This is a genomic window from Streptomyces sp. NPDC002403 (assembly GCF_053593015.1).
On the sequence record NZ_JBSFBQ010000021.1, the window covers coordinates 57,392 to 115,062 of the forward strand.

Annotated in this window: 47 protein-coding genes and 1 riboswitch (2 of these 48 running past the window's edge); of the genes, 27 read left to right on the forward strand and 20 right to left on the reverse strand. The window is 70.8% G+C overall.

All coding sequences use genetic code 11. The annotated features are described in order from the left end of the window. A protein-coding gene (locus ACWCPY_RS22935; RefSeq protein WP_451267719.1) for an Lrp/AsnC family transcriptional regulator crosses the window boundary here: on the reverse strand, positions 1-303 show its 5' portion. 183 nt of this gene lie to the left of the window's left edge; 303 of the gene's 486 nt are visible here — the first part of the coding sequence; it begins with the start codon at positions 301-303; its stop codon lies off the left edge, out of view. Between the two features lie 230 nt (positions 304-533). Here ACWCPY_RS22935 and ACWCPY_RS22940 point away from each other — a divergent pair, with 230 nt between their 5' ends. From ACWCPY_RS22940 to ACWCPY_RS22960, 5 genes are all read left to right on the forward strand, one after another. Further along, complete coding sequence (locus tag ACWCPY_RS22940) at positions 534-1,511, forward strand: alpha/beta hydrolase (RefSeq protein WP_451267721.1); 978 nt, start codon at positions 534-536, stop codon at positions 1,509-1,511. Next, positions 1,504-2,670, forward strand: coding sequence for an acyltransferase family protein (locus tag ACWCPY_RS22945; protein WP_451267723.1), 1,167 nt, complete (start codon positions 1,504-1,506; stop codon positions 2,668-2,670). The genes ACWCPY_RS22940 and ACWCPY_RS22945 overlap by 8 nt, the downstream gene beginning before the upstream one ends. A gap of 54 nt (positions 2,671-2,724) precedes the next feature. Beyond that, entirely contained in the window at positions 2,725-4,050 is a 1,326-nt protein-coding gene (locus ACWCPY_RS22950; RefSeq protein WP_451267845.1) for a histidine kinase, read from the forward strand. After that, positions 4,047-4,718, forward strand: a complete 672-nt coding sequence (locus ACWCPY_RS22955; protein WP_451086574.1) for a response regulator — start codon at positions 4,047-4,049, stop codon at positions 4,716-4,718. The genes ACWCPY_RS22950 and ACWCPY_RS22955 overlap by 4 nt, the downstream gene beginning before the upstream one ends. Positions 4,719-4,960: 242 nt before the next feature. After that, positions 4,961-6,115, forward strand: coding sequence for a glycosyltransferase family 4 protein (locus ACWCPY_RS22960; RefSeq protein WP_451267725.1), 1,155 nt, complete (start codon positions 4,961-4,963; stop codon positions 6,113-6,115). Between the two features lie 245 nt (positions 6,116-6,360). Here ACWCPY_RS22960 and ACWCPY_RS22965 read toward each other — a convergent pair whose 3' ends face one another. The 4 genes from ACWCPY_RS22965 to ACWCPY_RS22980 all read right to left on the reverse strand — a co-directional run bounded on the left by ACWCPY_RS22965 (position 6,361) and on the right by ACWCPY_RS22980 (position 8,477). After that, the gene (locus ACWCPY_RS22965; RefSeq protein WP_451267727.1) at positions 6,361-6,933 is read right to left on the reverse strand and encodes a GNAT family N-acetyltransferase; all 573 of its coding nucleotides are present in this window, start codon (positions 6,931-6,933) and stop codon (positions 6,361-6,363) included. Between the two features lie 35 nt (positions 6,934-6,968). Continuing rightward, entirely contained in the window at positions 6,969-7,115 is a 147-nt protein-coding gene (locus ACWCPY_RS22970; protein ID WP_451267729.1) for a hypothetical protein, read from the reverse strand. A gap of 80 nt (positions 7,116-7,195) precedes the next feature. Continuing rightward, positions 7,196-7,735: a hypothetical protein gene (locus tag ACWCPY_RS22975; protein ID WP_451267731.1), complete on the reverse strand. Its 540-nt coding sequence runs from the start codon at positions 7,733-7,735 to the stop codon at positions 7,196-7,198. 28 nt (positions 7,736-7,763) lie between these two features. Continuing rightward, positions 7,764-8,477, reverse strand: coding sequence for an SDR family NAD(P)-dependent oxidoreductase (locus tag ACWCPY_RS22980; RefSeq protein WP_451267733.1), 714 nt, complete (start codon positions 8,475-8,477; stop codon positions 7,764-7,766). A 195-nt stretch (positions 8,478-8,672) separates the two neighbouring features. Between ACWCPY_RS22980 and ACWCPY_RS22985 the strand changes: the two genes are divergently transcribed. Further along, complete coding sequence (locus ACWCPY_RS22985; RefSeq protein WP_451267735.1) at positions 8,673-10,442, forward strand: MOSC domain-containing protein; 1,770 nt, start codon at positions 8,673-8,675, stop codon at positions 10,440-10,442. Between the two features lie 206 nt (positions 10,443-10,648). Then, entirely contained in the window at positions 10,649-11,344 is a 696-nt protein-coding gene (locus ACWCPY_RS22990) for a type 1 glutamine amidotransferase domain-containing protein (protein ID WP_451267736.1), read from the forward strand. A 326-nt stretch (positions 11,345-11,670) separates the two neighbouring features. Here the strand turns inward: ACWCPY_RS22990 and ACWCPY_RS22995 are convergent, their stop codons facing one another. Then, on the reverse strand, positions 11,671-12,087 hold the full coding sequence (locus ACWCPY_RS22995) for a hypothetical protein (RefSeq protein ID WP_451267738.1): 417 nt from the start codon (positions 12,085-12,087) through the stop codon (positions 11,671-11,673). Positions 12,088-12,262: 175 nt separating this feature from the next. Here ACWCPY_RS22995 and ACWCPY_RS23000 point away from each other — a divergent pair, with 175 nt between their 5' ends. The 6 genes from ACWCPY_RS23000 (at position 12,263) to ACWCPY_RS23025 (ending at position 21,591) form a co-directional block, all read left to right on the forward strand. Next, on the forward strand, positions 12,263-13,225 hold the full coding sequence (locus ACWCPY_RS23000; RefSeq protein ID WP_451267740.1) for an AraC-like ligand-binding domain-containing protein: 963 nt from the start codon (positions 12,263-12,265) through the stop codon (positions 13,223-13,225). A 61-nt stretch (positions 13,226-13,286) separates the two neighbouring features. After that, positions 13,287-13,823 carry an RICIN domain-containing protein gene (locus ACWCPY_RS23005; protein ID WP_451267742.1) on the forward strand — a complete coding sequence of 179 codons (537 nt, stop codon included), beginning with the start codon at positions 13,287-13,289 and terminating at the stop codon, positions 13,821-13,823. Positions 13,824-14,010: 187 nt separating this feature from the next. Continuing rightward, a complete protein-coding gene (locus ACWCPY_RS23010) occupies positions 14,011-14,472 on the forward strand; it encodes a hypothetical protein (protein ID WP_451267744.1) in 462 nt (153 codons plus the stop codon). 465 nt (positions 14,473-14,937) lie between these two features. Next, on the forward strand, positions 14,938-15,459 hold the full coding sequence (locus ACWCPY_RS23015; RefSeq protein ID WP_451267746.1) for a hypothetical protein: 522 nt from the start codon (positions 14,938-14,940) through the stop codon (positions 15,457-15,459). Positions 15,460-15,573: 114 nt separating this feature from the next. Continuing rightward, complete coding sequence (locus ACWCPY_RS23020) at positions 15,574-19,617, forward strand: SGNH/GDSL hydrolase family protein (protein WP_451267748.1); 4,044 nt, start codon at positions 15,574-15,576, stop codon at positions 19,615-19,617. A 1,011-nt stretch (positions 19,618-20,628) separates the two neighbouring features. Continuing rightward, positions 20,629-21,591: an alpha/beta fold hydrolase gene (locus ACWCPY_RS23025; RefSeq protein WP_451267750.1), complete on the forward strand. Its 963-nt coding sequence runs from the start codon at positions 20,629-20,631 to the stop codon at positions 21,589-21,591. A 190-nt stretch (positions 21,592-21,781) separates the two neighbouring features. On the opposite strand, the gene ACWCPY_RS23030 is transcribed toward ACWCPY_RS23025, so the two are convergent. From ACWCPY_RS23030 to ACWCPY_RS23050, 5 genes are read right to left on the reverse strand one after another with little or no spacing between them, the layout of a single operon-like run. Then, positions 21,782-22,606: an ECF transporter S component gene (locus tag ACWCPY_RS23030; RefSeq protein ID WP_451267752.1), complete on the reverse strand. Its 825-nt coding sequence runs from the start codon at positions 22,604-22,606 to the stop codon at positions 21,782-21,784. Next, positions 22,603-24,258, reverse strand: coding sequence for an ABC transporter ATP-binding protein (locus ACWCPY_RS23035; RefSeq protein WP_451267754.1), 1,656 nt, complete (start codon positions 24,256-24,258; stop codon positions 22,603-22,605). The genes ACWCPY_RS23030 and ACWCPY_RS23035 overlap by 4 nt, the downstream gene beginning before the upstream one ends. Then, positions 24,255-25,439, reverse strand: coding sequence for an energy-coupling factor transporter transmembrane component T (locus ACWCPY_RS23040; RefSeq protein WP_451267756.1), 1,185 nt, complete (start codon positions 25,437-25,439; stop codon positions 24,255-24,257). The genes ACWCPY_RS23035 and ACWCPY_RS23040 overlap by 4 nt, the downstream gene beginning before the upstream one ends. A gap of 4 nt (positions 25,440-25,443) precedes the next feature. Next, on the reverse strand, positions 25,444-26,373 hold the full coding sequence (locus tag ACWCPY_RS23045; protein ID WP_451267758.1) for a hypothetical protein: 930 nt from the start codon (positions 26,371-26,373) through the stop codon (positions 25,444-25,446). Continuing rightward, the gene (locus ACWCPY_RS23050; RefSeq protein WP_451267760.1) at positions 26,370-29,126 is read right to left on the reverse strand and encodes a prenyltransferase/squalene oxidase repeat-containing protein; all 2,757 of its coding nucleotides are present in this window, start codon (positions 29,124-29,126) and stop codon (positions 26,370-26,372) included. The genes ACWCPY_RS23045 and ACWCPY_RS23050 overlap by 4 nt, the downstream gene beginning before the upstream one ends. 326 nt (positions 29,127-29,452) lie before the next feature. Continuing rightward, positions 29,453-29,582, forward strand: a riboswitch (cobalamin riboswitch). Positions 29,583-29,700: 118 nt separating this feature from the next. On the opposite strand from ACWCPY_RS23050, the gene ACWCPY_RS23055 reads away from it, so the two are divergent. Beyond that, positions 29,701-31,113 carry a hypothetical protein gene (locus ACWCPY_RS23055; RefSeq protein ID WP_451267762.1) on the forward strand — a complete coding sequence of 471 codons (1,413 nt, stop codon included), beginning with the start codon at positions 29,701-29,703 and terminating at the stop codon, positions 31,111-31,113. Positions 31,114-31,310: 197 nt separating this feature from the next. Here the strand turns inward: ACWCPY_RS23055 and cobF are convergent, their stop codons facing one another. Further along, positions 31,311-32,102 carry a precorrin-6A synthase (deacetylating) gene (gene cobF, locus ACWCPY_RS23060; protein ID WP_451267764.1) on the reverse strand — a complete coding sequence of 264 codons (792 nt, stop codon included), beginning with the start codon at positions 32,100-32,102 and terminating at the stop codon, positions 31,311-31,313. A gap of 416 nt (positions 32,103-32,518) precedes the next feature. Here cobF and ACWCPY_RS23065 point away from each other — a divergent pair, with 416 nt between their 5' ends. Then, a complete protein-coding gene (locus ACWCPY_RS23065; protein ID WP_451267766.1) occupies positions 32,519-34,030 on the forward strand; it encodes an FUSC family protein in 1,512 nt (503 codons plus the stop codon). 448 nt (positions 34,031-34,478) lie between these two features. Further along, on the forward strand, positions 34,479-35,546 hold the full coding sequence (locus ACWCPY_RS23070; protein WP_451267847.1) for a lactonase family protein: 1,068 nt from the start codon (positions 34,479-34,481) through the stop codon (positions 35,544-35,546). Positions 35,547-35,645: 99 nt separating this feature from the next. On the opposite strand, the gene ACWCPY_RS23075 is transcribed toward ACWCPY_RS23070, so the two are convergent. Together ACWCPY_RS23075 and ACWCPY_RS23080 are read right to left on the reverse strand one after the other, a co-directional pair. Further along, on the reverse strand, positions 35,646-36,569 hold the full coding sequence (locus ACWCPY_RS23075) for a sirohydrochlorin chelatase (protein ID WP_451267768.1): 924 nt from the start codon (positions 36,567-36,569) through the stop codon (positions 35,646-35,648). A 119-nt stretch (positions 36,570-36,688) separates the two neighbouring features. After that, entirely contained in the window at positions 36,689-37,762 is a 1,074-nt protein-coding gene (locus ACWCPY_RS23080) for an N-acetylglucosamine kinase (protein ID WP_451267770.1), read from the reverse strand. Positions 37,763-37,886: 124 nt separating this feature from the next. On the opposite strand from ACWCPY_RS23080, the gene ACWCPY_RS23085 reads away from it, so the two are divergent. Then, positions 37,887-38,564 (forward strand): uracil-DNA glycosylase, encoded by a 678-nt coding sequence (locus ACWCPY_RS23085; protein WP_451086562.1) that lies wholly within the window; start codon positions 37,887-37,889, stop codon positions 38,562-38,564. Between the two features lie 103 nt (positions 38,565-38,667). Here the strand turns inward: ACWCPY_RS23085 and ACWCPY_RS23090 are convergent, their stop codons facing one another. Together ACWCPY_RS23090 and ACWCPY_RS23095 are read right to left on the reverse strand one after the other, a co-directional pair. Then, positions 38,668-41,505 (reverse strand): hypothetical protein, encoded by a 2,838-nt coding sequence (locus ACWCPY_RS23090; protein WP_451267772.1) that lies wholly within the window; start codon positions 41,503-41,505, stop codon positions 38,668-38,670. 176 nt (positions 41,506-41,681) lie between these two features. After that, positions 41,682-42,770 carry a WD40/YVTN/BNR-like repeat-containing protein gene (locus ACWCPY_RS23095; protein WP_451267774.1) on the reverse strand — a complete coding sequence of 363 codons (1,089 nt, stop codon included), beginning with the start codon at positions 42,768-42,770 and terminating at the stop codon, positions 41,682-41,684. 215 nt (positions 42,771-42,985) lie between these two features. Here ACWCPY_RS23095 and ACWCPY_RS23100 point away from each other — a divergent pair, with 215 nt between their 5' ends. Beyond that, a complete protein-coding gene (locus tag ACWCPY_RS23100) occupies positions 42,986-43,702 on the forward strand; it encodes a cupin domain-containing protein (RefSeq protein ID WP_451267776.1) in 717 nt (238 codons plus the stop codon). Here ACWCPY_RS23100 and ACWCPY_RS23105 read toward each other — a convergent pair. Next, positions 43,690-44,226, reverse strand: a complete 537-nt coding sequence (locus ACWCPY_RS23105; protein WP_451267778.1) for a GNAT family N-acetyltransferase — start codon at positions 44,224-44,226, stop codon at positions 43,690-43,692. The two genes, ACWCPY_RS23100 and ACWCPY_RS23105, sit on opposite strands and share 13 nt — an antisense overlap. A 230-nt stretch (positions 44,227-44,456) precedes the next feature. On the opposite strand from ACWCPY_RS23105, the gene ACWCPY_RS23110 reads away from it, so the two are divergent. Both ACWCPY_RS23110 and ACWCPY_RS23115 read left to right on the forward strand, forming a co-directional pair. After that, positions 44,457-44,846, forward strand: a complete 390-nt coding sequence (locus ACWCPY_RS23110; RefSeq protein WP_451267780.1) for a hypothetical protein — start codon at positions 44,457-44,459, stop codon at positions 44,844-44,846. 133 nt (positions 44,847-44,979) lie between these two features. Next, positions 44,980-46,077 (forward strand): NADH:flavin oxidoreductase/NADH oxidase, encoded by a 1,098-nt coding sequence (locus ACWCPY_RS23115; RefSeq protein WP_451267782.1) that lies wholly within the window; start codon positions 44,980-44,982, stop codon positions 46,075-46,077. A 99-nt stretch (positions 46,078-46,176) separates the two neighbouring features. Here the strand turns inward: ACWCPY_RS23115 and ACWCPY_RS23120 are convergent, their stop codons facing one another. Next, positions 46,177-46,587, reverse strand: a complete 411-nt coding sequence (locus tag ACWCPY_RS23120; protein ID WP_451267784.1) for a hypothetical protein — start codon at positions 46,585-46,587, stop codon at positions 46,177-46,179. A 246-nt stretch (positions 46,588-46,833) separates the two neighbouring features. Between ACWCPY_RS23120 and ACWCPY_RS23125 the strand changes: the two genes are divergently transcribed. From ACWCPY_RS23125 to ACWCPY_RS23145, 5 genes are read left to right on the forward strand one after another with little or no spacing between them, the layout of a single operon-like run. Next, entirely contained in the window at positions 46,834-47,919 is a 1,086-nt protein-coding gene (locus ACWCPY_RS23125; RefSeq protein ID WP_451267786.1) for an ABC transporter substrate-binding protein, read from the forward strand. 1 nt (position 47,920) lies between these two features. Continuing rightward, on the forward strand, positions 47,921-49,537 hold the full coding sequence (locus tag ACWCPY_RS23130; RefSeq protein WP_451267788.1) for a sugar ABC transporter ATP-binding protein: 1,617 nt from the start codon (positions 47,921-47,923) through the stop codon (positions 49,535-49,537). Beyond that, on the forward strand, positions 49,534-50,508 hold the full coding sequence (locus tag ACWCPY_RS23135; protein ID WP_451267790.1) for an ABC transporter permease: 975 nt from the start codon (positions 49,534-49,536) through the stop codon (positions 50,506-50,508). Before ACWCPY_RS23130 ends, ACWCPY_RS23135 begins: the two co-directional genes overlap by 4 nt. Next, positions 50,505-51,563, forward strand: coding sequence for an ABC transporter permease (locus tag ACWCPY_RS23140; RefSeq protein ID WP_451267792.1), 1,059 nt, complete (start codon positions 50,505-50,507; stop codon positions 51,561-51,563). The genes ACWCPY_RS23135 and ACWCPY_RS23140 overlap by 4 nt, the downstream gene beginning before the upstream one ends. Before the next feature lie 53 nt (positions 51,564-51,616). Further along, positions 51,617-52,627: a LacI family DNA-binding transcriptional regulator gene (locus ACWCPY_RS23145; protein ID WP_451267794.1), complete on the forward strand. Its 1,011-nt coding sequence runs from the start codon at positions 51,617-51,619 to the stop codon at positions 52,625-52,627. Here the strand turns inward: ACWCPY_RS23145 and ACWCPY_RS23150 are convergent. Further along, the gene (locus ACWCPY_RS23150) at positions 52,620-55,637 is read right to left on the reverse strand and encodes a carbohydrate binding domain-containing protein (RefSeq protein WP_451267796.1); all 3,018 of its coding nucleotides are present in this window, start codon (positions 55,635-55,637) and stop codon (positions 52,620-52,622) included. The two genes, ACWCPY_RS23145 and ACWCPY_RS23150, sit on opposite strands and share 8 nt — an antisense overlap. Positions 55,638-55,864: 227 nt before the next feature. Between ACWCPY_RS23150 and ACWCPY_RS23155 the strand changes: the two genes are divergently transcribed. After that, positions 55,865-56,281, forward strand: coding sequence for an acyl-CoA thioesterase (locus ACWCPY_RS23155; protein ID WP_451267798.1), 417 nt, complete (start codon positions 55,865-55,867; stop codon positions 56,279-56,281). Between the two features lie 222 nt (positions 56,282-56,503). Then, positions 56,504-56,884 carry an ArsR/SmtB family transcription factor gene (locus tag ACWCPY_RS23160; RefSeq protein WP_451267800.1) on the forward strand — a complete coding sequence of 127 codons (381 nt, stop codon included), beginning with the start codon at positions 56,504-56,506 and terminating at the stop codon, positions 56,882-56,884. 2 nt (positions 56,885-56,886) lie between these two features. Here the strand turns inward: ACWCPY_RS23160 and ACWCPY_RS23165 are convergent, their stop codons facing one another. Further along, a protein-coding gene (locus ACWCPY_RS23165; protein WP_451267802.1) for an FAD-dependent oxidoreductase crosses the window boundary here: on the reverse strand, positions 56,887-57,671 show its 3' portion. The gene runs 631 nt beyond the window's last position; the window shows 785 of its 1,416 coding nt (coding positions 632-1,416); the start codon falls outside the window, past its right edge; it ends in the stop codon at positions 56,887-56,889.

Sequence of the window (57,671 nt, forward strand, 5' to 3'; positions counted from 1 at the left end):
CCCGCCGCCCGTGGTCGAGAAGGCCTCGACGATCTCCGGCACCTCGGCGAGCGCCTCGCCGACCTCGTCGAGATGCCCCTGGGTGACCTCCAGATGGACGAAGGCCAGCACCGGGTGGCCCAGTGCCGCGGGGGACAGTACCGGCCCGGTCCCGGTGATCACACCGTCCCGCTCCAGCCGGTCGAGCCGGGCCTGGAGGGTGCCCCGGGCGACGGAGAGGATGCGCGCGTACTCACGGACGCTGGTACGCGGCTGCTCGATGAGCAGCTGGAGAATGCGGGTGTCGAGGGCGTCCACCGCCATGGTCCGCTGGCCTCTTCCTGGTACGACGATCCGGGCTGCGACTGTACCAACGGCACACCCGGCGACCGGTGGGAGCGAGGTGGCCAGGCACCTGTCGCGTGTCATACCCGTAGTCCTTGAGAGCTACGAAAAAGGTTCGCACCCCGGTGGGACGCCGACTACGGGACCTCGTCCCTACCTTCTGTACCCGGAGCACCGAAGCCATCAGGTACGGAAGGAACAACCCCGCCATGCCGTCCCATCCGCGCAGATCCCGCCTGCGCCGCGGCCTGCTCGCCGCCCTGGTGGCCGCCTCGGTGGCCGTGCCGCTCTCGGGCGCGGCGGGTCCCGAGGCCGTACCCGCGCCGGCTCCGGCCGTCCGGGGACCGCTGCGTACCGCCGCACCCGGGGCACTTGCCGAGCGGTACGCAGCGACGCGTGCCGACATCGGTGCGGCCGAGCGGGCGGCCGCCCGTCACGGCGACCACAAGCGGGCTGCCGCGCTGCACACGATGGCCGGCCCGGCCCGCAGTTTCCTCTCCTTCGACGGCCGGGACGGCGGCCGTGGCGTCGAGGTCGTCGGCGACCTGTCCCGCGCGGAACGGATCGCCGTACTCGTCCCCGGCGCGGGCATCGGCATCGACCACTACTGGCGCCTGCGCAACGGTGCTCTCGCCCTGCGCAAGGAGCTGGGGGAGCGGTCGGCGGTGATCGCCTGGCTCGGGTACCGGACGCCGACGACGATCAGCCCGGCCTCCCTCACCTCGGGGCGCGCCACCGAGGCCGCCCCCGAACTGGTGCGATTCATGACGGAGTTGAGGCAGATCAAACCTGCGGCCCGCACCACCGTCCTCTGCCACTCCTACGGGTCCGTCGTCTGCGCACACGCCGCGCACGGATTACGGGTCGCCGACATCGTGCTGTACGGCAGCCCGGGCACCGGCTACCGCAACGCCGCCGCCCTGCACACCCCGGCCACCGTCTGGGCCGGCCGGGGCGGCGACGACTGGATCGCGGACGTACCCCACGTCGAGCTCCGACTGCCCTTCGTGGACATCGGGTTCGGAACGGACCCGGTCTCGCCCGGCTTCGGAGCCGCGATCTTCGCGGCGGGCTCCGGCGGCCACAGCGACTACCTGAGGACCGGCTCCGAACCGCTGAGGAACATCGCCCGGATCGTGGCCGGCACGGCCGGATCCGCCAAGACCCCGGGAGGGCACCATGCGTGACTTCGCCCGGCGGATCGAATCCGCCACCCCCGCCGACCGCGACCGTGCCGTCGACGCACTGCGCGCCCTCGCCATCCTCGGCGTCGTCCTCGGCCACTGGCTGGTGACCGCGCTCGTCGTCGACAGCGGCACCGTGCACGGTGCGAGCCCGCTCCGGTACCTGCCCGCACTCACCCCAGTCTCCTGGCTGTTCCAGACCCTCGCGGTCTTCTTCCTGGTCGGCGGAATGGTCGGCGCGAGAAGCCATGCCGCCGCCCGCGCCCGGGGCGAGAGCTACGGCCGGTGGCTCCGGGCACGGATGGGCCGGCTGCTGCGCCCGATGGCCGTGGTGCCGGTCGTATGGTCCGTGGCGGCGTGCGCGATGCTCTTCGCCGGGGTGGACCAGGACACCGTGCGCGCACTGTGCAAACTGGTGTGGTCCCCGCTCTGGTTCATCGTGGTCTTCGCGGCGCTGACGGCGGCGACCCCGCTGGTGGCGAGGCTCCATCCACTCTGGCCGTTCGCGGTCGTACTGGTCGTCGACCTCTACCGCTTCGGTCTGGACGCGCCCGGCGGATTCGCCTCGGTCAACGTGGCGGCAGGCTGGCTCGTCCCGTACTGCCTGGGCGCGGCCTGGGCCCGGGGCGAGCTGCTCGGCCGCCGCGCCGGCTGGACGCTGCTGCTCGGCGGAGCCGCGGCCACCGCCGCACTGGTCCGGTGGGGCGGCTACCCCGCGAGCATGGTCGGAGTGCCCGGTGTGGAGATCTCCAACCTCGACCCGCCGACCCTCGCCGTGGTCACCTTCGGCCTCGCGCAGTGCGGGGCGGCGCTGCTGCTGCTCGGCCCGTTGCGCCGGGTGCTGCGTCGCCCCGTCCTGTGGGCGGTGGTGGCGACGGTGAACCTCTCGGCGATGACGGTGTTCCTGTGGCACCAGACCGCGATGATCGCGGTCACCGCCACCGGCCTGTCGGCGGGCGGGACGCTGCCGGGCCTGCACACCCTGCCCGACGGGCCCGGCTGGGTACTCGCCCGGCTGGCCTGGCTGCCGGTGTTCGCCGTGGCGCTGCTCATCTGCTGGCTGGCGTTCCGGGGTTACGAACGGCAGCGGCCGAGGCGGACGAGGAGCCGGGTCGTCCGCGAGGGGCGCCCCGCCGGATCGATGGCGGCACGACGTGTCTGAGGTGCGAGCGGTGAACCGGGGGGACGTAGGGTGCGAGCTGTGAACCAGGGGGACATGGTGAAGCGAGCGGCGCGGGTACTGCGGGCACTGCCCCGTACCCTGCGCGAGGACCTCGCGACCACGGCGGTCGACCCGAACGGGCAGTCGGGGAAACCGCGTTGGCTGGAGTGGCGTCCGGTGATCATGGTGCCGCTGGTGATGTTCGCGGTCGGGGTGCTCATCGCGGGCAGCAACCAGTACGCCTTCGGCTTCGGGATGGGCATTCAGCTCGGCGTCCTGCTCGCCGGGGTCCAGTCGGCGGCGATCGTCGTCGCCCTGTACCGCCCGCTCCAGGCCTGGTGGGCGTCGATGCTCGCCATGGTGCTGGTCACCCCGTTCGCCGCGAACATCGGCTTCGGGACGCGGTTCCCGTGGGGCGGCGCGTTCCCCTGGAGCGGGGCCGGGATCGCGATGCAGGCCGGGGTGCTGTTCCTGCTCGCGCTGCGGCTGCGCCCCCGGATCACCGCCGAGGCCCTGACGATCACCGTGCTGGCGGGGCTCCTCTGCGGAGCGAGCACCCCCTGGCGCAACGCCGACGACATCGGCCTCGCCCTCGGCGTCCTCGCCATCACGGCGGTGATGGGCATCGCACTGCGCGGCCTCGCGGTGGCCCGTACCCGGCTGGTCGAGCAGGAGGAGCTCACCGCCGAGGAGCGTGCCAGACGCACCCTGCTGGAGGAGCGCAACCGCATCGCACGCGAGCTGCACGATGTGGTCGCCCACCACATGTCGGTCATCTCCATCCAGGCGCAGGTCGTCCCGCACCTGGTCGAGAACCCGTCCGACGCGCTGAGGGAGAACGTCGAGGGCATCCGCAGCAACGCGGTCGACGCGCTCACCGAACTGCGCCGGGTGCTCGGCGTACTGCGCTCCGAGTCCCCCCTGCCGCAGGCCGCCCGGCACGCCCCTCAGCCCACCCTCGAACGGCTGGACGAGCTGATCGGCAACGCGCGCGGCGCCGGGCTCACGGTCACCACCGAGACGACCGGGGAGCCGCGTCCGCTGTCGCCGGGCGTCGAGCTGTCGGCGTTCCGCATCGTGCAGGAGGCGCTCAGCAACGCGATGCGGCACGCCCCCGGGGCGCGGGTACGGGTGGAGATCCGTCACCAGGAGTCCGGGGTCACCGTCAGGATCACCAACACCGCGCCGGACCGGGCCGCGCCGCCCACCCCGGGCGAGGGCCACGGCCTGCTCGGCATGCGCGAGCGCACCACGATGCTGGGAGGCGAACTGGCCACCGGAGCGACTCCCGACGGCGGGTACGAGGTCACTGCCATACTGCCCGCACTGCCCCCCGCGGAACCGACCGGTCCCGCCGACCCTGCCGAGGACATCCGATGACGGCCATCCGCGTTCTGATCGCCGACGACCAGATGATGGTCCGGCAGGGCCTCACGGTGCTGCTGAACGCCGAAGCGGGCATCGAGGTCGTCGGCCAGGCGGTGGACGGCGCCGACGCCGTGGAGAAGGTGGCCGAACTCGACCCCGACGTCGTCCTGATGGACATCCGCATGCCCCGGCTCGGCGGCATCGAGGCGACCCGCACCGTCACCGAGGCCGAGGGCGCCACCGTCAGGGTGCTCGTCCTGACCACCTTCGATCTCGACGAGTACGTCTACGAGGCGCTGCGCGCGGGCGCGTCCGGGTTCCTCCTGAAGGACGCCTCGGCCGAGGAACTCGCCCATGCGGTACGGGTGGTGGCGGAGGGCGAGGCCCTGCTCGCCCCGAACATCACCAAGCGGCTGATCGCCGAGTTCGCCCGGGTGAGTGCCGCTCCGCGCGCACAGCTGAAGGCCCGCACCGGAGAACTGACGGAACGCGAGACCGAGGTGCTGGCCCTGATCGCGCAGGGCCTGTCCAACACCGAGATCGCCGAGCGTCTCGTGGTCGCCGAACAGACCGTGAAGTCCCACGTGGGCCGGATCCTGTCCAAGCTGGGACTGCGCGACCGCACCCAGGCCGCGGTCCACGCCTACGAGACGGGCCTGGTGCGCCCGACCGGCTACTGATCCGGCCGCGTCACCCGGGCGACACCGGGTCCCCACCCGCGTAACACCCCCGTCCGCACCCGCCATTGGCTCCGCACGAGCGGAAACGGCGGGAGCGGCGCGGCTGCGACACGTACAGAACCGGCACACCGACCGGACGGCACGGGCCCGCTCGGCGAGCCGCCATGCCCGCGACCGGGCATCCGGCTGCCTTCTTCCGGCGGTCCGGCCCATTCCGACCAACCGAAGGAACCGAGGACTCCATGGGCTCCACCCTTGTCATCACCAATGACTTCCCGCCCCGTCAGGGCGGCATCGAGACCTTCGTGCACGCGATGGCCACCCGGGTACCGGACGACGACGTGGTCGTCTACACCTCGCACGAACCCGGTGACACCGCCTACGACGCGCGCCTGCCGTTCCCCGTCGTACGGGATCCGAGCCGCATGCTGCTGCCGACCGGCCGGGTGACCCGCCGGGCCGTCGAGATCGCCCGGGCCCATGGCTGCGACCGGGTCTGGTTCGGCGCCGCCGCACCACTGGCCCTGATGGCGCCGGCCCTGCGGCGCGGCGGTGTACGGCGCATCGTGGCGACCACCCACGGGCACGAGATCTGGTGGGCGAGGACGCCCGGCGCGCGCGGGCTCATGCGCCGGATAGGCAGCGGTGTCGACGTGGTCACCTATCTGGGCCAGTACACCCGCGCCCGGATCGAGCCCGCGCTCGGCCCGCGGGCGCGCATGAGCCGACTCGTTCCCGGGGTCGACCCGGAGGTGTACCGGCCGCGCACCGACGCCGGACCCGACCCGCGCACCGAACTCGGGCTGCTCGGCAAGCGCGTCATCCTCTGCGTGGCCAGGCTCGTCCCCCGCAAGGGCCAGGACACCCTCATCCGGGCCCTGCCGCTGATCCGGGACGAGGTGCCCGACGCCGTGCTGGTGGTGGTCGGCCAGGGACCCGACGAGGCCCGGCTGCGCAAGCTGGCGGCGCGGCACGGAGAGGGGGCGGTCCGCTTCGCGGGCGGCGTCTCGCACGCCGACACACCGCCCTACTACGCCGCGGCGGACGTCTTCGCGATGCCGTGCCGCACCCGGCGGGCGGGGCTGGAGGCGGAGGGGCTCGGGATCGTGTTCCTGGAGGCGGCGGCGAGCGGTCTGCCGGTGGTCGTCGGCGACTCGGGCGGCGCTCCGGACACCGTCCTGGACGGCCGGACCGGCCGGGTCGTGGACGGCACCGACCCCGTCGCCGTCGCCGGGGCGCTGACCGGGATCCTCCTCGACCCCGACCGGGCCGCGATGGGCGCCGCCGGTCGTGAGTGGGTCCGGGAGTCCTGGTCCTGGGACGCCTCGGCCCGTCATCTGACGCGGCTTCTGACCCCCGCCGAGCAGCAGGCGGTGCCCCTGCCGGGAGAGGAGTAGGCAGCCGCCGCGGGGTGGAGCGGCCACCGGCCACGGGCCGGTGCGCGGAGGCGGGAGCAAGTCGGTGCTGAAGTGGATGTCCGTCGCCCCGGGCCCGGGCCGGACGAGGCTTTGCAGCAGCGTCCGGGCCGTCCTCGGCATCGCAGTGGCGGTCGCGGTGTGCGGTCCGGCCGGACACTCCCTCGTCGCGGCCGTGCCTTGCACGGTTCGGGGCGTGACCGATACCGGGTGCCGGGCGACGGTACTCAGTGGGCGGGAACCGGCTCGGACGACGGCTGCCACTCCCGCCTGATCAGCCCGTAGACCCACGAGTCGGAGACCTCGCCGTCGACGACGCAGTCCTCCCGCAACGTCCCTTCACGCATGAAGCCGAGCTTCTCCAGCACGCGGGCAGAAGCCACGTTGCGCGTATCGGCCTCAGCCTGGACGCGATTCAGGTCCAGCGTGTCGAATGCCCACCGCAGCAGAGCGCGCGCGGCCTCGGTCGCGTAGCCGTGGCCCCACGCCGCATCGTCGAAGCAGTAGCCGAGCGACGCGCTGCGGTAGTCCGGATTCCAGCTGGTCAGGCTGCACCAGCCGATGAACGCCCCGTCGGAGACACGATCCACGGCCAGCCGCGCCCCGGTGCCCTCCCGTGCCATCTGCCGGCAAGCCGTGATGAACTTCTCGGCGCGCACGCGTTCGCTCCACGGTGGCGCGTCCCAGTAGCGCAGCACGTAGGCGCTGCTGTGCAGTGCGAAGAGGTCGTTCGCATCCGCGTCCCCGAAGGCACGCAGTCGAAGGCGAGCGGTGTGCAACGAGTCGATGGGCAGCGACATGCTCATGTTCCGTCCCCTGATCGGTGGCCGATCGATCAGACATCCGATGCGGGGCACTCGCAATGGGTTTTCTCGGCGGGCCGGCAGAACGACGTGACCGCCGCGATCGGCACACCGTCACCGTCGTCCAGCACCCCCACGGCCCAGGCCGCCGTCCGCCCCAAGACGCGCTCCTTCGTCATGCCTCGTCATGATCGCGACAGCCGTCATCATCTCCGGACCCGGCCCCCACCTCGCCGACCAGCGCCACCCGGATCACGGACTACAGCTGCCGTGAGAACACGGAAAGCCTGCTCAGCAACCAGAAAGCGCTGCTCGTGCCGACGCCGTAGGCGAGGTGGGCGGTCAGATCATCACCCAGCGTCCTGGCGTCGTATGCCCAGATGGGTTTGTAGAGTCCCGCGATCGGAAGCACCACGTATCCGCTGAGCCACACGAGCGCACCGTACGGGAGCCCGTAGAGGACGTGGGGCTTGCGCAGCGAGGCGCTGGCGACGCCGTAGAAGGCCGCGTTGCCCACTCCATAGGCCCAGTGCATGAACGTGCTGACGGGGAACGCCGCGCTGTCCGGCAGTTCGCGCAGGGTGAGGGCCTCGGCCAGGCGCTTTCCGACCTGCCCGGGATCCGGCGCCTCCTGCCAGGTGCGAACCGGGGCGAACTCCCAGCGCAGGGCGTTGCGTTCGCCGCCGGCCCGGCGCTGGCACAGGAACCGCACGGTGTCCATGCAGACGGTGCCGATCACTCCCGCCGTCAGACCCGCACCGACTGCGCCGAGTGGAGTCAGCTGCTTGCGAGTGCGCATAGGTCGATCACTCCCGATCCCGGTACTTTCAGAAGCCGGCGCTCTGGCCGCCGTCGACGTGCAGGATCTCGCCGGTGACGAACGAGGCCTGTTCGAGGTACATGATCGCCTCGACGACGTCGTCGATCTCGCCCATCCGCCCGAGCGGGTGCAGCGCGGCGAGCGTGCCGCCCGGGTCGTCCGGGTGCATCGGAGTGCGGATGACGCCGAGTGAGACGGCGTTGGCGCGGATGTGGCGCGCCGCGTATTCGATGGCCAGCTCCCTCGTCGCCGCGACCAGGCCGCCCTTGGTCAGCGAGGCGAGCGCCGCGGGTATGCGCGCGTTGGCGCGGTCGACCAGCGACGTCGACACGCACAGGACGTGCCCGCCGTCGCCGCCCGCGAGCATCGCGGGGATGGCGCCGCGCGTGATGTCGAAGAAGCCGCGCAGATTGACGCCGGCCACCAGGTCGTAGTCGGCGTCGGTGCAGTCGGTGAATGGTTTCTCCAGGTAGACGCCGGCGTTGTTCACCAGCGTGTCGATCCGGCCGAAGCGGTCCAGCGCCTGCTCGACGATCTGCGCACCGGTACCGGGCCGGCTCAGGTCGCCGGGCACGGCGAGTACGTCCGGATCGCGCGACGAGGGGATGGACCGGGCGGTCACGACGACGGAGTACCCGCGCCTGCGGAACGCGTCGGCGACGGCCGCGCCGATGCCTTGTGAAGCACCGGTGACGATTGCCACCTTCTTCTCCGAGCTCATGGGTATGTCCAAGCCGAGGTTCTCGCGCTGGAAATCTCCTGCTCACGGCGGGCCACAAGCGGCGACGGCGCCCACCGACTCCCACTCTACGTGCCGCCGAGCTCCGGCGCCGCGCAGCGCTCTTCGGGTGCGGTCGGCGGCCGACCGTACGACGCTGGAGACACCGGCCTGTCGAGCGCGGGAGGAGCACAGGTCATGGCCGCTCTGATCGCCGTGAACGTCGGCATGCCCAAGGACGTCCCCTGGCACGGCAGGACCACCCGCACCGGCATCTGGAAGCACCCCGTCACCGGGCCCGTGATGGCGCGCCGCCTCAACCTGGACGGCGACGGGCAGGGTGACCTCGCCGGGCACGGCGGCGAGCAGCGTGCCGTGCTGGTCTACCAGTTGAGCGCCTATCGCCACTGGCAGGAGTATCTGAAGCGGGACGACTTCACGTACGGCCAGTTCGGCGAGAACCTCACTGTGGACGGACTCGCCGACGACGAGGTGTGCATCGGTGACCGCTACGGGATCGGCGGTGCGGTCTTCGAGGTCACCCAACCCCGTGTGACGTGCTACCGCGTGGGGTTGCGGCTCGGCGAGCCGCAGATGGCCGCCCTGCTGGTGTCCCATCGCCGCCCGGGCTTCTACATGCGGGTGCTGACCGAGGGGCGGGTGCGGGCCGGGGACGAGATCGTGAAGATCGCCTCGGGCCCCGAGGAGATGACCGTCGCGGAGATCGACGCGCTGCTCTACCTGCCCGGCCACGCCCGGCCGCAGCTCGAACGGGCCCTGCGCATCCCCGCGTTGAGCCCCGGTTGGAAGACGTCGCTGCGATCCCTGCTCGACGACGCGGATCGCGGCTCCGGCGCCGTGGGTGGAAACCGCGGGCTGACCACCAGCAGCCCGCCGCCGGCCTGGCCCGGGTTCCGCCGGCTCGAAGTCGCCCGCATCGAGCCGGAGAGTGCCAGCATCTTCTCGCTCACTCTGGCGGCAGTCGACGGTGAGCCGCTCCCAGCCGCTCTGCCGGGGCAGTTCCTCACGGTCCGCCTGCGGCCGGACCCACAGGCATCCCCGGTCATCCGCAACTACTCGCTCTCCGGCCGACCGGGCGCCGAGACGTACCGCATCAGTGTCAAGCAGGAGCCGCACGGCGTCGCCAGCACCTATCTGCGTCAGCACGTGAAGGCGGGTGACGTTCTCGATGTCGCCGCTCCGCGCGGCACGTTCCTGCTCGCGGACGCGGACACCCCGGTCCTGCTGCTGTCCGCCGGTGTCGGTGCCACCCCGGTCCTGGCCATGCTGCACGCACTGGCCGCGGAGCGCTCGCAGCGCGTGGTGTGGTGGCTGCACGCGGCCCGGGACGGCGAGAACCACCCGTTCGCCGGCGAAGTGCGCGCACTGCTCTCCCAGCTGCCCGCAGGCCGTTCGTTCGTCTCCTACAGCCGCCCGTCGGGCGTCGACCGCCCAGGTGTCGACTACACGGTCGGTGGGCGGTTCACTCCCGAGCGGATCCGTGGCCTGGAGCCGCCTTTGGACGCCGGCGCCTACATCTGTGGGCCGAGCGCGTTCATGCGGGACATGACCGGAGCCCTGGAGGCCTGCGGCCTGCCGTCCTTCCGGATCCACACCGAGGTCTTCGGGGCCGTGTCCGCCGTCACCCCCGGTGTGGTGACCGGATCCGCCCGGGCACCGCACCAGCCGGCCGCTCCTCCCGGCGGCCGCCCGGGGCCGTCCGTAGCCTTCGCGCGCAGCGGGCTGATCGTCCCCTGGCACCCGGACTACGGGACGCTGCTCGGACTCGCCGAGGCGTGCGACGTGCCCGTGCGCTGGTCCTGCCGCACCGGAATCTGTCACACCTGCGAGACCGCGCTTCTCTCCGGCCGCGTCGAGTACGCCCCGCAGCCCCTGGAGCCCCCCGCCGGAGGAAGCGCGCTCATCTGCTGTTCGACGCCCCCGGCCGACGTGGTCCTGGACATGTGACCGGATGCGTCCGTGGCCGGGGGAGCCACCGCCGACGGCGCGATATGCGTCCAAGGCCGCCGACGGACCACCGGGTTGCGCGCGGTCGGCGCAGCTGCCTAGCGTGGTTGCGTGGGCAGGGGCAGAAAACCGGCGGGATGGGTCGGTTTCGCGGGGCGTCCCGCCGAACCCGCCTCCTGGCATGCGTCCGAGAGGGGATTTCTCCCATGGCCAAGGTGCTTTTCATCGTCAGCGGAGCGGCCTACTGGGTGCTGAAGGACGGCACGCGGCACGCGACCGGCTACTGGGCCGAGGAGTTCGCGAACCCGTACAGGATCCTCACGGACGCCGGTCACGAGGTCGTCGTCGCGACGCCGAACGGTGTGACGCCGACCGTCGACATGATGAGCCTGCGCCCCGAGATGGTCGGTGGTAACGACAGCGCCCTTGAGCTGGAGGCCATCATCCGTTCCGCGGAGGTGGTGCGTAGACCGCTGCAGCTGTCGGACGTGCGCCTGGAGGACTACGACGCGGTCTACCTGCCGGGCGGTCACGGTCCGATGGCGGACCTGGCGTGGGACGCCGACGTGGGGCGGCTGCTGACCCAGCAGTTGGCCTCGGGCAATCCGCTGTTCATCGTCTGTCACGGTCCCGCCGCGATGCTGGCCACCAGGATCCACGGTGAGTCGCCGTTCAAGGGCTACCGCATCACCTGCTTCACCGACGAGGAGGAGGACGGCGTCGGACTGGCCTCCAGGGCGCCGTGGCTGCTGGAGACCGACGTGAAGGCGAAGGTCGGGGTCGACTTCAGCCGTGGTCCGATCTGGGAGCCCTACATGGTCGAGGACCGCAACCTGGTGACCGGACAGAACCCGGCCTCGGCCGCGGTCCTCGGGAACCGGATGCTGGAGATCCTCGGGTGACCTGTCCTGGAGCGATCCGGCCCAGGCACGCGCCCGCGTCGCAGGACGTCGGGCGCGTGGTGTTCCGGGCGAAAGGGCCATAACGATGGAAGCGACGGTTGCCCGGGCTCTGCCGGATCGGCCCATGGCTGCTGCTGTGGCTACTCGTCCCGCCACCGCCCCGGGCGCGACGCAGAGCACGTACTGCACTGGTCCAGCCGGCGCCGACACCACCAGTACCGATCCCGAACCTGCCACCTCGCCCGGCACGCCTGCGCCGACACAGCGCCCTGGCCGGCGACAACACCACCCAGATCACGAACTACAGCTGTCGTGCGTCCGTCGCCTCACACATCGCCCGTGCCCACAGCGAGGCATCGGTCGCGGCGTGTACCGCCATGATCCGCTGGTAGGCCGGATGGTCCGGTAGCTTCGCGACTTGGCGGCACGGGTGGTGGCGGATCGGGCAGCTCCGGCAGTGTCTTGCGAGTGATCCGGATCTCCTCGGCGACGGTGTCGAACCCGTCCGGCGTGCGCCGCGCCAGGCGGGGGACGGAGGTGCCGGTCAGCATCCTCGACATCCGGTCGCTCATGGCCCAGTACACCCGTGACTCGGCCGAGGCGGTCCGGTGCTCGTAGTCGCGCACCAGCCTGCGGTGCAGCATCAGGATCCCGTTCGTCCGCTCCACGATCCACCGCTTGGGCTGGGGGACGAATCCGGCGTCGGCCGGGTCGCGCTCGACGACTTCGGCCTCGATGCCCACCTGCCACGGAGAACGTAGTGGGGCCTCGCACCGTTGACCCCGCCGGGTACGGGCGATCACCTTCCCGTACGTGTCCAAAAAGAGTGTGCGTCCACGGGATCCGCCGTCGCATTCTGTCCCTGAAGAAGATCGAAAATAGGGGGAGCACGTGTGGACGGTGGTGTCGTCGAGCGGGGTGCCCGCAACCGAACGCTTCGACTGGTTCTCGGACATGGTCTCGCGTGAGGTGGTGCCCACGGCGATCAGCAGCGAATGCCCGGCCCGCTTCCGGGCCGAGGCCGCCGTACTGGACCTGGGCGGCCTTTTTATGTCGAGGCTCGCCTACCTACCTCTGCACTCCAGGCGCACCCCCGCGCTGATCAGACGCAGTGACCCGGAACAGTACCAGTTGGCCCTGGTCACCAAGAGCTCCATGGCGCTGTCCCAGCAGGGCAACGACTGTGGCGCCACCATCGGGGACCTCGTGATGTGGGACACCTCCCGGCCTTGGGTGGCCCAGTCACCTGCCCAGGGCGGCATGGGCGAACTGGTCATCCTCCAACTGCCCCGGTCGGCTGTGCCCTTGCATATCCGTCAGATCGAGCCCCTGCTTGCTCGCCGCCTACCAGGCGGCCACGGTATGGCGGCGATGCTGGCCTCCTTCATGAAGTCCCTGGTGGACAATGGAGGCCGGTGCACACCGGAGGAACTGGGCCGCCTGGGTACCATCACGGCCCAGCTCGCGGCGGCCTGTCTGGCCCAGCACCTCGACGTCGAGGAAGACCTGCCCGCCGAAATCCGCGCACAGGCGCTGTTGCGGCAGATCCACACCTTCATCGACCACCGCCTCGGCGACCCGGAGCTGACTCCCTCCGTCATCGCGGCCCACCACAACATGTCCCACCGCGCACTCCACCAGCTCTTCCACGGGACGAGTGAGAGTGTCCAGGCCAGGATCCGCCGGCGCCGCCTGGAGCAGTGCCGCGCTGATCTGGCCCGCCCCGAACTGCGCGCACCGATACAGGCCATCGCGGCGCGCTGGGGCTTCAGCGGACCGGCGGTTTTCAGCCGTACCTTCCGCGAGGCGTACGGACTCAGCCCATCCGAGTTCCGTGCGCTGAGGATCAAGGATCTCTGCGCTGAGCGCAAACTGCAGTGACGATCTTCTTTCCTAAGCTCGGTGGTGACTGATCAACCACCAGCGCAGGGGGAGAGCAACCATGGTGCGGAAGACAAGCGTCCGGGTGGCTGTGGCAACGGCCGCCGTAGCCGTCTGCGGCTTGGTCACGGCAACTCCGGCGAGCGCCGGCGGCGGTCCCAACGCCCACCGGATCGTCAACGTCATGAGCAACAAGTGCCTTGAGATCCCGCTGCACCACGACTACGACGGCGCCCCGGCCCAGCAGTGGGACTGCAACGGCGGTGCCAACCAGACTTGGATCGTGGACGGGGTGCAGACGGCCGACGGTCGGCTGGCGTGGACGTTCCGCAACGCCGAGAGCGGCAAGTGCCTCGAAGTCGCCGACTGGCGCAAGGACGCGGGGGCTCCGGTGCGTGTGTGGCAGTGCACCGGTGGGGCCAACCAGCAGTGGGTCGAGGAAGCCGGCCAGATCAGCGTGTCCCTCCGCAACGTCAACAGCGGCATGGCCCTGGACATGCCGGGGTTCAGCACGGCCAACGACACCGACGCCATTCAGTGGTGGCCCAAGGGCTACGACGAGGTGGCCGCGAACCAGGAGTGGTACACGGCCGGCTGACGCCGCACCAGTCCCGCCGCCCACCCGGCGCCACCCGGCCCGATACCCCCTCGGTCGCCGGGGCGGTGTCCACTCCCGCCGCCTGCCGACCTGCGGCATTCCACCTTCGGCCCCAAGGCCGCAATCGAAGGGAACACACATGCGTTTCACACCGAAAACAAACAGCCTCCTGTCTCGCACAGGAATCGTGTTCGCGTCCGCTCTCACCGCCTTCAGCACACTGATGATCGCGCCCGGCTCCGCTTCGGCCACTGTCACCTCCTGCTCCGGTTTCGGCTGTGACGGACACGACCCCGACATCCAGAGCTGGCAGCGCGGCCCCACCCACCGCGACGGCCGGGACCACGGCAGTGGGTTCGGCGTCGAGCTGTGGACCGGCACCACCGATGGGGACTTCTACGCCTGGGGCAAGGCGACGTATCCCACGGGCAGCAACCCTTATGACTACACCGTCTTCGTCCAGCGCTGCTATTTGGACCACAGTATGTGCGAGAGCCTCGGCGAGTCCCGCGTGGACCAGCTCACGTACGAGGGCATGGACGGCAACACGGTGATCCGGCACACCGGGATCTTCTACGACCCGGCGGCCCGCACGGCCCGCGTGTGCATGCGCGGCGCGGGCCGGGAGGTGTGCACGGGCTGGGCCTAGACCAAGCGCCGTGGGGGGCCGAGGCCTTCGGCCCCGGCGCTGCTCGATGCCCTGGAGGCGACACGCGAAGGGTGCGGCAGGGTGCTGTCGCGTCCTTCGCCGTGTTGCTTTCCCCTCGGCTGCCCCAAGCCGTCACCGCACGCTCGTCATGCCCCACCCTCACGCGTCGCCGAGACGCATGAACCCGCGACCTATGAGACGGAGGACCTGCCTTGAGACCTCGCAGAACCTCCCGCAGGGCACGGGCGCCCGTGCTCGCGTCGGCAGGCCCGGCCATGGTGGCCGGGCTGTTGCCGGGCAGCACGGCCTGGGCCGGGCAGTCGGATGACGCCGGGGCCCAGCCCCCGGTGCCCACTGCGCCCCTGCCCAGCACGATGGCGCCCGAGCAGCGCGCCGACGCCCTCGGCAAGGACTGGAAGAAGAGGCCGCGCTCGGACGACGGCCGGGGACGCCAACGGTTTCCACGTGCTGGTCGCCGACGCCGACGCGGGCCACACCTGGCGCACTTTGGCGACGCTGCCGGAGCCGGGCCTGGAGACCCATCAAGGGATCGGCAACGCCTCTGTGACCGGCTCGGGAAAGCGGGCTGTGGTGTCCTGCACACCGCGGGCCTTCACCAACCGCAGCGACCTCTTCGACCGAGGTGGCTTCATCGCGGTCGTGGACCTGCTGTCGGGCAATGTGACCAGACTGACGGTCACCGTCGGCCTGGCCTACGTCGATCCCGGCTGCGGCGCAAGCCGGACCGCCATCGTCACCGAGGCGAGCGCCGACGGCCGTAGTGAGAAGACCCAGTTCCAGGCCGTCGACGCCACCACCGCGAAGATCGTCCGAACGGGGGCCGTCGACAGCCGGGCGACCTCGGCGGTCCCGGTCGGCAAGGACGTCATAGCCGCGGCCGGGCGGGTGTCTCGCGTGCGAGACACAGCCGGGGGAGCAGACGGATCCATGGAGATTTCAAGCCTGCCCCCGGGCCCGAGGGGCTGACCGTTGTCTGCCCCTCGCAAGTTCTCATCGGCCGCGCGGTCTTGTGCCCGGCGCGATGAGTCCGCCGTGCCCCGCCGGGGCACGGGAGACCATCTCACAGTCCAGGAACAACTCTTGAGAAGACGAATACCCGTGCCGCTGGTGGCTGCTGTGGCCTGTGCCGCGCTCACCGGCGGACTGCTGACGGCCGCACCTGCCGTTGCCACGCCGAGAACCGGCACGTCCACGGATCCCGCCTCTTCACCGGCGCCTCCCGGACAGGTGCGAGATCCTGGCAGCAAGCTCGGCACGGACTGGCACTCCAGCCCCGACCGTGCGGTTACTGCCGCCGCCGATACAGACGGCCTGCGCATCCTGGTCGCCGACAGCAGCCAGGCGTACGTGTGGAAGACCGCCGCCACGCTGTCGGAACCCGGCATGCCGGCAGACTCGTGGATCGGCAACCAGTGCCAGATGGACCGGGAGCACGTGGCTGTGGTGTACGCGCCGCGCGCCTTCACCAACAAACCGGACCTGATGCAGGGAGGCGCGTTCACCGCCATCGTCGACCTCGCCTCGGGCAAGGTGACCAAGCTGCCGTTCACAGCGTCACTGGCCTACTTCGACCCGGCCTGCAACACCACCGTCCACACCGCTGCGTTCACCGCCTTCCGCGACATGAACGACCCTCGCACCACCAAGACGCGCGTGGTCACTGTGGACACCACAGGCAAGTCCACGACTACGGTGGCCGCCGAGGGCGAGGTCACCAGCGCGGTTCCGGTTACAGACGGCGTGGTTGCCACGCACGGCCGGCACCTGATCCACCTGGATCGTGCCGGAAGAGCCAAGGACCTCGCCCAGGCGGACAGCGTGCCCTTCGATATCCGCCCCACTGCCGACGGCAAGGTGGCCTTCGTCGACCGCAAGGACAACTCCACTGCCACCGCCAAGCTGTTCTCCGGAGCGGGCAAGCCCACCACCCTTGCCGCGGGCAAGCTCGGCGACCTCGATCTGACGCAGGGCGATGCGGGCAAGGTCTTCCTCACCGGGCACCCCATCAGCACTCCGGCTACTGCGGGGACCGGTGTCATACGCGTCAACGCCCCGGCAGCCACCGACGTGTCCTCGCACGGCCGCCTCGCCGTCGATCCCGTCCTCACCCCCGGCGTCCGCGCCGGACTGGCCCGCATCAAGAACGCGGGCAAGGGGTTCACCAAGACCGAGGAACCCGCCCCTCAGACTGCCGCGACCGGAGCTGACGCCGAGCCGGTGACGGTTACCAGCACCGCCACCACCACCGGGACAAAGCTCACGCAGAGCGTGCAGCCACAAGCCCCCAGTGGCACAGGGAACAAACCCTCCCCTGCCCTGGGCACGCCGAAAGCGGCGACCGGCTCCCCCAAGCGCAGCGCCGCAGCTTCCGCCGGAGTGTCCAACGATCCGACCGACCCCGACCGCTATTGCGCCGTCTCCCGCAATGACATCAACGTCCAGGCTCTGCAGCCGACACCCAATCAGGTGGAATGGGCCGTCGACATGGCCGTGCGCGGACAGTTGCGCTCCAACTGGATCCGGCAAGGCGGCTACCGCAGCCAGGCCGGCCTGGGAACCATCGATCCCCAGGGCCTGTTCCCCCCGCCGACCTTGAACGGCGGCGGCCACATCCCCGCCAACGTCCTGCTCGGCGTCATGGCCCAGGAATCGAACCTGTGGCAGGCCGAAGGAGGGGCCGTTCCCGGGCAGATGGGAAACCCGCTGGCGGCGGTCGACGGCTACTACGGCCACAAGGCCGTACCCGGAGACCCGAATTCCTACTGGCAGATTCACTGGGACCAGTCCGACTGCGGCTACGGCGTCGGTCAGGTCACCGACGGCATGCGCCTGTCCGGGCACGAGAAGCCCGGTGAGACGAGCCTGTCGCCGGCCCTGCAGAAGCTCGTTGCCGTCGACTACGCGTCGAACGTCGCCGCCGCGATGAAGATCCTCGCCAGCAAGTGGAACGAAGTCCACACCGACGGCCAGAAGATCACGGTCAACAACGACGACCCCTCCCGGGTGGAGAACTGGTTCACCGCGGTCTGGAACTACAACCTCGGCTTCAACCCGCCGTCGGAAGCCTCACAGCACAGCGGGTACTGGGGGCTGGGCTGGTACAACAACCCGTCCAACCCCCTGTACAAGAAGAGCTGGGGCCACCCCTTCATGGACACCACGGTGGACGGGGCCGAGGCCAACCGGGACGCTGCACACCCCCAGGACTGGCCCTACGAGGAGAAGGTGATGGGGTGGGCCGCCTGGTCCATCGACACGGGCTTCTCCTACGCCACCTCCGGCCGTCAGGACTGGCCCGGCGACAGCGGGTTCTCCTCCGCCGGGTTCCGGCCCGCGTGGTGGAACACCGACACCCAGCGCAGCTCCGTCTCGCCGCCCCTGGACGCCTTCTGCAACCGGGACAACAACTGCGATCCGGCCACGCCGCCGGACTGCAGGAACGAAGCCTGCTATCAGCAGTACTGGTGGAACAAGCCCAACGCGACCTGGAAACCGGACTGCGCCACCAGTTGCGGCCACGAGGCCATCAAGTACGAGACCCTGGTCGCCGAACCCGGCCGGGGCTACCGCCTCCAGAACGGCCAGCCGGTGTGCTCCGGTGCCCCCGCCGGCCTGCTCGTCACCTCCATCCCCGACGGCACCGACACCTGGGGAGACTGCGGCAAGGCGACCTCAGCGGGCTCCTTCCAGTTCACCTTCAGCCCGTCAGGAGACAACACGTACGAGGCCAAGGCGGACCTGCACCAGATCGGCGGCGGCTACGGCGGCCACTACTGGTACGCCCACACCCGCGACGACGCCCATCTCGGTGGCGCCGACGGCGCCATGAACATCGACGGCACCTGGACCCTCAACCAGGACCTCGACTGGGCGCGGGTCCTGGTCCACCTGCCCGACACCGGAGCACAGACACGGCAGGCCGCCTACACCGTCCACAACACCGACAGCAAGAGCGACACCCGCATCGTCGAACAGCGCGCCAACCGCTGGTTCAGCCTTGGCGTCTTCCACTTCGTCGGCAAGCCCAGAGTGACACTGTCGAACACCACCGCCGATGGCACAGCCGACGAGGACATCGCCTGGGAGTCCATCATCTTCCAGCCTCTGAGGGCCAAACCGAAGAACTCCGTCGTTGCCATGGGCGACTCCTACTCCTCCGGCGAGGGCGCCTCTGAAGGCGACCGCGACTACTACCCCGAGACCAACTACTACGACAAGAAGAACGACAGGACCCGCGACGCCTGCCACCGCTCCACCAACGCCTGGTCACGGCAGGCCACCCTGCCCGGCGGACCCAAGACCGTCGGCGAGCTCGAAGACAGCGGCTACGGGGACATGGACTACCACCTCATCGCCTGCTCCGGCGCCCGCACCTACAACGTCCTGAGCGAGGTGCAGGACAAGGGCGGGGAGGTCCCGCAGATCAGACAAGGCTATCTGGACCAGAACACGACCCTGGTCACGATCTCCATCGGTGGCAACGACTCACGCTTCGCCGACATTTTCCAGGCCTGTCTCCTTGCCTTCGGCTCAGGCAACTGCAAGGACAAGAAGTTCGACAAGGGGAAACTGGACCCGCTGGTAAACGGCCGGGACGCAAAATTCCTGGACCAGTCATTCGAGACAGCCGTGCCGGGAATCATCAACGAAGTCGTCCGGTCGGACATCGCCGGCATGCTGCTGCAGATCCAGGACCGCGCCCCGAACGCGAAGATCGTCCTCATGGGCTACCCGCCCCTGATCTCCGACAAGGGTTCCTGCCTGAACTGGGGCATCCCCGGGCTACCCAAGATCGGCATCAGTGAAGACTCCGCGGCCTGGCTCAACAGTGTCGCCGGTGTGCTCACCAAAGCCATGCAGGGCGCGGCGGACGACGCCAACAAGTGGGGCGCACACGTGACGTTCTCCGACCCGACCAATGACTTCGCCGGCAAAGCAATATGCGGCGAACCGGAACAAGTCCATGGGATCGTGACAAAGGCGACGAAATCTGACAGCAGCGTGGACTGGATTCCGGGGCTCAGGTCCTTCGGACTGTCCGCACAGGGATTTCATCCGAAGATCGGCGGCGCTCGCCTGTACGCCAACGCCCTGGAACGCACAGTGACAGGGATGGGCCTTTAGTCGCTCCCCCTCGCGCACCTGGGAAGGTGTCCATCCCGAATGACCTTCCCGGGCCCGCTGAAACCGTTCATGCCCATCCGACCCGCGATGCGGCTCAAGCCGGGGGCCTCCGCCATGTGTCCGAACCAGCCTGACCGTGGCCTCGTTCGAGCCATGCGCGCAGGCCCCCGCAGTCGACGCACCACGTACACACGCCCTGTCGGCGTGGGCCCGCGTGCCGCTGAGATCCGAAAGGAACCACTCACCTCGCGCTTTCACGAAACGGACTGTCCGACGGGTGGTCAGGTAGGTCAGAAGTGCCTCTGACCAGCAAGAATAAGGATTGTCGAGGTCCTTTTTCCTGTCACCGCCGGAGGCGCTTCCCAGGTGAAGGAGCGTATCGGGGCCTATTCACGCGTCCGCATCGAGGGCGGTGGTCATGCGGTGGTGGCCCAGGCTGGGGCTGTGCTACTGGTCGAGACGGTCCGCAAGGCCGGGGTGGCCCACTGCGACACCGTCAGCGGGCCCGCGCCGAGGACCGTATCCGTGACGCTCGCGCTACCGGCCTGCGCAACCTGTCCCTGCACGACACCGCGCAGAACCAGATCTGGCTGGAGAGCGAGCAGCACCACCCCGACCGGAGCCGTGGAACCCGGCGCCCACCCGACGCGACAGCCGAACGCGCCGGACCCACGTGATCCACGCAGACTGCGCCACTGCGTGGCCGCCGTGCTCGCACTCGCGGTTTCTGCCGTACCGATCGGTGCCACATCGCTGCCGACGGACGGCGACGAGATCGCCGATGCCGACCAGGTGGCGAGCGCGTCGGGTGACGCCCCGAGCGCTTCCTGGAAGCGGAGGCGACCGACAACCCCGGCTCCGCACCCGGAAGCGAGTACTGCCACGCCGGGCGAGGCCGGCCAATCACTCCGATGCACGCGCCTTTCACCCGGTTGGGGTTGCTGCCGGGGCCCGGCGGCGCCACTGCGTGAACGCTGAGGTGCTGTTGGCATCGAGGAAGGCGAGAACAGCATGACCTCATTGGCGATCTCCGGCATATCGCGCGCGCACGTCATCGTGGCCGGATGTGCCCTGGTCCTGTGCACGACGACGGCAGTCCCGGCTGCCGCGGACGGCGATACTTCCGGCGCGAAACCCACGGTGGTTCTGGTGCACGGTGCGTTCGCCGACAGTTCCAGCTGGGACGGAGTGATTTCGCGCCTTGAGCGCAGCGGCTACCCGGTGATCGCGCCCTCCAACCCGCTGCGCGGTCTGTACAACGACTCCACGTACATCGCCTCGGTACTGAACAGCGTCAAGGGCCCCGTCGTGCTGGTGGGCCACTCCTACGGCGGCGCCGTGATCAGCTCGGCCGCGGCCGGAAACCCCAAGGTGAAGTCGCTCGTGTACGTGTCGGCCCTGATGCCCGACGTGGGCGAGAGCGGCATGTCGCTGGCCGCACGGTTCCCCAGTGAACTGAGCACCGCCACCAAGGCCGTCCCGTTCCGGGAGAGCGGTCGCAGTGGGACCGACCTGTACCTCAAGCGCGACAAGGTCCACCAGGTCTTCGCCGCAGACCTGCCGGAGAGCAAGGCGAATCTGCTGGGAGCCACCCAGCGGCCCGTCGCCACGACCGCCTTCTCGGAGAAGGCCGAGGCCGCGGCCTGGAAGCAGATACCCTCCTGGGCGCTGGTAGGCCGACAGGACAAGACCATCAACCCGGATCAGGAACGCTTCCAGGCACAGCGGGCCGGCTCGCACACGGTGGAGATCAACTCTTCCCATGTGTCCCTGATCGCCCACCCCGAGGCGGTCGCCGGCCTCATCCTCCAGGCAGCTGCAGCTCCCGACTCCGCCCGGCCGTCACTGGCAGCCAGCGGATCCCCGAATGACGCACGTGCCAGGACCGTCCTCGCTCGTTTCGCCGGGGCGTTCCTGATCGTCGGCGCGGGAGCCGTTCTTCTCGGCCACCGGCTGCGACGCGTCCGCCGCTGACGGCGAACAGGCCCGATCCACAGGCCGTTTGTGCGTGTTCAGCACCCGCGCCGCTGCCGTAGGTCATCCGGTGAGGCGGGGCCTCGGAGAGGAGGCGTCAGAACGAGGTCCATGTGAACGCGACCTGGTCGCCGTTCCCTATCTCGAACCGGCAGCCGCCGACCGTCGGCAGGGTGCAGTCGGCCGGTGTTCAGCCGGTCGCGGTGCCGGGGCCCGCATCGCGGCGCGCGAAGCGGATCGGTGCCTGGAAACGGGCCTTGCGGGCGGCGCGGCTGAAGACGGTGAGGACGGCGGGGCCGGCCAGGGTGATGCAGATGAAGTTGGTGACGGCGCGGCCGGTGTCCCAGCCGAGGGAGGTGGCCAGGTCGAAGGCGATGTAGCGCTGGAACTGCTCCGTGAACGGGAGCCCCGGCAGGTAGGCGATCGAGCTGTTCGGGTCCAGGGAGAAGGGCCAGAAGGAGAGGTTCAGGAGGAAGCCGAACAAGTAGCCGGAGAGCGAGCCGTAGACGGCGAGCATGAGGACTTCTTTGCGGCCGGTCGCCCCGGGGAGGAATCCGGCGAGCATGCCGACGAAGGCACAGCCGAACATCTGGTAGGGCATCCACGGTCCCACGCCTCCGGTGATCAGCGCGGAGGCGAAGAGGGAGGTGCACCCGAGGGTGAAGCCGAAACCCGGGCCGTACACCCGGCCGGCGAGTACGAGGATGAAGAACACCGTTTCGACGCCGGCCGTGCCCGCGCCGAGAGGACGGATGGCCGCGTTGACGGCGGACAACACACCCAGCATGGCGAGCGCCTTGGAGTTGATGCCGCCCTCGGCGATCTCGGAGATCACCACGCAGAGCACGATCACCAGCAGCACGCCGAAGATCAGGAGCGGGGTGTAGTTCGAGCCGAACTTCCCAGGTGCTACGAGGAACGGCCAGAAGAACGCGACGACACCCAGAAGAGCGGCCATGGCGATGACGACTCCGGCCCGGGCACGGATGCGGATGGCCGCGGCGTACGTGCTCACGAGTCGCGGTCCGTTCCGTCGGCGGGGAGCACGGCAGCCAGCTGGTCCACGGCGAGGAAGGGCAGCGGAGCAAGGATCTTCGCGGTCTGCGGAGCGAAGACGGGGGATGCGACGATGACCTCGTCGGTGGGGCCGTCGGCCACGATGTCACCCTCGGCCATGACTACGACGCGGTCGGCCGCCCGGGCGACGAACTCCACGTCGTGCGTGGAGATCACGACGGCCCGCCCCTCGGCCGCCAGCCCGTCCACGATGCCGATCAGCTCGCCCTTGGCCCGGTAGTCGAGACCGCGCGTGGGCTCGTCCAGCAGCAGCACTCGTGGGGCTGCGGCGAGCTGGATCGCCAGGACGAGGGCCAGCTTCTGGCCCTCGGACAGGTCGCGCGGGTGAGTGGTGTCGGGGATGCCTGGTGCCAGCCGGTCCAGGACGGCGCGGGCCGGTGTCCCGTCCGCCGCGACCCCGGACTCGGAATCGGCCTGGTCGAGCTCCTGCTTGACGCTTTCCAGGTAGAGCAGGTCGGTGGGAGTCTGCGGGACCAGACCGACGAGCTGCCGGGCCGCTGCCGCCGAGACCTTCTGCGGGTCCTGTGCCTTCGGGCCGCCGGGCTCACCCACAGCCACCGAGCCGGCCCTGCGGGGCCCGGAGCCCTGGAGCGCCCAGAGCAGGGAGGACTTGCCGGAGCCGTTGCGGCCCATGAGGGCGGTGATCTCCCCGCCGCAGAGGTCGACGTCGACCTCACGGACGGCGGGAACCCCCTGGTACGCCACGGTGATCCCGCGCGCGGTGAGCAGTTCGGTGCGGCCCCTGTCGGGAGCGGGCCGCACCGCTGGGGGAGTGACGTGGGCCAGCCGGGTGCGCAGCGGTGCTGCGGCACGGCGGGCGTCGCGGATGGAGAGGGGGAGCGGGGACCAGCCGGCGGTGCGGCCGAGTTCGACGATGGGCGGTGCGACGGACGACGTACGGAAGATCTCGGCGGGCGGGCCCGAGACCACGTGACCGTCACCGGGGAGGTGGATCACGCGGTCGGCGTACTGGACGACGCGCTCCAGGCGGTGTTCGGCAAGGAGGACGGTGACGCCGAGGTCGTGGACGAGCCGGGTGACGGCGGCCAGGACCTCTTCCGCGGCAGTCGGGTCGAGGGCGGAGGTGGGTTCGTCCAGGACCAGGATCCGGGGGTGGGCGGTGAGGACGGAGCCGATGGCGACGCGCTGCTGCTGGCCTCCGGAGAGTTCGTGCAGGGCGCGGTGGCGCAGGTCGGCGAGGCCGAGCAGGTCGAGGGTCTCCTCGATGCGCTTGCGCATGGTTGCCGGGGGCACGGCCAACTGCTCCATCACATAGGCGAGTTCCTCCTCGACGGTGTCGGTGACGAAGCCGTCGAGGGGGTCCTGGCCGACGACGCCCACGATGTCGGCGAGTTCGCGGGGCGGATGGTCCGCGGTGTCCCGCCCGTCCACGGTGACGCGCCCGAAGAGGGTGCCTCCGGTGAAGTGGGGGACGAGGCCGTTGACGGCGCCCAGCAGGGTGGATTTGCCGACGCCGGTGTGGCCCACGACGAGGCAGAGTTCGCCTTCCTCCACCGTGAGGTTCACGTCCCGCAGGACCGGTTCGGACGTGTCCTCGTACTGGACGGTGACCTGATCGAAGGTGATCACTTCGGTTCCTCGGTGCGCTGCGCGGGGACGGCCGGACGGATGGGCGTGCTCGCGGGTGGGGCCAGGAATCCGGCGGCTCCCGCGAGGAGGATCGCGGCGGCCGGGACGAGTGGCAGAGGCGGCCAGCTGAGCGGGTAGATGGAGGGATTCAACTCGGTGGCGTCGAAGCCGATGTCGGTGAACAGGAGCACGGCCGACAGGACCCCGCAGCCCGCGACGGCCCACTCGGCGGCCCGCCAGGGGTCGGGCCGGTAGGCCGTGCGCGTGACCCTGCGCCCGCCGAGGCGCAGTCCGGCCACACACAGCAGCCCGCCGGCCGCGAGGGCGGGAAGGCCGAGCAAGGCCGGCGCGGTGGCGTCGAGGAGCCCGTAGGCGCCGGCGCACAGGCCGCACATGCCGAGCAGCATGAGGGCGCCGGTCGCGCGGCGGGAGCGGCGGGTGGCGGTCCCGGCGCGTCCGTAACCGCGGGAGTCCATGGCGGCGGCCAGCCGGAGGGAGCGTTCCAGGGCGTCTTCGAGGACGGGGACGACGATGCCGCGCAGGGCACGCAGGCCCTTGGAGCGTCCGGCCCGCAGCCGCCGGGCCCGGTGCACGCGCTGGACGCTCTGGACCAGTTGGGGTGCCACGCTGATGGAGACGGTGACGGCGACGCCCAGCTCGTACAGGGCGCCCGGCAGTACGCGAAGCGCACGCTTGGGGTTGGCGAGGGTGTTGGCGGCGCCGATGCAGCAGAGCAGACAGGCGAGGCGCAACCCGTCGGTGGCGGCCGACAGCAACGCCTCCAGGGAGACGGGGCCGCCGAGTCGGATGCCGGCGTACCAATCGGGGGTGGGGATGTGGGGGAGCGAGAAGAGGAAGTGGTCGTGGGGCGTGATGCCGGTGGCGAAGACGGCACGGAAGACCACGCGGATCGCCACGACGGTCAGGGCCAGGCAGAGGTAGTACTTGAAGCCTCTGGCCCAGGGCGCCTCCGTCCGCCGCACGGTGATGACGTATCCGAGGACCGTGAGGACCAGGAGCAGCAGCAGTGGATTGTTCGTGCGGCTGACGGCGGTGGCGAGGGCCAGGGCCCAGATCCACCATGCGACGGGGTGCAGGGTGCGGGGCAGCCGGCGGCCGCCCGGGTCCGGCGTGAGGCCGGACGCAGGCGGCCTGGCCACGTCCGTGCTGGTGTGGGGCACGCGGCTACTCCGTGCGGCGGCGCTTCGCCGCGTACCAGGCGGCGCCGCCGATGAGCAGGACGAGCACACCGGTCGCCAGGGCGGGCAGGTACGAGCCCACGTCGTGCTTCGCGTCGGCCGCGGGCGCTGCGTCGACGACTCCGGGCCCGGAACCGGGCGCGCTGGACGGCGGCGATGCGGAGGGCGTCGGCGAGACGCTTCCGGAGGGGCTCGCCGGGGCCGGCGCGCTCTTCGAAGCCGAGGGGCTCGGTGGTGGCGTCGTGGAGGGAGGCGCAGGGTCTGCCGGGGGTGGATTCTCCGGTTCGGGGCCGGTGTTGGTGTTCGGCGGAAGATGCCGGGCTGTACGGGTGTCCTCGGGGGCGGGTTTGCCGCCGCCGGTGGGCTTCGTGTTCTTCGCACGCAGCTGATCCGGGGTGACGGTGGGACGGCCCCGGGTGCCCTCGATGTTCGTCCCGCCGAAGATCCACAGGTCGACGCTGCCGGGCTTCGGCTTGTAGAGCATGGCGCCGAGCTGGCTGTACTCCCAGGTGTCCTGTCCCGGGCCGGCGTGCCAGTACGACCAGTAGGCGGAGGCGGGCGGTGTCAGTACGCAGTCGTCCTGCTTCGGCGTCGGATACTGCTTGCCGCCCTGGTGTCCGCTGTACCCGATGCGGCAGATGAAGGCGGCGCCGTCGTGGCCGGTGCCGGTGGTCCGCCAGCCGCCCTGATTGAGGAGCTCGTATCCGGTGGTGGGAGTCGTCCCGCAGGAGCGGTAGATGGGCCCGCCCCAATGGCTGAAGTCCACGGCGAGCACCACACCCGAGGAGGTGGTGCACTGCCCCACCGGCTGCGGGGCGGCCCCGGCCGGGGCCGCGGTGGCGGTGAACGCCGCCACCGTCAGCCCCAGGGCGGCCGCCGTACGGGCCGGGGCGCGCAGGACACGACTGCTCCTCATGCCTCGCTCCCGGTGGTCTCGCGCCGGCGCCGGGCGGCGCGGGTCGCGCCCCAGCCGCCGAGGACCAGCACCACAGCGGCGAGCGCGAGGGCGAGGGTCTGTGCACCGGTGGAGGCGAGGACGCCGCCCGGCCCCGAGTCGCCGTCCGCACCGGCTCCGCCCGTCTCCTCGCCCGGGGTCACGATGTCCGGCGCCGAAGGAGAGCCGGATGGCCGGCCCGAGCCACTGGGCGAGGGCTCCGGAGTGGTCCCGTCGAGGCTGCGAGTGAGGGTGCCGAAGGAGATGCCGGTGGCGCCGCCGACGGCTTGTGCCGAGGCGCGGACGTCGGATCCGGGCTGCCCGCCCTCGATGACCTTGAACCCGCCGTCGGCGTTCTGCTGCGAGGCCAGGAACTTGCGGGCCTTGGCGATGCCGCCCGCGTACTTCGTGGCGTCGAGCGACAGGCCCTGCACTGCCAGAGCGGCGGAGTTCACTGAATTGCCGGATGCGCCGGGGAAGCCACCGTCCGCCAGCTGCTGGGTGGCCAGCCAGGCGAGGGCCTTGTCCACGGCTGCTTGCGAGTCGGCGTCGGGCAGCAGGTCCAGGGTCATCGCTGCCATCGCGGTGGAGTCGACCTCGGCGTCGCTCTTCTCGCCGATCAGGCTCGGCCAAGCACCCGAGGGCTCCTGAAGGCTCTTGAGATAGGCGATCGGTTCGGCCGCGGCGGCCGTCTCGCCCGCGCGGACCTGGGCCATCACGCCGAGGGACTGGGAGAAGACGGAAGTGGCATAGGTGTAGTTGCCCTTGGCCGCGCAGGGGCGCGGCGTCGGCGTCTTCTCCGGGCAGACGGCCTCGGCCAGCGCGCCGATCAGGTCCTGCCCGCCGAATTCGCGGGGGTCGCGGCCCACCACCTCGGCCAGGACGGCCGCCTTGCCGATGAAGCCGCCCCCCGCGTACTCGGTGCCGATCAGCGTCCAGTCATGAATGCCGCGGCCCTTGCCGTCCTTGCCGCCCTTGTCGAGGAAGTCCACGATGTTGCGCAGAGCGGCGTTGTCGTGGCCGGTCGCGGCGAGCGCGTAGGCGCCGTCGATGGTCATGCCGAAATCGGCGAACCCGGATCCCTTGGCGTTCTCGTAGTAGTGGCCCTGGATCAGCCGTTTGTGATCGGTGAGGTAGGTCGTGCCCTTCTTCAGGTCGGGCCCGTCACCTGCCGGAGGGCCGGTCGGCGGGTCGACCTTCTTGGTGGTCAGCGCGACCAGGTCGCTCCTGGCACCCGCGATGACAACCGGGGTGGTGGCGAACAACCGGGGTTCGGCCTCGCCCTCCTCGAAGCCGAAGCCACCCTGGGGGAGCTGCTGCCCGGAGAGCCAGGAGACTCCCGCGTCGGCCCGGGCAGTGTCGCCCAGGGCGCGCAGGGCCTGCGCCGCCCAGCCGGTGGGGCCCGCGCTGCCGGTCGTCAGGTACGAGGCGGAGGGCCAGGCACCGGTCGGGAGCTGGGACTTCTCGAGGTAGGCCCGCGCCTTGTCGACCACCGCGTCGTGGCCGCCGGCCCGCTTGAGGGCCAGGGTGATCAGTCCGGTGGAACTCACGTCGCTGTCGCACCACTCGCCGGCCCGGATGAGGATGCCCGTGAAGCCGCCGTCCTCGCACTGGAGTCCGGTCAGCCGGGTCACGGCGTCGGCCGGGGGTGCCACGTCGCCGTTCAGCAGGGCGATGACGGCCATGGCCTGGGCGTCGGCCTGCCCGGTGGTGCGGAAGTCGCCCTTGGTGAGGCAACCGGGGATCGTCTCGCCGTCGCCGATGTCTCTCGGGCAGACGTACGTGACGAGATCCCCGAGAAGATCGTGTCCGCCGAAGTCGCGCGGGTCCTTGCCGGTGGCCTCGGCCACGAGCGCCAGACGTGCGGCGGCCGAGGCGTCGGGAATCCCGTCCTTGCCGGCGGGGTACGCGTACGCGTCCGTCTGCGCGGGTGCAGCGAGGAACGCGGCGGCCTTTCGCGCCGCCGGGCTCTTGGGGTCGGCGGCGGCCAGGGCGTAGACGACCTCGGTGGTGAGCATGTGGTTCGCAGTGGTGGCGTCCTCGTCGACGACACGCTCCTCGTCCGTCAGCCTCCCGGTGAGCCAGCGGGTGGCCGCGGGCACGTCGACCGAGGCCGGGGGCACGGTCGGGGAGCCGGTGGGACCGGTCGGGTCCGTGGTGGGGCCGCCGCCCTTGGCCCGCACATCGTCGGGGGAGAAGGTGGGCTTGCCGGTGGTGCCGCCGACATCGGTGCCGCCGAACACCCAGGCGTCCACGTCACCGTCCTCGGGGGTGCGGGACATGGCGCCGAGGGGGCTGTAGGTCCAGTTCTTCTGCCCGGGCGAGGCGATCCAGTACGACCAGTACGCGGTGGCCTGCGGGGTGAGGACGCAGTCCTCCTTGTCCGGAGTGGGGTAGTGCGTACCGGTGTTGAAGGAGCCGTTGCCTATCCGGCAGATGAATCCGTCGCCGTCGTGGACGGTGCCGGTGGTGCTGAAACCGCCCTCGTGCAGCAACTCGTAGCCGGTCGTGGGGGTGGTGTCGCAGCCGCGTACCACCGGGCCGCCGAAGGGGCCGAAGTCGACGGCGACAACAGCGCCGGTGGTGGCGGTGCACTGCTCGACGGGGTCGGCATTCGCCGACGAGGCGGTGGAGAACGCCACTGCCGCACCGAGCATCAGAAGGGAAGCGGTCAAGAGGGACAGCAGCCGCTGTCTCCCGCTTGTCCGCCGTTTCGCCTGCTGTTCGGTCCCCACGCGGCCCCCTCGTCCCTGCCGGGCGGCTGCGTACGTGGCGATGCGTCCCCGCACGGCTGCTGTGCCATGGGGAGGGTGCGACGACCACGCCGTAGTCCGCGACGGCGTTCCTCGTGTCTCTGTCCTTGCTCCAGGCATTCCGGCTCACCCGGGACGAACCGGGCCTACGGTTGCGGGTCAGCGCCGGAATTCGACCGGCTTCCCCTGGTGCTGAGTGCTTGTCAGCCGGAGTGCAACACGGATCCGGTCGGGGCGTCAAGACGGTGTGTGTCTCACCGGACGAATCCCGGACACCCGCGGTCCGTCCCCGTCCGCATGGCTGGCGGACCCTTGACGACTCGGGTAGCGTCCTGGGCTGCCAGATGGGGGAATCCGGTGTGAATCCGGAGCTGACGCGCAGCGGTGTGGGGCGGCGGGGGCCGTGTCCGAGCCCGAATGCCCATACGGCGAAGCAGTACAAGAAGCCGTACCACGCGTTCCGGACGGCGGCTCCCGACCATGCCCGGCCGTGCCCTTGCACGGAGAAGCCCGGCATGCACTGGAGGCCGGCGTCCGCCGATTCCAGGAGCAGGCCATGCCCCGTCTTCGTACGTCCCGCCGCCTCGCACTCGCGCTGCCCGCAGCGTTCGGCGCTCTCGCCCTCACCGCTCTGCCCGCCTTCGCGACCTCCAGTCCCGCCCAGGTGGCCACGTCCAGGACCAACGGCGTCACCTATCTCAAGTCGCTCCAGGCGGCGGACGGTTCGTACGCCGGCTCAGGTTTGTCCAACGAGTGGGCGTTCAGCGCCTTCGCGGCGTCCGGCACCGCCGTCGTCGATGTCGCCCCAGGTGGTGACACCACGAAGAACGCCCGCACCGTCTACCGCGACCTGCTGTCCACCTCCGGCTGGCCCTCCGCCGCCCCCGTGGTCACCGACTACGAGCGGGGCACGCTGAACGCGTACGCCGCCGGCATCGACCCGGCCCGCGTCTCCGCCTCCCGCAACCTCGTCGCCGACATCTACTCGTACTGGCAGACCGCCGAGCCCGGCTACTTCGGTCCGTCCGGAAACTTCAACGGCACCGTCTTCGCGGCACTTGCCCTCGGCGGTGCCAGGACCCGGGCCGGCGGCGCCCGCATCCCGCAGTCGCTGACCGACTCGATCGTCACCCGTATCCGGGCCAACCAGCACGTCGACGGCGGCTGGACCTTCAGCAGGGCCGAAGGCGACCCCACTGCTCTCAACTCCGCGAGCGACGTCGACATGACCGGCGCCGCGATGGCCGCCCTCTGCGTCTCGGGCGTTCCCAACACCGACGCGGACGTCGTCCAGGCCAAGGACTTCCTCAAGGGCAAACTGGTCGCCACCACCGGTGCGTTCAACTCCCTCTACGGAGTCAACACCAGCTCCAACGGCTGGGGCGTGGCGGGCCTGAACGCCTGCGGAATCAACCCCCAGACCGGCGACTTCGTCACGGTCAACGGCAAGACACCGATCGACTTCCTCATCGCGAACCAGTTCAACCCGGCAGGCGGTTTCAAGTACAAGCCTTCCGACACCGCGCCCTCCTCCTATTCCTCGATCGACGCACTTCGCGCGGTCGCCGGCGGCGGGTTCACGGCTGCCCCGCCGGTCCCGGTCACCCCGGGTGCCCCGCGGTGGGTCGCCCAGCCCACCTTCACCGCCGGCACCTCCACCAAGCTCGCGCTCACCGTCGACGACGGCACCGGCAACCTGAAGGTGTGCTCGGTGCCCTTCACCCCGACCGGGACGACCACGACCCTCGGCGACGTACTGGCCGCCGCGACGAGCGGAGCCTCTCCGGCGGGCTGCGTCACGAGCGTGACCCCCTCGTCGGGCACCGGCACCATCACCGCGGTCAACGGCAAGACCAACAGCGGCTCCGACACCTGGAAGGCCAGTGTGGACGGAGCCGCCTTCGACGGTGCCGTTCGCGAGAAGGTGATCGACGTGGGCGATACCATCGCCCTGCGCTGGGGGGCCTGATTCTCACGGGTGAGGGCCCCGCCGAGGGCCCTCACCCACGTTTCATGGTGAGGTACCCGCACGTCGCGGACTGCGGGGTTCTCAGGGAGACCGGTACCGCGACTGTCGCATCAGCGTGATGTGCTGTGTCCTCGACTCAGGTGACATCCAAGGACGTTCAGCGGGAACAGGATCGGTTCCGGACCACGGCCCCGACGTCAGCCGTCCACGGAGTCAGGCCGGAGCCGCAACAGATAGGTGTCCATGATCCAGCCGTGCTCGGCCCGGGCCTCGGCACGGACCTGCCTGATTCGGCCGGAGACTTCGTCGACCGGTCCGGCGATCAGGATTTCGTCCGGAGTTCCGAGGTAGGCACCCCAGTAGATCCATGTGCCGCCGCCTGCGAAGTACTGGAAGGACTCGTGGGCGTCGAGCATGACGACGACATCACCGTCGTCGTTCTGGAGGCCCTCGGGGAGCCGTCGCCCGGGAGTGATGCGGATGGGCCGGCCGACCCGGTTGAGGTTGATGCGGTGACGCGCGGCCAGAGCGGAGACGCTGCTGATCCCGGGGATCACCTCGTGCTCGAACGTCACCTCACCGCGGGCCTTGATGTCTTCCAGGATGGCGAGAGTGCTGTCGTACAACGACGGGTCGCCCCACACCAGGAAGGCTCCGCGCTGGCCCGGCGCCAGTTCGTCACGGATCAGTTGCTCGCAGACGTCGGCACGCCGACGCCGCCAGTCGTGTACCGCTTCGGCGTATCGCGAGGACTCGTCCTGGGAGCGGTCACGCCACGGATCCTCGGCTTCGACGACGCGGTACGGCCCGGGCACGTGCTCGGCGAGCATGTCCCGCCGCAGCTGTGTGAGGGAGCTCTTCTCCCGGCCCTTGCCGAGCACGAAGAAGACATCGGTTCTGCGCATGGCCTTGATGGCGGCCAGCGTCAGCTGGTCCGGGTCACCCGATCCGATGCCGATGACGGCGAGGCGCCGAGCCTCGTTGCTCATACGGTGATCCTCCTTCTGCTCCTGGGCGTCGTGTTCCACGGCCGCTGTGCCGGCCGTACCGTGCGGACCCGGTAGGGACGGCTCGGACACGACTCGAAATCCCCGGCCATGCCAAAGCGTATTCCGAGGTGACGGCCTGGGTTCGGCAGCAGAAGTTGCAGTGATCAGGTGGAGGCTCCGGGGTGGTGGTTGCCGTTCGCGCGCCGGTGCCGCACGAGGTTGGTCCGTTGGCTCCGATGCGACGGGCAAGGTGCAGCCATTCTGGACCATTGGCCCAATGAGTGGGGCTTGATTTGAACCACTAGCCCTCAGGATGCTGAGATGGGGATGTCAATGGCGCTGCGGGTTCCCCCAGGGATCTCTGCGGCGCCTTTCTCGTGTCCGCACTGGTCTATGTGCGAAAGGGGCAGGGCAGCTTGCTGAAGAGGGCATTCGTTGCACACGATCCGGGGCGGATTCGGCTGCGGTTCGCGTGCCGGGCCGTGCTCGGCATTGGGCTCGCCGTCGCGTTGTGCGGGGCGGCCGGGCACTCACTGGCGGCGGCCATCACCGGTGGCCTGGCCGCGCTGCTCGCCCTGTTCACGGTGACCGACCCGACGGTGCGGGGGCAGGCGATCACGACCGTGTTTCTCCCCGTCGTCGGTCTGCCGGTGCTCACGCTCGCCGCCGTGCTGCACGATGTGCCCGTCGCGCGCGACCTGGCGTTCCTCGCCGTCGTGGGGGCGGGGGTGTACGCGCGGCGGTGGGGACCTCGCGGGCACTCGCTGGGCGTGTTCGGCTTCATGGCCTATTTCTCGGCCCAGTTCCTGCACACCGTGCCCGGCCGGCTGCCCGAGCTGTACGCGGCCGTGCTGTTGTCGCTCGTCGCGTCGTCGGTGGTGCGGTTCGGGGTGTGGTGCTATGAGCGGCGGCTCGCGGTACCCGTGGCAGTCGCTCTTCCTGCCGGGGCCGCGGGGCTCGGTCGAATCACGACGCGGCAGGCCGTGCAAGCGACGTTGGGGGCGGGGTTCGCGCTCGCGGTGGGGCAGGTGCTCTCCGATCAGCGTTGGTACTGGGCGGTCGGAGCCACCTGGTGGGTCTTCGTGGCCACGGCCTCGCGAGGCGAGGTCGTCGTGCGCGGGTTCCGGCGATTCCTGGGGACGGTGCTCGGGATCGGGTTGGGCTTCGCCGTCGCTGTGCCACTGCACCATGAGCCGGTCGTGGCCGCCGTGGTGGTGGCGATGAGTGTGTTCGGGATCTTCTATACCGCCGCTGTCTCCTATACCTGGATGATGCTGGCCGTGACCGTGATGGCGAGCATGCTGTACGGGCTGCTCGGCGTGCTCGACGCGGATCTGCTCATGCTGCGGGTGGCTGAGACGGCGGTCGGGGCGCTCGGTGCCGTACTGGCGGTGCTGTTCGTGCTGCCGGTGACCACGCACGCGGTGACCGAGGCGTGGGTGGAGCGGGCGCTGCGGTGCGTGCACGTGTGCACGGCGGAGGCAGCCGCCCGGCTCGCCGGGAGCGAGGACGCCGACCCGCCCCGGCGCGTTGTCGAACTGGAGGCGATCCTCGGCCGGGTGCGCTTGTCGCTCGCGCCGCTGGAGCATCCGCTCAACCCGATGAAGGCCCGCAAGCGACGGGCGCGGCAGGTGCTCGCACTGCTCGACGACTGCGCACGCGAGGTGCGCGGCCTGGCCTCCGTCGCTGCCGATCCGGAGGCCTCGCACGACGTCCGGCTCGCCGCGGCCTGCTGGCGCGTGGAGGCTGCCGTCGAGGCCCTCACCGATGCGCCGGCCCTCGGGCGGGACCTCCGGCTCGACAACGCGACGGCTGCACAGCCCGCGGGCGTCGAACCGGTGCTCGCCCACCTCCATGCGCTGGAGCGGGCCCTGCTCGAACTTGCCGTTCCGCTGCGGAGGTCCAGCCGAATTCCGGCCGGCGCCTGAGCCGCCGCGCGCGGCGAGATTACCGAGCACCGACCGACCCGGCACTGCTCCTCGGCCCCGACAGCTGGGTCGGCGCGAGCATGACGGTGCGATCGCCCACCCGGCAGCGGAAACCGTTCGGCTTCGCCGGGGGCCTGAGGACTTCGACCCGCGGCAGCGGTCCGGCGTACCGGACGCCCCGCCGCTCACGGCGGTGGCCGAGCCCGCGCTCCCCCATGCCCGGCCTGGAACGGGCGCCGGCCGGACCGGCCGCACCGCTGCGCAGCGACCCGCGCGCTCCGCTGATCGGCGTGTGAACAGCCCCGGACACGTTCCCGCGGGCGACCCCGGCAGCCGGGGCGCTGGTCCGGACCAGGCCGGTGACTGTACCGTCGATCCGGAAGATCACGACGGTACGGACCGTCGTGATCAGTCGGCGGAGAGGGGACATACGGTGACCGGCAGTGCGGTGGGCAGCGACGACGGCGCGGTACGGGCATTCATCGGGTCGTTCACCTCGGCGGGCGGACGGGGAATCACCGTCGCCGCCGTGGACGACGGGACCGGGGCGCTGAGCGTCCTCGGCGCCACCGGCACGGTCCCCGACCCCTCGTATCTCGCCCTGGGCCACGGGCCGGGGCCGGGCGGCGGCGCGCTCTACGCGGTCAGCGAGACCGAGCACGGCGCGGCAGCCGCCATGGACATCACCGGCGACGTGCCGCGGCCGATCGACGGGATCCGGCCGGTGGACGGCAGCGGCCCCACCCATCTCGCGCTCGCCGGCGGTCATCTGCTCACCGCCAACTACGGCGCGGGCAGCGTCAGCGTCCTGCCCGTGCGGCCGGACGGTTCCCTCGGCCCGGTCGCCTCCGTGCTCCAGCACGAGGGCAGCGGCCCCGACGCCGACCGGCAGCAGGCCCCGCACGCCCACCAGGTGCTGCCCGACCCCTCGGGGAACTGGGTGCTCAGCGTGGACCTCGGGACCGACTCCGTACGGATCTGCGCACTCGACACCACGACCGGGACGCTGCGGCTGCACGGCGAGACGGCCCTGCGGCCCGGCACGGGACCGCGCCATCTGGCCTTCCACCCCGCCGGCGGCCACGCCTACGTCCTGAACGAACTCGAACCGACCGTCACCGCATGCAGGTGGAACGCCGCCGCGGGCGTCCTGGAGCCGGTCGGGGAGACGCCCGTGCTGCCGGCGGGAGCGGAGGACGGAGAGGCGGCGACCTACCCCTCCGAGATCGTCGTCTCGCACGACGGACGGTTCCTCTGGACCGCCAACCGGGGGCACGACAGCATCTCGGTTCTCGCACTCGACGCGACCGGCGAGAAGCCGGCCCTGGTCACGACCGTGCACTGCGGCGGGCACTGGCCGCGCGATCTCGCACTCGACCCCACCGGCCGACGGCTGTACGCGGCCAACGAGCGGTCCGGCGACGTCACCTGGTTCGACATCGACCCGGAGACCGGCGTCCCGAGCCGCGCGGGCTCGCTCGACGCCCCCGCCGCATCCTGCGTGATCTTCGCCTGACCTCGTGCCGCGCACCGCACGAACGCCGGACGGGCCCGGTTCTCCGGGCCCGTCCGGCGTTCGTGGACCGACGGTCGGCCGGGCGCACCCGGCGACGGGTCAGTGCGCCTGGGCACCCTGCGGCGCGACCGGCGTGATGCCGAGCGTCGTCATGTACATCGACAGCACGAGCTTGCCGATCGCCGGGTACGCGCCCAGCGGCTCGGCCGTCGCACAGCCCGCCTCCTTCGCGGCGGCGTCCAGCAGCCCCTCGGCCACCTCCGGGCCGACGAGATACGGAGCGACCGCGAGCTGCGCCGAGCCGGAGTCGGTGAGCTGCTGGGCGATCGACGCGACGGAACCCTCGATGTCGAGCGCCGCGGCCATCACCGGAACCGCGAGCCGGGCGGCCAGCAGCATGCCGGTGATCCCGGCCGCCTGCACCGCCTCCTCGCCGCCCACCGTGGCCAGCACGATGCCGTCGGCAGCCGTGGCCACGGTGAAGAGCCTGGCCCGGTCGGCGCGGGCCAGACCGGCCTCGGAGAGCCGCACGTGCAGCGCCTCGGCGAGCAGCGGATGCGGGCCCAGCACATCGGTCAGCTCGACCTGCGTACCGCTGTCCATCACGGCCTGCCGTATCCGCCGGATCAGGGCGCTGTCCGGCCCCGCGAGCAGCGGTACGACGACGGCGGACGGCCCCTCGGGCTCGGCGACCTCACGGCCCGCGGCCTGCGCCTGCTCGAAGCGCGCGACGCGCTCGGCGGCGCAGTGGGTGAGGGCGGCGGAGAGCGTGGGGTATTCGGCGTCGTCACCGTCGAGGTAGCCGATCCGGGCGTTGAGGCCGGGCAGCTCGGAACGGGCGATGCTGATCACCTCTTCGGCCAGACTGCGAGTGGCCGGAGAGGGGGTACCGGGAACGGCGAGAACGAGCGCGGCAGCGCCCTCGGGTGCGACCACGGGCTCCGGGCGGCGGTGCCGTCCGGACTGGCGAGGTCGCGGCATTCGTACAGGCAGGCCGGAAGCGGGCCCAGTGGGGGTGCTCATGGCGCCGCATGCTACTGGTTTTGGGTACGGCTCTGTTCGGGGAGGGCCCGGACAGGCGTTATCTGTCCGCTTTTATCCGATGAGCGGCTTAATGGTCGACTGTCCTGCTCTGTCAGCGCCTACTCGGGCTTCTGCCCAGGCCCTTCATCAAGCACCCGGAGCAGCGTCGGGTGACGGGGCAGCCGCAGATCCCCGGTCGCCAATGCCTGGGCGATGGACAGCGCACCGGTCAATGGATCACCCGAACCGGGGACCGCCCGTGCCTGTGGGACCTGCCGGGACAACTCCTCGCGCAAGGGCACGAGCAGCGGCTCGCCCATCCGGAACAGGCCACCCGTCAGCGCCACTTCGCACGGCTCGCCATCGATGCCCGCCTCCGGGCACACCGCCGCGGCCGCCTCCGCGATGTGCTCCGCCGCTTCGCGCAGGATTCCCGCGGCGACCGGATCGCGTCCGGCGCACGCGGCGACCTCGGGCGCGAACGAGGCCAGTACGGCAGGCCGGTCGGTACGCGGATACAGCAGCCCCGGCAGCTCCGGCGCCGGCCCGAACACCGCCTCCAGCCGGGACAGCAGGGCCTCGGACCCGCCCCGCCGGCCGTCATGGGCACGCATCGCCGCGTCCAGCCCGGCCCGGCCGATCCAGGACCCGCCGCCGCTGTCACCCAGCAGATGACCCCAGCCGTCGGCCCGCCGCCAGTCCGTCAGGTCCGTACCCAGCGAGATCAGGCCGGTGCCCGCCGCGACGACCGCCCCCGGGCGCTGACCGACCGCCCCGGCGTACGCGGTCACCGCATCGGCGGCCAGCGCCAGCCGCCGCACCCCGAGCGCGTCCTCCAGGGCCGACGGGAGCTCCGCGCGCAGCTGTCCGCCGAGCGTCGCCATGCCGGCGGCGCCGATCGCCACGGCGTCGATCCCGGCACCGTCCCGGCCGCCGCACCGCTCCAGCAGACGGCGGACGGCGGGCAGCAGCTGTTCCAGCAGATGGCCCGCGTCGATCCCGGCCGGTCCGGTGCGCACCGGATGCGCGCAGACCGTCGTCGCCACCGGGCCGGACGCGCCGACGGCGCCCAGCGCCACGCGCAGCCCCGACCCCCCCGAGTCCACGCCGAGCACATACGGCCCCGATGTGGCCGCCCCGCCCGCGCGCACACCGGCGGCGGGGCTGTCCGGTGATCGCCGCGGTGCGCTCATGGGCCGGCTCCAGGAAGGAAGGGTAAGGACGGCGGCAGCCTATCCCCACTGCCGCGAGTCCGGGCCGGGGGAGTGGGAGTTGGAGGTCGGAGGCGGTTCGTGTACGCCGGTAGAGTGACGTTCCGTGGCACCACGACCGTTGAATGAAGTAGTCGAGCCCGGCTGGGCCGAGGCACTCGCCCCCGTCGCCGGACGCATCGCAGCGATGGGCGATTTCCTGCGCGCGGAGGTGGCGGCGGGACGCACCTACCTGCCGGCCGGGGCGAACGTCCTGCGCGCGTTCCAGCAGCCCTTCGACGACGTACGCGTCCTGATCGTCGGTCAGGACCCCTATCCGACACCCGGAATGGCGATGGGGCTGAGCTTCTCCGTGGCCCCCGAAGTGCCGCAGGTTCCCGGCAGCCTGGAGAACATCTTCCGGGAAATGCACACGGACCTGGGGCTTCCGCGCCCGTCGAACGGCGACCTGACGCCCTGGACGCGACAGGGCGTCCTGCTGCTGAACAGGGCACTCACCACGGCGCCCCGCAAACCCGGCGCGCACCGCGGCAAGGGCTGGGAGGAAGTGACCGAACAGGCCATCCGGGCCCTGGCAGCACGCGGCAAGCCGCTGGTGTCCGTGCTGTGGGGGCGCGACGCCCGCAACCTGCGTCCGTTCCTCGACGGCTTCCCTGCGATCGAGTCCGCGCACCCCTCACCCATGTCGGCGGACCGCGGCTTCTTCGGCTCGCGCCCGTTCAGCCGCACCAACGAACTCCTGCTGCGCCAGGGGGCCCAGGAAGTCGACTGGCGGCTGCCCTAGCGCAGCGGTCCGGGCATCGCGCGCTTTCGTCGGTACCCGAGTGGCACCGGCTCCTTCGCGGGGCCGGTGCCACGTCCACGGACGGTGCGCCGTGTGTCCCGGGTCAGGACGCGTCGCGCACCGTGCCGGTGAACACCGGCCCCTGCCGCGGCTCCCAGGAGTCGTCGTAGGTGACCATCCGCAGCCGCAGGGATTCCTCCGGCTCCTTCAGCCCGTCGGCGACCGTGGGCACGGTCACCTCGGTGCTCAGCTCACCTGCGGGCACGCTGACCCACAGGTACGGCTGCTCCACCACCTTCGACAGCGGCCGGGCCGGGCTCGGCGACTCACCGAAGGTGTCCAGCAGCCATGACCCGTCGACGTCCAGGGTGGACAGCTCCGCCCCTTGCCCGACCGGTAGGATGTCGAAGCCGACGGAGTCCATGTCCACATCGGCGGCCTCGGAGAGCGTGATCCGCCAGCGCAGGCTCTGCCCCTCGGTGACCCGGTCCGCTACCGGCTTCACCTCGGCCGTGGGCATCGGATCGTCGTTCTTCACGGTCAGCCCGCCGAGGTGGGAGCCGACGACCGCGCCGCGAACCGCCTTGACGAACACCCTGTGCGTGAGGTCGTAGCCGAAGCGGGTGTTGCCCCGCACCTCGACCGGCACATCGAGGACATGGCTCCCCGGACGCACCGTCACCGTCCGGTAGTCGGCGCCGTCCTGTCCCGGCTCGTCGACGAACAGCCGGACCCGGCCGCTGTCGTGCCCGGAGACCCGCACCGGGACGCGGTAGGTGCGGACCCCGGAGTCGCCCTCCTCGACCGTCAGACGGCCGATGTCCACCCGCGGCAGCGCGGCCGCCCGGACCGCGGGCGTACCCGGGCGCCAGCCCCACGCGTCGACCAGCCAGGCCTGCCCCGACCTGCTGCGCGGAGTCAGTTCCAGGGTCTTCACGTGCTTCAGGTCCACCTTGCTCCGCACGGCGGCGGAGAGCGGCACCCGGATCTCGCGGCCCCAGTAGGACGCGGTCCGGTCGCTGCCCGGCAGCCCGTCGATCCGGGCCCCGCCGAGCGTCACCCGTCGGCCCTTTGTGTCGGTGAGAGCGACGTCCAGACGGGTGCCGCCCGTGTTGGGCGGCACGATCACCCGGAGCGCCAGCGAATCGGAACCCGCCACGGAGACCGGACGGGCCGGACTGATCCTCACCGCGGTGCCCGGCTTCGACCAGCGCATCGCGACCGCGTGACGGCCGGGCTCCCGCGCGGTCTCCCACATGGCGAAGTGCGGTGAAACGGCGGTCCCTTCGGGCGGCAGACAGGCGCGTCCCGGATCGGGATCCACCTGTGCGCACACCCGGCCGCCGCTCACGGCCATCGAGGTGTCCGGAAGGAACGCGGGCGTCCGCCTCCCGCCGACCGCGTGGCTGAGCACGCGAACCGGGCCGGCCGAGGGCGCGCGCCGGTCCGAGCCGTCCAGCAGCGGCCGTACGCGGTCGTCACCCGCGACGAACAGCCGGGCCGCCGCCGCGATGTACGTGGCACCGGCGGCCTGCTGCCGGGTGGCGGTCAGCCGGGTCTTCCTGCCCGGCGTGCACACCGGGTCCGGACTGTCGCCGGCCCAGAAGTCGTCGTCGGCGGGCGCCTTCGCCTGCCCCGGCGTCCACTCGCTGTTGAAGAAGTTGTGGTTGGCGCCGACCATGTACACCGCGCTGTGCAGTGCGGTGCCCCGGCTGACGCCGCGGGTGCCGTCGACATAGATCTGGCCCTGGAGATCGGACACGTCGCCGTCGCAGCCCGGCAGGATGGTCATGGACGGCACATCGGGAACGGGGTTCTGCCCGAAGACCGTGGGGCCGATGAGGACGGTGCCGCGTATCCGCCAGCGCACCGGGCCCCGGTAGCCGTCCTGGTCCGCGGGTGGCCGGTAGAGGCTGTCGAGCGCGGCCCGGTTGACACCTTCTCCGCCCCGGGAGTGGCCTATGAGCAGCACCCTGGACATGTCGGCGGGCGGTGCGGCGCGCACGGCCGCGGGGGCCCCGGCCCGGTCACGGGCCCAGTCCGCCCAATGGGCGAGGTGCAGCCGCACCAGGGAGGAACGTGCCTGGGCGCCGCCGTCGTCGACGTCGCCGTCCTGCCCGTTTATCCCGTTGGCCGAGACGGACACCGTGACATAGCCCTGGGAGGCCAGGAGCTTCTGGTCGCGCAGATAGCCCCGATGACTCGGCACCGGCTGCGTGCCCGCCTCGCAGGGCCAGGAGATGCCCTGTTCGCCCCCGGCGTCGAAACACGTGTAGTGCCTGCCGTGCAGGAACAGAGCGAGCGGCCGCCGTCCCGGAGCGCCGACCGGAGACACCACCACGGCGCGCATCTCCACCGGGGCGGCGAAGCCGGGCAGCCGCACCGACTTCAGGGCGTACTCACCGCTGACCGTCCGGTACTTGCCCGGTACGCCGGGGTCTACCGGGTTCGCCGGAAGGGGCGCCGCAGGCTGCGCCGCCTCGGCGGCCCTGCGGGCATCCGGGGCCAGCCGGGCTCCCGACGCGTCGAGACGGCGTCCACCCGCCAGCACCCTGAGACCCGCCGACGGGCCGATGCGCGCGCCGTCGAGCCTCAGCCGGAACACCCGCCGGTCACGCGTGGCCACCGGCCGGCCCAGGAGCTTGTCCCCGGAGTGGAACTCGACCCGGGCATCGCCCATGGGCACCGGGTCGGGCGAGGTCCAGACAAGCTGCTTCCCGGCTCCCGTACCGGTGATCCGCCAGCCCGCCGGGAGCCGGCCGTCCGGCTCTTCCCGCGGCGCGGAGGGCGCCGCGGAGGATATGGAATCGATGGAACGCTGCGTATGTGCCGGTTGCGGCGACGCGTGCGCCAACTCCGGCCATCCCACGGTCAGGGTGAGTACCGCCAGTGCGGCGGTAACCGTGCGCGAGACACGGATCAAGGTGGTCCTCCTGGTCATCGGCCTTCTCGAACTCCCCGGAGATCTCCGGGCCCCCACTCCCGGATGACGGAGAGTGAAGCCCAGGGGTTGCCTCATGTCGCGTCAGATGACGTGGAACTGATGCTTCGGGGAGACGAGTTGGTCCGACGGCCGACCGGTACATGCCGGGGCGGACCGCGGGCCGGTGATCGGGTTCAGGTGCCGATCACCGCCGCTCGCACGCACAGGACGTCCGGCAGATGCGAGGCGAGCTGCTGCCAGCTGTCCCCGTCGTCCGCGCTCGCGTACACCTCGCCGTTGCGGTTGCCGAAGTAGACGCCTGCCGGGTCGGCGTCGTCCGTGCAGAGCGCGTCGCGCAGCACCGTGCCGTAGTGCGCCTCCTCGGGCAGGCCCGCCGACAGCGGCTCCCAGGTGCGGCCCGCGTCGCCGGTGCGGAACACCCGGCAGCGGTGCTCGGCGGGCACCCGGTCGGCGTCGGCGTTGATCGGGAAGACGTACGCGGTGTCCGCGCGGTGCGGGTGCGCGGCCGCGGCGAAACCGAAGTCCGACGGCAGGCCCTGCCCGATGTCGGTCCAGTTGTCCCCGGAGTCGTCGCTCCGGAACACTCCCCAGTGGTTCTGGAGATAGAGGCGGTCGGGATCGACCGCGTCCCTCGCCACCTTGTGGACGCACTGACCGAACTCCGGATGCGGGTCGGGAAGGAAGACCGCGGACACCCCCTTGTTCGACGGGGCCCAGCCGGCACCGCCGTCCTTCGTGCGGAACACCCCGGCCGTGGAGACCGCTACGGTCACGGCGCGGGCGTCCCTGGGGTCCGTCAGGATGGTGTGCAGTCCCTCACCGCCACCGCCGGGCTCCCATCGCGAACGCGTCGGGTGCTCCCAGAGCGGGCGGACCAGCTCGAAGGACTCCCCGCCGTCCTCGGAACGGAACAGCGCGGCGGGCTCGGTCCCCGCGTACACCACATCGGGCGCCTCGGCGCCGGCCGGATGCAGCTGCCAGACCCGCTCCAGCGACGCCTCGGTGAACGGGGGGAACTTCACGGCCGGTTGCCGTGGCTCGACCCAGGTCCTGCCCAGGTCGTCCGAGCGGAAGACCGAAGGGCCCCAGTGCGCGCTGTCACCGCCGACCAGGAGCCGTGGGAGCTGCCCGCGGGTGTCGATGGCGACGGAATAGATCGCCTGGGCATTGAAATGCGGGCCGTCGAACTCCCACGCACCATCGCGCCCGCGGCCGATGAAGAGTCCCTTGCGAGTGCCCACGGTGAGCAGTACGTCGGTCATGACCGGACCTCCCGAAACGCCGTTGTGTCGGATAAGGGCCAGTCTGCACCCGGCCACTGACAGTGGCCGGCAAGGCAGCCGCCCGACATCCGGACCCTGTTGCGTCGAGGCCGGCACGGGTACGGTTCTCTGAAGCAGAAAGCGCTTGCCGAACCTGAGGGGCCCTCACGCGCACCACACGTGAGGCCTCATGGCGGAGAGACCGAGGAGCAGCTGTGCCGACCTTCGAAGGGCTGCCCGGCGCCGTCGCCGTGTCCCATCTGCGGGTGTACGACTGGCCCGCCGAGGACGGCCTGCGCGGCGGGACGCCCCACCTCCACCTCACCTGTTCCGAGGGGTACGTGGTGGTCGGGGGCACGGGCTCGGTCCAGACCCTCACCGCGTCGGGATTCCGCGAAACACCGCTGGAGCCGGGCGCGCTGGTGTGGTTCACGCCGGGCACGATCCACCGGCTCGTCAACGAGAACGGGCTGCGCATCGTCGTCCTCATGGAGAACGGCGGGCTGCCGGAGGCTGGCGACGCCGTACTCACCCTGCCGCCTGACCGCCTGGCGGACCCCGACGTCTACCGGGCGACGGTGACCCTGCCTGCGGGCGGCTCGGAGGCGGAGCAGGAACGGGCCGCCCGTGCCCGCCGTGATCTCGCCGTCGAGGGCTTTCTCGCCCTGCGCCGGGCCGCCGAAGCGGGCGATCCCGAGCCGCTCGCCGCCTTCCATCGGGCCGCGGCCGCACTCGTACGCCCGAGGGCCGAGGACTGGCGTGAGCGCTGGCGGCAGGGCGCAGCCGCGGCCTCGGAGGTGACCGGCGAGCAGCTGGACGCGGTGGCGCGCGGCGACGGCGGCTATCTCGCCGACGCCCGCGTCCACGCCGAAAAGCCCTCCGCGCGCGCGAAGTTCGGCATGTGCGGCCGCCTGGACGTCTACCGGGGCTGACCGGCCCCGGCGGCTTCGGGCGCGACGGAGCGGGTCAGGACCCGGGTCGTGCCGCCGTCGTCCTCCGCGATGTCCCGGACATGCCGGAAACCGATCCGCTCCAGCAGCACCAGCGACGCGGCGTTCTCGGCGGCCACCGTGGCATGCACCTGCGTGAGCCCGAGCTCGTCGAACCCGTACCCGGTCAGTGCCTGCGCGATCTCGGTGCCGAACCCCTGCCCCCACGCGGTGGGGGCCAGCGCGTAGACGATCTCGTGGCCGCCCGCCTGCGGGGACGGCTTGATCTCCGCATGGCCCACGAAAGCGCCCTCGTGCCGGACCGCCCAGACATCGAACAGGTCCTGCGCGTACACCTTGCTGAAGATCCGTCCGAACAGCGCGCGGTCCTCGGTCTCGGCCTGTGGGCCTTCCCCCATCCAGCGGGAGACCCGGGTGTCCTGGAACAGCGCGACGAAGTCCTCCTCGTCGGCGGGCGTGTACGGCTCCAGGCGCAGTCGTGCGGTGGGCAGGGCAGGGGTCGTCATGGCCGACGACGTTACGCAGCGCCCCGGCCGGCCCGCAATCGCAATATCCGTGCCCAGGTGGCGGCCGCACCTCGTCTGCCGGCGCCCAGACCTCCTGGGCTGCCGCTCCCGGCGCGTTCGCCCACCGCGGCCGGGTCGCCGCCGACACCGGATACTTCACCGAGGAGCCGGCACGACGCCGCTCGCGGATGTGCCGGGCGGACGAACCGGGCGAAGGGACGAGTGGAGCGATGACGAGCGGGATCGAGGATGCCGAGGGGTGTGGAGCGGGCCTGGAGGTGAACCCCGTCGGCGCACGGGTCGGGATCAGGGTCACGGCGCCCTCGGGGGAGCTGTCGCTGATCTGCGACCCCGCCCGTGCCCGTGAGCTGGCGGCGGCGCTCGCCCTCGCGGCGGACGAGGCCGACAGGGCGGCGTCGGCGCGTCCCGAAACCGTCAGGGCGCGCGAGCTGCGTCGAGGGGACGTACGGGACGGTGACCGTGTCATGACGGTGGACGACATCAGGGTCGACGGGGCGACCGTCCACGTCACCTGGAAGTCGGGTGCCGGCCGCAGCTGGACCCAGGGTTATGACGCGGAAGCCGCGATCACACTGCGGCGGCGCGGCGGGAGCCGCTGACCGACCTCGCTTGTCCGGCCGTACCCGTCCCTGGCCCGAGCCTTGTACGGGAGACATCGTAATTTGACGGGTGTCGTAGTACGGGATGTATCGTACTAGCGATTCTTCCGTACCCGTCGAAACGGAGTCCGACGTGAGTGCCCTCTTCGAGCCCTACACCCTGCGGTCGCTCGTCATTCCCAACCGGATCTGGATGGCGCCCATGTGCCAGTACAGCGCCGCACCGGACGGGCCGGACGCGGGTGTCGCGACCGACTGGCACTTCGCCCACCTCGCGGCGCGGGCCATAGGCGGAACCGGGCTCATCCTCACCGAGGCGACGGCCGTCAGCCCCGAGGGAAGGATCAGCCCCGCCGACCTCGGCATCTGGAACGACACCCAGGTCGCCGCGCTCCGCAGGATCACGCGGTTCATCAAGGGGCAGGGGTCCGTCCCCGGCATCCAGCTCGCGCACGCCGGGCGCAAGGCCTCCACGGCGGCCCCCTGGCTGGGCGGCCACCCGGTCGGGCCGGAGGCGCACGGCTGGACGCCCGTCGCCCCCAGCCCGCTGCCGTTCGACGAGGGCCACCCGGTGCCGCACGAGCTGACCACGGACGAGATCCAGGCCATCGTCGACCGGTTCCGCGAGGCCGCGCGCCGCGCCCTCGACGCGGGCTTCGAGGTGGCCGAGATCCATGGCGCCCACGGCTACCTCATCGGACAGTTCCTCTCCCCGCACAGCAACCGGCGCACCGACGAGTACGGCGGCAGCTTCGAGAACCGTGTCCGCCTCGCCCTGGAGGTCGTGGACGCGGTGCGCGAGGTCTGGCCGGAGGAGCTGCCGGTCTTCTTCCGGATCTCCGCCACCGACTGGCTGACGGAGAACGACGAGGACGAGCGCGAGGGCTGGACCGTCGACGAGACCGTGCGGCTGGCCGCGCTGCTCCAGGCCCACGGGGTCGATCTGCTGGACGTCTCCAGTGGTGGAAACGCCCCGCGTGCCCGCATCGGGACGGGGCCGGGGTACCAGGTCCCCTTCGCGGAGCGGGTCCGGAGCGAGACCTCGCTGCCCGTGGCGGCGGTGGGCCTGATCACCGAGCCGCAGCAGGCCGAGAAGATCCTCACCGAGGGGCGGGCGGACGCCGTCCTCCTCGGGCGCGAGCTGCTGCGCAGCCCGTCGTGGGCGCAGGAGGCGGCCCGCGAACTGGGCGGTGAACTCCGCAAGCCGGAGCAGTATCTCCGCGCGGTCTGACCACTCGGACCACCGCTCGCACCGCACCGGCCCGGCCGGCCCCGCACGACGCGCGACGTCACGGGGCCCCGGGCCGGTGCGGTGCGTCCGTACCGCGTTTCACCCGGAGGTGTGGGCGGGGGAAAGGCGGGCGCGGGCGAAGGGGCCCGTGACGAGAACGAAGAGGGTGAACGCGGCGAGGCGCAGCAGCCCCGGCTGCGCGGACACACCGATGTGCTGGATCCCATATGCCGCATACCAGTTGGCCGCCATATCGGTCGCCATGATCGCGCACATCAGGTCCACGCCGGCCCGCCTCCCGCGGAGCAGGAGCAGGGCGGCCAGTGAGTCCAGGAACGCCAGTGAGGACCAGTACAGGTTCAGCCAGGCCGGGGCCCAGTCGTAGGGGCGCAGACCGTCGCGGAGAAGACCGGCGAAGTGCGAACCGGCACCCACGAAGACCAGGACCACGACGTACAGCGCCACGAGTGCGACCACCCACGCGGGCGCGCGTCCTGTCCATCTGTTCACGGGCCCGATCGTCTCATTCCGCACGCTGCCCGGAGGGCGGAACGCGTCGGTGGTGAGCGCCTGCGGCCTTGATCCGTAAGGGACTCGGGCATTTCGTCGAGTGGGTTCGGTGCGCCTCAGAAACAACACGACGACGTCTTGCCGCTTGTGTCACACCGCCTATATAACGTTGTAAAACGAGTCGCCGCCATGCCACCGCCGCACGCCGGCCAGCGTGCCGTCCTCCCGCCAAGGAGCGTCCCGCGCATGATGACCCAGCGCCGATCCCGTACCCTCGCCCTGGCCTGTCTCCTCACCGCCACCGCCACGCTGGCCGCCTCCGGCTGCTCCAAGTCGGAGACCGCGGACGACGCGGGCGGTGACAGCGGCCAGGCCGCCCAGGCGGCCGAGTCCCCCGGGGGCAGCCCCGGTTCGGGCTGCTCGCTGCAGACGTACGGCGCACCGAAACTGGACCTGAAGGACGCAGTCGTCGGCTTCTCGCAGTCGGAGAAGGAAGCCAACCCGTTCCGTATCGCCGAGACCCGGTCCATCAAGGACGAGGCCGAGAAGATCGGCGTGAAGAAGCTGCTCACCACCAACGCGCAGTCGCAGCTCTCCAAGCAGATCAGTGACATCCAGGACATGCTGTCCCAGGGCGCCCGGTTCCTGATCGTCGCCCCGTTGAACTCCGATGGCCTGGAACCTGCGTTCAGGGCGGCGGCGGCCAAGAAGGTCCCGGTACTCACCATCGACCGCAAGGTCAACTCCACCGCCTGCAAGGACTACGTGGCCTTCCTCGGCTCCGACTTCGTGGAACAGGGCAAGCGGGCGGCCGACGCGATGATCAAGGCGACCGGCGGCAAGGGCAAGGTCGCCATCCTGCTCGGCGCGTCCGGCAACAACGTCACCACCGACCGCACCAAGGGTTTCGTCGACCGGGTCACGGCCCGGGCTCCCGGCCTGCGGATCGTCGCCCGGCAGACCGGCGAGTTCGCCCGCGACAAGGGCCAGCAGGTCATGGAGCAGCTCATCCAGTCCAAACCCGACATCACCGCCGTCTACGCGGAGAACGACGAGATGGGTCTCGGCGCCGTCACCGCGCTGAAGGCCGCGGGGAAGAAGCCCGGCAAGGACGTCAAGATCGTCTCCGTGGACGGTACCCGGAACGCCGTACAGGCCCTGGTCAACGGTGAGTACAACGCCGTCATCGAATCCAATCCCCGTTTCGGTCCGCTCGCCTTCGCGACCGCCCAGAAGTTCTACGGCGGCGAGGAGATCCCGGAGAACGTCATCATCGCCGACCGGGCGTACGACGAGTCCAACGCCAAGTCATCGCTCGGCGGAGCCTACTGACGTGGCGCCACCGGAACCCGGGCCGCAGGCCCACCCGGGAACGGCGACCACCCCGTCCTCCGCCGCGACCGCCCTCGAAGCCCGCGCGGTGAGCAAGCGGTTCCCGGGCGTCGTCGCGCTCGACGACGTCTCCTTCTCCCTGCGCGCCGGGGAGACCCACGCACTGGTGGGGGAGAACGGTGCCGGAAAGTCCACCTTGATCAAGGTCCTGACCGGTGTCCACCGGCCCGACGGGGGAGAGCTCCGGCTGGGCGGACACCCCGTCGGGTTCGCCCGGCCGTCCGAGGCCCAGCAGGCCGGGATCTCCACCATCTACCAGGAGGTGAACCTCGTCCCGCTGATGAGCGTGGCGCGCAACATCTTCCTCGGCCGTGAGCCCAAGAACCGCCTCGGACTCATCGACTTCGCCCGGATGCACCGCGAGACCGCCGGACTGCTCGACGACTTCGGCATATCCGTCGACCCCCGCAAACCCCTGCACACGCTGGGCATCGGCACCCAGCAGATGGTCGCCCTGGCCCGCGCCGTCTCCGTCGACGCCCAGGTCGTCATCATGGACGAACCCACCTCCTCGCTGGAACCGCGCGAGGTCGAAACCCTCTTCCGCGTCATCGGGAACCTCCGCGGCCAGGGGATCGCCGTCCTCTACGTCAGCCACCGCCTGGACGAGCTCTACCGGATCTGCGACCGCGTCACCGTGCTCCGCGACGGCCGCCACATCCACACCGGCGACCTCGCCGGCCTCGACCGCATGCAGTTGGTCTCCATGATGCTCGGCCGCGACCTGTCCGAGGTCCGCCGCACCGGCCGCACCCGCTTCGGCGGCGAAGGACACGATGCGGCACGCACTCCCGTACTCACCGCGACCGGCCTCCACCGGCGCCACCGGATCCACGGCATATCCCTGTCGCTGTACGGCGGCGAAGTGCTCGGTCTCGGCGGCCTCCTGGGCTCCGGACGCAGCGAGACGGCCAAGGCCCTCGCCGGTGCGCTCAGCCTCGACTCGGGCGAAATCACGGTCGGTGGGCGGAAGTTGCGCAGGATCGGCTCGGCCGGTGCGATCCGCTCCGGGATCAGTCTGCTGCCCGAGGACCGCAAGGCCGAAGGCATCGTGCCCGGCCTCTCCGTGCGCGAGAACATCGTGCTGGCCGCCATGCCCAGGCTCTCCCGCTTCGGTGTGGTCTCCCGCCGCAAGCAGGACCGCGTCGTCGACATCTTCATGAAACGGCTACGGATCAAGGCGGCGAGCCCCGAGCAGAAGGTCGGCGAACTCTCCGGCGGCAACCAGCAGAAGGTCCTCCTCGCCCGCTGGCTCTGCCTGGAACCCAAGGTGCTGCTGCTCGACGAACCGACCCGAGGCATCGACGTCGGAGCCAAGGCCGAGGTCCAGAGCCTCATCGACGACCTCGCCCGCGAGGGCCTCGCCGTCCTGCTCATCTCCTCCGACATCGAGGAGCTCGTCGAGGGCGCCGACCGCGTCGTCGTGCTGCGCGGCGGCTCCGTGGCGGGCGAACTCGCGGGCGACACGGTGACCGAGAGCCATCTGCTCGAAGTGCTCGCCGACCACTCACCGGCGCCCTCCGTGAAGGCCCCGGCCGCACAGGAGGACCCGCGATGACCGCCCAGGCCGCCCTCCCCGCCCGCGCCCGCCCCCTGGACCGGCTGCGCGACCCCGCCTGGTACCAGGAGTACGGCGTGTACGTCGCCGTGGCGGCGGTGCTCGTCTTCAACGCCCTGTTCACCGAGCACTTCATGACCGCCGGCAATCTGCGCACCCAGCTCGTCCAGGTGGCCCCCGTCGTCATCGTCGCCCTCGGCATGGCCCTGGTCATCGGAACCGAGGGCGTGGACCTGTCCGTCGGCTCGACGATGGCGCTCGCCACCGCGCTGCTGCCGCTCTACCTCGGATACGGGCTCGTGCCCGCACTCGCCGTCGCACTGCTCGCCGGCGCCGCCGTCGGGGTGGTCAACGGCACCCTGGTCTCGATCGTCGGACTGCAACCGATCGTCGCCACGCTCGCACTCTTCGTCGGAGGCCGGGGACTCGCCCTCGTCATGGCCGACGGACAGCTCAAGCAGATCGCCGATCCCGACCTGCTCGCGCTCGGCACCGGCTCCCTCCTCGGCATCCCGCACGTCGTACTGATCGCCGCGATCCTCGCCGCGGCCGTGGCCTTCCTCGTCCGGCGCACCACCTTCGGCCGCCGGATCGTCGCCGTCGGAGGCAACCGTTCCGCGGCTGCTCTCGCCGGACTGCCCGTGCGGCGCGTTCTCATCGGCGTGTACGTGCTCTGCGGCGTGCTGGCCGCCCTGGCCGGGATCCTCGCCACGGCGAGGCTCACCGCCAGCGACCCCTCCTCGCTCGGCACCCTGATGGAACTCTCCGCCATCACGGCGGTCGTGGTCGGCGGCACCCCCCTGGAGGGCGGTTCCGTCCGGGTGCTCGGCACCGTCGCGGGTGCCCTGCTGATGCAGCTGCTGCGCGCCACCCTCGTCAAGCACGACCTGCCCGACTCCACCGCACAGATCGCCCAGGCGGCCATCATCATCGCCGCCGTCTACATCGCCCGGGAGCGTCGGTCCCGATGAACGAAACCACACCAGCGGCGGTGGCCAAGGTGCCCCCGCCGCACAGGAACCCCGCGGTATCCGCAGACGCCGCACTCCGCCCGGCGGACGAGCGGCCCACGCCTGCGCAACGGCTCATCGGACTCCTCCAGCGCCAGGGCGTGCTGGCCGTCCTGCTGGCCGTCGTGCTCGTCGCCTCGTTCGTCTACCCCACGTTCGCCACACTGGACAACGCCCGCGGTGTGACCGTGCAGGCGTCGTTCCTCGCCGTCGTCGCCCTGGGCATGACCCTGGTCGTCATCACCGGCGGCATCGACCTGTCCGTCGGCTCCGTCTTCGCCCTCGGCGGGGTGCTCGCCGCGTGGGCCTCGCAATGGGGCATCCTGCCCGCGCTCCTCGTACCGCTCGTGGTCTGCGGGGCGATCGGACTGCTCAACGGATTCCTGATCGCCCGCGCCGGGATGGCCCCCTTCATCGTCACCCTGGCGACCCTGCTGGCGGCCCGCGGCATGCTTCTCGCCTTCACCGACGAGGGCGCCACCACCTACCTGGTGCCCAAGGGCTCCGCCTTCGCCGAGCTGGGGCAGGGCAGCGTCCGGGGCTTCGGCCACCCGGTCCTCATCGCCCTGGTGCTGTTCGGTGCGGGCGGTCTGCTGCTGCAGCGCACCTCGTTCGGACAGACCCTCTTCGCCGTCGGCGGCAGCGGCGACGCGGCCACCCTGATGGGCCTGCCCGTCGCACGTGCGAAACTCCTTGTGTACACGGTCAGCGGTCTGCTGGCCGGACTCGCCGGTGCGCTGAACGCGGCCAGGCTCTCCTCCGGCGTCACCATCATCGGCGTGGGCATGGAGCTCGACGCGATCTCCGCCGTCGTCATCGGCGGCACCCTCCTCGCCGGCGGCGCCGGATCGGTCAGCGGCACCCTCTGGGGCGTACTGCTGCTGGCCGTCATCCAGAACCTCATCAACCAGATCGGCTCGCTGAACTCCTCGTACCAGTCCGTGGTCAGCGGAGGGTTCCTTATCGTTGTCGTCGTGGCCCAGCGCTATCTGGCGCGCGGCCGCGGAACCGGCTGAGCCGAGCCGAACCACCGCGCCCCAGTGCGCATCGAGCAGAGTCAGGGAGTGCCGTGGGCGTCAGCCTCAAGGACGTTGCACAACGGGCGGGCGTGTCCATCAAGACCGTGTCGAACGTGGTGAACAACTATCAGCACGTCACCCCGAAAATGCGCGCCAAGGTGCAGCAGGCCATCGACGAACTCGGCTACCGGCCGAACCTCACCGCACGCCATCTGCGCAAGGGCCGCACCGGCATCATCGCCCTCGCCGTTCCCGAGTTCGGCAACCCGTACTTCGCCGAGCTCGCGGGCGCGGTCGTCGACGCGGCCGCGCGGCACGACTACACCGTCCTGGTCGACCACACCGCGGGCCTCCGTGAGAAGGAGCTCCTGGTCAGCCAGGGCTTCCGGTCCCATGTGATCGACGGCCTCATCCTCAGCCCGATCCATCTGGAGACCGAGGACCTGATGGCGCGTACCGAGACCGTGCCCCTGGTCCTGCTCGGCGAGCGGGAGTACGAGGCACCGTACGACCACATCGCCATCGACAACGTGGCCGCCTCCCGTGACGCAGTCCGCCATCTCGTCGAGGGCGGCCACCGCCGGATCGCCTTCCTCGGCTCCCGCACCGGACGCGAGCGCCAGCCCGCCCATCTGCGGCTGCGCGGCTGGCGCGAGGAGCTCGCCGCGTCCGGCATCGAGCCCGACGAGTCGCTGGTGGTGGTCACCGACGGCTACGGGCGCGAGGACGGCGCCAGCGCCATGGCCGCTCTCCTGGACCAAGGAGAGCGGCCCGACGCGGTGTTCGCGTACAACGACCTCATCGCCATCGGCGCGATGCGCACCCTCGCTTCACGTGGGCTGCGCATCCCCGAGGACGTCGCCGTCGTCGGTTTCGACAACATCGAGGAGAGCCTGTACGGGGCCACCACGCTCACCACGATCGCCCCCGACAAGGAAGCGATCGCCCGGCTCGCCGTCGACAGCCTCGTCGAACGGCTCTCCGGCAGCCCGGTGACCGAACCGCGGCGGCCCCGCCCCGGCTACCGGCTCGTCGTCCGCGAATCCACCGCCACTACTTGAGGTACGGACCAGCGGTGCCGATCCTGCCGGGCGCCGCGTTCCGGCCGCCCAGGTCGAGGACGTAGACGCGGAGGTTGCCCTTGCCGGGTGCGGCGACGGAGAGCCTGCCGTCCGACACGACCCGGGTGTCCCCGGTGACGGCGTCCTTGTAGGTGCCGTTGGGAATTCCGGTGTAGTCGGCCGCGCCGGTGACGGTCACCAGCGCGAAGCTGTCGATCCCGCTCGCGGTGTCGGTGTAGCGGCGCTTGTACGCCATCGATCCGGAGATGCCCTCGGTGGAGTACTGGCCCATCTGGAGCGCGGGCACGGCACGCCGGATCTCGTTGAGCCGCTGGAGGTGCTTGACCAGCGGCTTGGCGAGCGTGTCGGCGACCTCGCCGGTGGCCGAGGCGACCTTGCCGAAGTCGGAGGCCACGACCGTGCCGGCGAGATGGTCGCCGTAGTAGGCGCGACCGGTGCTCGCCAGCGGGCAGCTGGGCCCGCAGTCGATCTTCCTGCCCGCCTGGAACTCGATCTCGGAGCCGTAGTAGAGAGTGGGGATGCCGCGGAACGTCCACATCAGCGACATGTTCTCGGCCCAGGCATCGGTCCCGCCCGCGTAGCGCTCGCTGCTCTTGTTGGGCCCGTAGTCATGGCTGTCGACGTACACGACGTTGTAGGTGGCGTCGTTGTAACTGTCGTCCGAGTCCTTGCCGTTGTTGTAGGCGTTGTTGGCGTCCCCGAAGTTCATGTGCATCCGCATGTCGATGACGTTCATGCCGGAGAAGCGGCTGTGATCCGGTGTGTGGTACGCGTTTCCGTCCAGGAAGGCGTTGGTGGAGGTGGGCTGGGAACCGGTGCCCAGCTGTTCCTCGTAGTCGTACATCTCCAGCGCGGCCCTGGTGTCGTCGGCGTCGTACTCCTTGCGCTCCTTCCAGGTGAAGAACTGCGCGGAGTGATTGACCGAGCCGCGGTTCCACTTGTCGTTCACGAAGGCACCGACCTCGCCGAAGACGAAGAAGTTCTTCGCCGCCCCGGCGCCGAACCGCGAGGTGACGCGCTCCTGGATGGCGGGCAGGAAGCGGCGGTTCCAGGTGGTGCGCGGAATGTGGACGGCGGTGTCGATCCGGAAGCCGTCGACGCCCATGTCGATGTACTTGTCGTAGGCGCCGACCAGGTAGTTCTGGACGGGCGTGCTCTCGGTGTCGAAGTCGGCAAGGTCCTCGTGCAGCCAGCAGCTCCGGGAGTCCTCGCCCTCCCAGTTCCCGAGCCAGCAGTTGTGGTAGTAGGTCTTCGGGAACATGCCCGAAGTCGGGCTGGGCCACTGGCAGTTGTAGAGCCGGTAGCCCTCGGCGGAGGTTCCACCGGTCGGCTTGCCCCAGTTGAGACAGGTGTTGCCGGACGGTTCGGCGGTGGACCAGAGATCGCCGTTGTAGTACGACTTGCCGGACTTCGGTTCGACGCTCACACCGTCGTACTCGAATCCCTCGCTCCTCTCGTCGTAGTACCAGCTCCACTGGTCGTCACGGACTCCGTAGACCGTCGGCGTGAAGAGGCCCTTGGCGCCCCAGCGCGAGGAGTGGTTGTAGACGACGTCCTGGTAGATCTTCATGCCCTTGGCGTGGGCGGCGTCGATCAGGTCCTGGTACGAGGCACCGGCGGACTCCAGCCGGCCGTCGACCTTGTAGAAGTCGTAGCCGTGATAGCCGTGGTAGTCGTAGTCGGACCGGTTCAGTACGACCGGGGTGATCCAGATCGCGGAGAAGCCCAGGCCCTTGATGTAGTCGAGCTTGTCGACCAGGCCCTTGAAGTCGCCGCGGAACATCGGGTCGTTGTTGGCCGCGTTGCCGGACTTCACATGCTGGCTGCCGCCCCGGTTGTTGGCGCTGTCGCCGTCGTTGAACCGGGCGGTGAGCACGAAGTAGATCGGGTCCTTGCGCGGGTCGGTGCCCAGCGGCTTCCCGGTGGCCGGAGTGGTGGGCCTGTCGCCGGTGGTGGCGGTGGCCGCGCTGGATGCCGCGGACACGTTGCCGGCCGCGTCCACGGCCTTCACCGTGTAGCTGTAGGCGGTCCGCTCCTCAAGGTTCGTATCGGAGTAGACCGTGGAGCCGACATCGGTGACCATCGTGCCCCCGGTGCCGCCGGTCCGGGTCACCTGATACCGGGTGACGCCGCGGTTGTCGGTGGACGGGTCCCAGGTCAGCACTACGGAGACGCCGTCCGCGTCGGCGCGCACCTTCGACGGCACGGTAGGGGCCTCGGTGTCGGCGGGTTGCGTGGCGCACGGGTCCTCGGCGTCGGCGGTGACGGTCTTGTCCTTCACCGTGGAGACACCGGCCGGGATGGTGTAGTCGCCGCCGTTGTTGTTGTCCCAGACCCCGTTGCCGTTGTTGAACGCGGCCTGCATGGAGGTGGCGGTGCCGAGATCGACGGACCGCTTCACCCACCCCGTGCAGGCCGCCTCCATGCCCACACCCGGCACGGTGGTCCACGATCCGCCCGCGGGCCGGTAGTGGATGTTGGCGGTGGACCAGCCGACGGTGGTCGTCGAGTAGTAGACCGAGGCGGTGTTGGTGTCCGTGGGGGAGGGCGAGGGGTCCGGGCCGGTGCCGGCGCACGGGTCGCTGTGGGCCACGACCCCGTCCTTGACGGTGATGTTCCCGGTGCCCAGCGCGTAGTTCTTGCCGGCGTTGTTGTCCCAGGTGGCCGAGCCGTCGTTGAACGTCGCGGCCAGCCCGGACGCGCTGCCCAGGCTCACGGTCTTCTTCACCCAGTCGGTGCAGGCGGCCTCCATCCGTACCCCTGGCACGGTCGTCCACGAGCCGCCGTCGGGCGAGTAATGCAGGTTGTACGCCGACCAGTTCCTGGTCTTCGTGTAGTAGAAGACCGTCGCGGAGTTCTCCGCCGCCGCGACGGGCACGGCGGACGGCGCACCGGTTTCCGGTACGGCGGTGAGAAGTCCCAGAAGCCCGGCAGCTGCCACGGCTGCCGCCAAGGGCCGTCTCGGCACGGAGCGTGGGGTGCGTTTCATGCGTGTCTCCAGGGGAGGGCCACGGCCGGGGCCGGGGCAGCCGGAGAACCCTGACGCGCCTCGGGGTTCGAGCGAGCAGTCCGTTCCGCTGAGCAAGGTCTGTCGGAATTTTGCTGCAACCTCTTGCGATGGGGAAGTTACCTGGGCATGACAGGTACGTAAAGGGGTGCGGCGCGGGCGGTACGGGTGCGGGGAATGGCGGAAGACGCCATGGGGTTGGGCCGTTCATGACCTTTTTTGTTGACGTGACCGTCCGGGGCTACGAGCTCGACACGCAGGGACATCTGAACCAGGCCGTCTATCTCCAGTACGCCGAGCACGCCCGCTGGGAGCTTCTGCGCGCCGCCGGCCTGCCGCAGGACAAGCTGCTGGCCAGCGGCGTCGGCCCGGTCGCACTGGAGACGACGGTGAAGTTCCTGCGGGAGCTCCGCGGCGGCGACCGGGTGCGGGTGACCTGCCGGTTCGTGTACGGCGAGGGAAAGACGTTCACGGTCGCCCAGCAGATCCTCAAGGAGGACGGCACCGTCGCGGCGGAGGTCACGGGTGTGGCGGGGATGCTCGACCTGGCGGCCCGCAAGCTGATCGCCGACCCGGCCGCCCATCTCGACTCGCTCGCGGAGAACCCGGACCTGCTCCGCGGGTGACGGGAGGCCCCGTCGATTCGTCGGGTCCTCACGATTCCGGTGTGTGTGCGGTGGCGGTTCGGGGCGCCGAGCTCATCGGCGCCCGTGAGGCGGCATCGCACACACGGGCCGAGGCGTGACGGACCCACCGTCCGGTGAATGCTGAACTACGATGGGTCTCGTATTATGGGCCGGAACGATCCCCGTCATGGAACCGGAACAGTCCCAGGAAGTGGAGCCGTCGTGACCCCCGCCAGCACCCCTGCCGCAAGCGCCACCGAGGCCGGCGGCCGCGTGCTCGACCACCCCGCGCGCGACGAGATCCGTATCGAAGGGGTGCTCCACGCGCTCTCCGACCCGATACGACTGCGCATCGTCCGCGAGTTGGCCGCGGCCGAGTCCGAGCTCTCCTGCTCCTGTTTCGATCTGCCGGTGTCCAAGTCGACGTCCACGCACCACTTCCGGGTGCTGCGCGAGAACGGGATCGTCCAGCAGATCTACCGGGGCACGGCCAAGATGAACGGCCTGCGGCGTGACGACCTGGAGGCGCTGTTCCCCGGGCTCCTCGGCCGTGTCCTCGACGCGGCGAACCGCCAGGTACAGCGCATCGGCGAGGACCGATAGCCTCACCCACCGCCCTTGCCGCCACCGCGCGCGGCGCTCAGCAGCCCCGCCCAGTCCGGGATCTTCACCCGCTCCCGGCCCAGCGACCGGCCCAGCGCCGTCTCCGCCCGCTCGATGGACAGCCAGCCGTCCCACTCCACCGGGCGCAGTCCCCACGCCCGCAGCGCCGCCACCGGATCGGGTGCCGAGGCGCCCCCGGTGAGCAGGGGGGCGTCGTCGAGCAGTGAAGCCACCGTCTCCTTCGCGCACGACCGGTTCGAGCCGATGACTCCGGTCGGTCCCCGTTTGATCCACCCGGCCACGTACTCCCCGGGCGACGGCACCCCGTCCCGCAGCACCCGCCCCGCGAGATGCGGCACCGTGCCGCGCACCGGGTCGAAGGGCAGGCCGGGCAGCGGAATCCCGCGGTAGCCGACCGCCCGCAGCACGAGCTGGGCGGGGACGTCCTCGTACGTACCGGCGTCGCGTACGCCCCCGCTGCCGTCCGGCACCGTACGGGCGAAGCGCACCCCGGCGACCCGGCCGTCCCGCTCCAGCAGCTCGACGGGGCGCAGGAAGAACCGCAGGTGGATGGTGCGCCCCGGATGCCCGCCGGTACCCGCTCCCGCTTCGCCGGCGGCGGCCCAACCGCGCAGGACCTCCATATTGCGCCGCGCCGCCGCCGTCAGGGGCGGCGCGTTCGGAGGCGAGGACAGGGCCGGGGGCCGGGCGGACGGATGTGCGTACGCCGGATCGCGGGCGAGCTCGGCCTCGTCCACCACGACCCGGGCCTGTGGCAGCCCGCCCA

What these genes read in the sequence shown, in the direction of transcription:
- ACWCPY_RS23045 (WP_451267758.1), bottom strand. Translation starts at nt 26,373, where the DNA reads ATGAGGAGCAGTCGTGTCCTGCGCGCCCCGGCCCGTACGGCGGCCGCC.
- ACWCPY_RS23110 (WP_451267780.1), top strand. Translation starts at nt 44,457, where the DNA reads ATGACGAGCGGGATCGAGGATGCCGAGGGGTGTGGAGCGGGCCTGGAG.
- ACWCPY_RS23150 (WP_451267796.1), bottom strand. Translation starts at nt 55,637, where the DNA reads ATGAAACGCACCCCACGCTCCGTGCCGAGACGGCCCTTGGCGGCAGCC.
- ACWCPY_RS22965 (WP_451267727.1), bottom strand. Translation starts at nt 6,933, where the DNA reads ATGTCGCTGCCCATCGACTCGTTGCACACCGCTCGCCTTCGACTGCGT.
- ACWCPY_RS22970 (WP_451267729.1), bottom strand. Translation starts at nt 7,115, where the DNA reads ATGACGAAGGAGCGCGTCTTGGGGCGGACGGCGGCCTGGGCCGTGGGG.
- ACWCPY_RS22985 (WP_451267735.1), top strand. Translation starts at nt 8,673, where the DNA reads ATGGCCGCTCTGATCGCCGTGAACGTCGGCATGCCCAAGGACGTCCCC.
- ACWCPY_RS22940 (WP_451267721.1), top strand. Translation starts at nt 534, where the DNA reads ATGCCGTCCCATCCGCGCAGATCCCGCCTGCGCCGCGGCCTGCTCGCC.
- ACWCPY_RS23125 (WP_451267786.1), top strand. Translation starts at nt 46,834, where the DNA reads ATGATGACCCAGCGCCGATCCCGTACCCTCGCCCTGGCCTGTCTCCTC.
- ACWCPY_RS22945 (WP_451267723.1), top strand. Translation starts at nt 1,504, where the DNA reads ATGCGTGACTTCGCCCGGCGGATCGAATCCGCCACCCCCGCCGACCGC.
- ACWCPY_RS23080 (WP_451267770.1), bottom strand. Translation starts at nt 37,762, where the DNA reads ATGAGCGCACCGCGGCGATCACCGGACAGCCCCGCCGCCGGTGTGCGC.
- ACWCPY_RS23005 (WP_451267742.1), top strand. Translation starts at nt 13,287, where the DNA reads ATGGTGCGGAAGACAAGCGTCCGGGTGGCTGTGGCAACGGCCGCCGTA.
- ACWCPY_RS23140 (WP_451267792.1), top strand. Translation starts at nt 50,505, where the DNA reads ATGAACGAAACCACACCAGCGGCGGTGGCCAAGGTGCCCCCGCCGCAC.
- ACWCPY_RS22975 (WP_451267731.1), bottom strand. Translation starts at nt 7,735, where the DNA reads ATGCGCACTCGCAAGCAGCTGACTCCACTCGGCGCAGTCGGTGCGGGT.
- ACWCPY_RS22960 (WP_451267725.1), top strand. Translation starts at nt 4,961, where the DNA reads ATGGGCTCCACCCTTGTCATCACCAATGACTTCCCGCCCCGTCAGGGC.
- ACWCPY_RS23155 (WP_451267798.1), top strand. Translation starts at nt 55,865, where the DNA reads ATGACCTTTTTTGTTGACGTGACCGTCCGGGGCTACGAGCTCGACACG.
- ACWCPY_RS23075 (WP_451267768.1), bottom strand. Translation starts at nt 36,569, where the DNA reads ATGAGCACCCCCACTGGGCCCGCTTCCGGCCTGCCTGTACGAATGCCG.
- ACWCPY_RS22950 (WP_451267845.1), top strand. Translation starts at nt 2,725, where the DNA reads ATGGTGAAGCGAGCGGCGCGGGTACTGCGGGCACTGCCCCGTACCCTG.
- ACWCPY_RS23025 (WP_451267750.1), top strand. Translation starts at nt 20,629, where the DNA reads ATGACCTCATTGGCGATCTCCGGCATATCGCGCGCGCACGTCATCGTG.
- ACWCPY_RS23105 (WP_451267778.1), bottom strand. Translation starts at nt 44,226, where the DNA reads ATGACGACCCCTGCCCTGCCCACCGCACGACTGCGCCTGGAGCCGTAC.
- ACWCPY_RS23135 (WP_451267790.1), top strand. Translation starts at nt 49,534, where the DNA reads ATGACCGCCCAGGCCGCCCTCCCCGCCCGCGCCCGCCCCCTGGACCGG.
- ACWCPY_RS22990 (WP_451267736.1), top strand. Translation starts at nt 10,649, where the DNA reads ATGGCCAAGGTGCTTTTCATCGTCAGCGGAGCGGCCTACTGGGTGCTG.
- ACWCPY_RS23090 (WP_451267772.1), bottom strand. Translation starts at nt 41,505, where the DNA reads ATGACCAGGAGGACCACCTTGATCCGTGTCTCGCGCACGGTTACCGCC.
- ACWCPY_RS22980 (WP_451267733.1), bottom strand. Translation starts at nt 8,477, where the DNA reads ATGAGCTCGGAGAAGAAGGTGGCAATCGTCACCGGTGCTTCACAAGGC.
- cobF (WP_451267764.1), bottom strand. Translation starts at nt 32,102, where the DNA reads ATGAGCAACGAGGCTCGGCGCCTCGCCGTCATCGGCATCGGATCGGGT.
- ACWCPY_RS22955 (WP_451086574.1), top strand. Translation starts at nt 4,047, where the DNA reads ATGACGGCCATCCGCGTTCTGATCGCCGACGACCAGATGATGGTCCGG.
- ACWCPY_RS23095 (WP_451267774.1), bottom strand. Translation starts at nt 42,770, where the DNA reads ATGACCGACGTACTGCTCACCGTGGGCACTCGCAAGGGACTCTTCATC.
- ACWCPY_RS23055 (WP_451267762.1), top strand. Translation starts at nt 29,701, where the DNA reads ATGCCCCGTCTTCGTACGTCCCGCCGCCTCGCACTCGCGCTGCCCGCA.